Genomic DNA, 57,671 nt, shown 5'->3' on the forward strand with positions numbered 1-57,671 from the left:
ATATAAAGATGGTGGTGGGCAGTTTAGGTATGTCTATCAGTATAGAGATCACTTAGGGAACGTACGATTAACATACGCTGACTCCGATAACAACGGGAGTATCAACCCATTAACAGAAATCATATCCGAAAAGTCGTACTATCCCTTCGGAATGACCCATTTTGGATATAACAATTTTGTGAGTGCCAATGCCAACTCACAGGCAGAGAAATACCAATTTAATGGAAAAGAATTGCAGGAAGAGTTGGGACTTGATTGGTATGATTATGGGGCAAGAAATTATGATGCGGCATTAGGGAGGTGGATGAATATTGATCCGTTGGCTGAAGTTTATTATGGGTTTACTCCTTATAATTATGCAACTAATAACCCTGTCGTTTTTGTAGACCCTAATGGAATGGCTTCTGTTTATAATTGGGGTACGGGAAGATATGAAGATGAAAATGGAAATGAAGTTAGTTGGAATGATGTACAAGCTGAATATGGTATTGGAGGGCAATCGTCTAATAGCAATAGTAGTTCTGCTAAACCAGATGATGCAAAAGTTACTATCAAAAATGGGAAAGTAACTATTTCTTCAACAATTTATATATATGGTTCAGGAGCAACACAAAATATTGCTAACTTAATGCAATCGGATATTATGAATGCCTGGAATAAAGATAAAAATGGTAATAGTTGGACTTATACAGACCCTTCATCAGGTAAAGTTTATACGGTAGCATTTGATATACAAGTGAAATTATATGATGCTAAAAACCCTTCGAAAAAACCAAGCCTTTTTTCAGGAAAAAACAATCCATTTAATACAGATAATTATATTGAAATAGATAGTAATAATGCTCGTTCATATGTAAGAGGCGGAGATGAAGGACAATGGAGAGCTAATGGACGAGGAGGTTTAACTCTTGCACAAGATAACCCTGCACCACACGAATTTGGTCATTTAATTGGATTGACTGACAGATATTCAAGTAGTGGAGCAAATGCAGGATGGACAGGTAATATTATGGCAGAACCTGCAATGAAAGGAATTGTTGAACAAAAAAATATAGATGCAGTTTTGTCACATATAATAAGTAAATATAATTCTTCCTTTACTAAATGGTTGAATGATAATGTTGGGTCAAATAATCAATATAACTCTAAAATAGATGAAAGCAATCCTAAATGGTAATCTTTATATTTTTACATTACTTTTTATGTTTATAGCTTGTAAATCACAAATAAAACAAGATACTTCTTTAAATGACTTGAAGTATGAAGAACTTATTGTCAAATATGGGGAACCAAGTACAGATGAAAGTTTTTTGTTAGATGAAAAGACAAGGCTTTATGAATATCAATCTACTTTGTATGACTTATTAAATGACAAAAAGCCGATTGAAGTAAGAGAACTGAAGTGGGTTAAAAAAGATATTGAAACCGTTGTATGGCTAATCAAGAATAATGAAGATTGGGTATCGGTTGATAATATTATTTGGAATAATAAGAAAATAAAAATGTAATAAACTTAGCCACTAACCACTCTTCGGAGTGGTTTTTTTATTGCAATACGTTTTACAGTTTGGAGTAATGGGTAGTGTCCCAAACGGGGGTAGTGTCCCAAACGGGTGCTTTACAGAAAAGCGTGAGTTTTTAATTTGATTATCAATAATTTGTATTTATAATAAACCTCTTAAAAGAGGCTTATGATGACTCATTGAAATAGCGAGAGTTTGTTAGAGCGCATAAAACAGGGGTTTTAGTTCGCCTTGTGGGTCAAACGGGTGCTTATTCGCTGCCTATACCGTCTATGAGGGGCGTAGTACCACTGCCCAAACCCTGGGCGGTACCCAGGTATATTACAGTAACACAGCCTTTCCAAACACAGCCGTTACCCAGGTATATAGCGTAAACTATTACGATAGCTATAACCATTTGAATTTACCGCTACAGATAGATTTTGGAGGTGGTAATACCGTGAATTATGTATATGATGCCACAGGTGGTAAACTTAAAAAAACAGTAACTGATGTAGCCAATGGTATCACCGAAACCCAGTATGCCAGGAAGTTTGTATATAAGAATAATACCTTAGAGTTCTTTCACCATGCCGAAGGGTATATTGAACCTATGACAAATGGTGATTTTTCTTATATTTATCAATCTAAAGATCATCTTGGTAACGTACGTTTAAGTTATGCTGATACAGATGGTAACGGTCTTATAGATATTGGAGAAATCAAAGAGGAGAATAATTATTATCCTTTTGGATTAAAACATAAAGGGTATAACTCCGGGATAAATGGCAGGGATCATACTTTTGAATATAATGGGAAAGAGATACAAGAAGAGTTAGGATTAAATTGGTATGACTATGGTGCAAGGATGTATGATGCTACTCTCGGTAGGTGGCACTCAACTGATAATAAAGCCGAATTTTATTTTGCCAATTCACCTTATATTTATGCTTTAAATACACCTATACAAGCGATCGATCCAGACGGTAACCTTGTAATTTTCATCAATGGATTAGGAGGCGGTGGTAAGAATTACTGGAGAGGTTATAGGACAGAGTTTTATACATATACTAATCCAAAAAATAATTGGAGGTATAATGCTTTTAGAAAAGTACCTTATGCTTTTGATATTAGTGTTTCGAACCACTTTGATGACCATAATAGAATGTATATTGACGGTTCGCCAGGTTCAATTTTTAATAACTTCACTACAGGACAAAGATTTAAGCAAGATTATGATAATGGTTTAAAGCTTGCAGAGTCTATAATTCGAAGTTTAGCAAGAGATCCTCAAGGCAATATTACTGAAACTATAAAAGTAATTACTCATAGTATGGGAGGTGTTTATGGAAAAGGGTTTGTAGCTGCCTTGAAGTATTATATTAAAACAAGTAAAGACCCTCAAGTGCGTAAAACTTTGGTTAGCTTAGTCGCTGATTTTGATCCCTTTCAAGCAGGAAGGAGACTTGGTAAAGCTGATAATAATATTTATACTCAACAATTTATAAACTCTGCATGGTGGAGTATATTTGATGCAGGGTGGCTTGCTAATGAAGAGGAAGAAGATGCAGATGAAGTGACTAATAACCCAAATAAAACATCACATTTTATTGAAACTTTTATAGATAATGTTAATGATTTACAGGAAGGAACTTATGAATGGAATGAAGATGATCAAGAGTGGATTTGTACTAGTTGTAAGAACAATTAAAACGATTAAAAATGAAATGGTTTAGAGTAATTTTTTTTAATATCCTATTATTTTTTATTTCTTCTTGTGTACAGAATACAAGTACACCTGAAGAGTATCGGAATAATAGTTCAATACAAAAAGATATATATGCGAATGATGTAAAATCTATAAAGGCTGCATTGGCTTCTTATATAGATTCTGTGGACGCAACGAGAAAAACTAAGCCTAAAAGCAAGATATTGTCTATTGAGATTGATACAATTTTTTATGGTCCTAAAGATAAAATAACCTTTTTATATTTAAGTAAAAAGAAGAACCCTTACGTAATCAACAATAAGGACAGTCTTCAATATGTAGGAGGATGCTTTATTGCAAAAAAGATTAATAAAGATAATTCTATCAAAATAATTGATGAGTTAAAATATAAAATAACAACATCCGAAATACCCAATAACATGTCAAGAGATTTAAGAATAATGTACCTGCGTGAAATGGGTTATATTAAGGGAAAGTACAATATCAATGATAACAGATTTTGGGAAAGTGAAGTTTGGGAGTAAAAACGGTAGGTAGGGTAGGGTAGTGTCCCAAACGGGTGCTTTACAGAAAGGCGTGAGTTTTTAATTTGATTATCAATAATTTATATTTAGAATAAACCTATTAAAAGAGGCTTATGATGACTCATTGAAATAGCGAAATGGGTAGTACAAGATCCTGTAACTCATTTTTCAAACTCTACATACAACGGGTTTGACAATAATCCTATCTATTGGATAGATCCATCAGGAGCTGATGCTACTTCTTTGGTTTCGGAATTGTTTTTAAGGTCAGGCGATGATGAAGAAACTATTTGGACCAATAATAATGATGGGACTTTTTCGAGTGATGATGGACAAACGGCAGAAATTCCTAAGCATCAGTTTTATGGCGTAAATATAACAGGTGATATCATGAATTTGAGTTTTGAAAATGAAAACTTTGATTGGGTTACAGGATATGGCGAAGACCCCACAGGACTATATAAAGCTAAGACTAGCGCATTTTATTCAGCTTTCAAGGGAATGAGTAAAGCCAAACAATTGAAGCTTTTGAAAAGATTGGGAGTCCCTTTGAAACTTGCCAAAAAAATCGCATCGCATCCCATATCGCCTATAGCTGCAATTAGTAGTATGGCTAAGGTAGAGCAAGATGGTCTTAAGGCACTTCCTGTTATCGGAGAAATCGTTGCCATTGGAATTTCAGATTTTGAAAGTGATGGTAGAGCGATTGATAATATCGTGAAATGGGATAATGTAAGGGATGGTTTTTATAATATGATAAGTACAGAAGTTTTAAATGATGTGATTCTGATTTACTCAAATGCAAATTTATTCAATGAGACTACAATAAATACAAATGAGACAGAATTATCGGATTCGAGATATCCACAAAGAGATTATAAGTATGTCTATTATGGTACTCAATATGGTGATACATTGCACATTTTTGGAAGATATGATAACCCTTTAAGAGAATAAACATGAAGATACTAACGGGAATTGCTTTTATTGCTTTGCTTGCAATAGGAAGTTGTGATTATCAAAAAGAGGTTTTAAAAGAGGAATATTATCCCAATAATAATATAAAGCGTAAATACAGTCTTAGCAGAGAAGGGTTAGTTACAGGTACTGACTCTATATTTCGTATAGATGGGACATTAAGTGAGGTCTCGATATGGAAAGATGGTAGATTGATTGATAGTATCGTTAACTACGATTATGAAGGCAATATCTCTACGATAGGGAAAATCCAAGGTGATGAACTTATTTTTTATCGAAAAGACGGCACAAAAGAAAGTGAGGTCAATTTGTCAGAAGGCTTAAAAAATGGATTACAAACATATTATGGAGCAAATGGACAAGTGATTGGTTTCAAAGGTTTTAAAAATAATATGGAAAATGGCGTTTTAATCCATTTGAACGAAAACCATACTCCGAAGTACATTAAACAATTGAATGAAGACGAAGGGAATCAAATTATAACTTCACATTATAGTAATGGTTTATTGAAGTCCTTTCGGGTCTATGATACTTCTGATAATGGTTTTAGATTGCTTTTTCATCCAAATGGAACCCTTAAACAGATTGGTGAAATTAAAAAAGGTAAGGCACATGGTCTAAAACTCTTTTTTACAGATGGAGGAGAACTAATTAAGAAGAGCCATTTTAAAAATGGAGATTTGGTATCTTCCTTTTAAAAAATCGACGGAAAATGGAAGAGATAATCAAAACTGTCTTAGAATTTTTAATCGATTTTTTGCATGGAAACAAAAAGATTGTGATTGTTTTAACCGTGATAATAATTTTGACTTTTATCGTATTTTTTTTGTTTAGATAAAATAGTAGGGTAGGGTAGTGTCCCAAACGGGTGCTTTACAGAAAGGCGTGAGTTTTTAATTTGATTATCAATAATTTATATTTAGAATAAACCTATTAAAAGAGGCTTATGATGACTCATTGAAATAGCGAGATGGGTAGTACAAGATCCTGTAACTCATTTTGATTATTCCACATATTCAGCTTTTGATAATAATCCAGTATATTGGGCAGACCCTAGTGGAGCAAATTCAGTTCAAGATATGATTCAAGAGGCTTGGAATGCGACACCAGATGGAGGTTTTTCAATCACTTACTATGGAGACAATGATGTCATAGAAGAAGATGGAGATGACGAAAATTCAAATAATGCTATGGAATCTATTAAAAGAATTGCTGGTACTGCAGAAGAATTTTTACAAATGTTTAATAATACTCCAAGTAAAATGGGTAGAAAAAAAGGTAAAGCTGCAGAAGACGCTCTGGTTTCTTTAGGCTCAACTGAATGGAATTGGAAACAATTTAGACCATTACCAAATGTTACTCCTTACTTTAATAATAGAAAAGGAAGATATATTTATACAAAAAAAGGAGGATGGATAGATATGGTTCACTTCTTGTTTTATGCTGGTAAAGCTTATGGTTATCTAAAAGATGGAAAGAAAAACCCTGTTGGCGAGGCTATGCAAGATGGTTATAAACAGGAGAGATTTGATCCGGCTCATTCTTCATATAGTTATGAAGATTTACCATCAGATAGGTTTGGAGCCATTTTTGCAACACAGTATTTTAATCCAGATAGCAATGCGACTTTAGGCCAACAAATACAATCTTATTTGAATAATGTTCTAGGAGCTACTGTGCCAACTGATGCGCCAAATTATCAAACAATGCCTACGATGGATTCTGAAAATCCGCCTTCAAGAACAAATAAAACAACAACACCAATTTATACACAAAAATAGTATGAGAAAAAGTATTTTTTTGATTATATCCGTTTTAATAGTAGGGTTTATAATTTATCTGTTAATTGATAAACATAACTTAAAATCAGAAGGTAATGTTGTGATTGATAAAATAGAAATGTTTAAGCAAAAAAATAAACGTTTACCCAACTCTTTAAACGAACTAGGGGTAGTGTCCCAAACGGGTGCTTTACAGAAAGGCGTGAGTTTTTAACTTGATTATCAATAATTTGTATTTAGAATAAACCTTTTAAAAGAGGCTTATGATGACTCATTGAAATAGCGAGAGCTTGTTAGAGCGCATAAAACAGGGGTTTTGGTTTGCCTTGTGGGTCAAACGGGTACTTGTTTTATTTTTGCATATATGAATTGTAAAAATTGTGGATCTTCTAATTGCATCAAAAAGGGGAAAAGAAGAGAAAAACAAAGATATTACTGTAAAACATGTTCTTGTAATTTCCAGTCAGGCTATCATTATAATGCCTACCATAAGAATACGGATACTCTGATTTGCAGTTTTTTAAAAGAAGGTTGTGGTATAAGAAGTATTTCAAGAATTACTCGTATTTCAAAGAATACGGTGTTATCTAGAATTCTCAAGATCAGCAAACAAATTAAGCCGCCCATGTTCTCAAAGTCAGGCTGTAAATTTGAAGTTGACGAACTTTGGAGTTTTGTGGGCCATAAGAAGAATGTAGTTTGGATAACCTATGCCATCGAAAGGGAGACCAAAAAAGTGATAGGTTTTTATGTGGGAGGTAAATCTAAATTGACTATCAAACCTTTGGTAGATACTTTATTGTCTTTAAGGCCAAGGCGCATCTATACAGATCGCCTCAATATATACCCTTCATTAATTCCCGGGAGAATTCACAAAGTGTTTCAATATTGCACCAATACCATTGAACGCATGAATCTCACCTTGAGAACACATATAAAAAGATTAGCAAGGAAGACCATTTGTTTTTCCAGAAATAAGATCTATCTCGAAGCGCATTTAAGGATCTATTTTTGGGGATAGAAGTGATATCTTTTTGTAAAGCAAAAGAAAAGACAAGAGATGGTGTAAAAAGCATTGCTTGGCGCCATATAGTGAGGAGTTGGCAAACGGATTGAACTGACTTCGACTTTTACACTCTTAGCAAGTGAGAATAGTGATGGTCAATTAACCGGGATTATTGATGGAGGCTCTCTTGTTTGATCGGAGTGCTTACAATACCATAAAAAAAACCTGCTTTCAGCAGGCTTTTTTTTTATTTTTTGTTTACTTCTGAAATATACTTCTCAAGAGCCATAGTCATGGAAGGGGTTTCAGGAGTAGGTGCCAGAATATCGATCCTTAGTCCGGCAGAGTTAGCAGCATTTACCGTACTGTTGCCAAAAACGGCAATACGGGTGTTCTTTTGCTGAAAATCGGGGAAGTTTTTAAAAAGGGACTCAATGCCTGAAGGGCTAAAAAATACAAGTATATCATAATATACATCTCTGAGGTCAGACAAATCACTGATTACCGTTTTGTAAAGAATGGCTCTTTTCCAGTTTACGCCCAGATCATCCAGAGTTTGAGGAACCTCCGGTTTAAGCACATCTGACGAAGGAAGTAAAAACTTTTCATCTTTGTACTTTTTAATAAGAGGAGCCAAATCATGAAAAGACATTTTACCAACATATATTTTACGCTTTCTGTACACTACGTATTTTTGAAGGTAGTAAGCTACCGCTTCAGACTGGCAGAAATATTTCATGCTGTCCGGAACTTTAAAGCGCATTTCCTCGGCAATACGAAAAAAATGATCAATAGAATTGCGACTGGTAAGTACAATAGCAGTGTATTGCGAAAGGTCTATCTTTTGTTGTCTCACCTCCTTGGCATCCACACCTTCTACATGAATAAACGGTCTGAAATCAATTTTAACTTTTTGCTTTTCAATAAGCTGAAGGTAAGGCGAGTTTTCCACTTTAGGTTCCGGTTGGGAAACCAAAATTGTCTTCACTTTCATAGAAACCTTTAGTTTGATCAGTTAATAGTAACCCACTTAATCATTATTAAGTAAGGAGCTATTTCAAGTGCGCAAAGATACAAAATAAAATAGAATAGATGATTAACTATTAATTTTTGATGATATTTTAATGTAAGAATAAGCGTAATAAAATTAAGAGAAACAAAAGTGAAGACTGTTAAGAATATAATAGTTTTTTTTTCAAAAGGAGCATACATCGCCAAAGCTACCAGGGGAAGCATAATAATTGCAATTAAGTTTCTATAACTTAGTTTAAGAAAATGATACTGCCGGGTAAATTGTTCTATCCTAAAAAGATATGCTATTAATTTTTCAAGATAAAACTTAAAAAGTATTACCAGTATGAACATGAGAATAAAAACCCAAAATGGTGAAGAAGCGATCGATGAAATAGAAAAATACTCGGTAGCGATCTTTAAAATTATTCCAAAAACAACAGCCTGTACTACAAATAGCAGGATATTAAAACGGTTTAGCACCAGCCCCTTGTCTTTTCCGTAGATCTTGAGGTACTTGTTGGTAAAAAACAGCATGAGAAATGAAGGAAACCGGTTTTCATATAAGGTTTTTGCAATAGTAAGCAGCACCAGGCACCCTATTAAAAGAAGGGTTTCTAAAGTGAGCGGGTCAGTATTTCTTAAAATGCTTTCCAAATGTTAATTCTTTACAGGCACTACATTTCCCTGAAAACCAAAAGGGAGCATATCTTTTTCAGAGATACATACTCTGAAAAAAGCAGCTCCTTCTATTTTATTACGATCCTTTAGTTGCGCAGTAAGATACAGGGTGTCTCCCGGTGTGATCATCTGTTTTTTTTCAATACCTGCCAGTTTTATGGGCAAAGTATCCTGAGGTTTTTTCTTCTTGTTCATGGTCAAGCCATAAAAATAGAGGTCACTCACGGGCACTGGTTCATCATAAGGGTTGTATAACTTAAAAGATAGTGTTTTGGTTTGTGAATGTACGTATGGCTCATCAAGTATAAGCTTTAACTTTCGCCAGGAAACAAAACTATCTATCACAATCCCTCTCCATATTTGTTTTCTGAAAGTACGGGTATATCCAAAAGCAGAATCTGCATCATATCTGTTAGACATATACACTACTTTTTTATGTCTAAATTCATTTTCGGTACTGTCAAGGTCAAACTGATTGGGCCTAAACGGGTACCCGTTTAAAGAGAAAGATGCCCGGTCTGCATAGAACATAAGCATACTTGCTTCTGTATAGGAGTTTCTAAATACTACAGGGAGCCCTTCGGAGAATGAAATTACTTCAGACACCCATTTTTTATTACCGTGGGTTTCATAGGTAATAGGAGAAAGCTTTTCACTTACTATCGCAATTCGCAGAAAACAAAGCATCACGAAAGATACGATACTCGCTCTTAAAAGCCACTTTTTAAAAGAGGGGTGCGTGAGTGCATACCGAAATGTGATGATCACCATAGGCAGGAGTACAAGAACGGGCCATTGTGCCTGCGTTCTTCTGTTAAAAGAAGAAAAGAGAAAAAACAGGAAGATACCATATACCAAAAAAAGAAGCCCTCTGGTAAAAGTATCTGTAAATCTGGTTTTAAACAATGCTTTGTATATCCAGGGAAAAGTAAGTCCGGGAATCACTAAAAAACCAATAAGATACTCAATGGTAAATGCCAATTTATAACGGCTGTCTGCACGATCAAACAAATGGTATTTTATAGAAACAAAATCATTTTCATATAACCAGTATATATGCGGGATATACAATATGAGAGCCATCGCGGCAGCAGCAAGAAAACGTACATTGAGCAATAGCCGGGGGTGAGAAAGTAAAACAAAACCAATAAGCAGTACAGCATGGTATTTGCTATACATCATAGCGGCCATACAAATTGCCAGTAATAGTACAGATATCAGATCTTCATGTTCAAGAAAGCGTTTGTAAGCCCATAAAAATAAAGCTGCAAAGAAAAGTAAGGGTGTATCCGGAATCATAAAAAAGCCATATACATTCAGCAAGGCTACCGATGCTGTAAAAATGCAGAAAAGCACCTGATTTTGCTGCTTATCTTTATGGTCAACACATTGCCATAAAAACCAGATGGTTCCGGAAAACAGGAAAGCAGCAAAAAAACGTACCCCGAGTTCACCTTCAAAAAACAGCCCTCCAAGCCATACAAAAAAGGCTACCATAGGTGGGTGGTCAAAATAGCCCCAACTCAGATTTTGAGAAAAATACCAGTAGTACGATTCGTCAAGTATAAGTTCTGAAAAGAAGGCCTGAGCCAAATTGAGTAAAGTTAGCAAGACCAAAAAACCGGGAAACAACCAATTCGATCTGAGTACGTCTTTGATCATAACGACTAGAATTTTGGCAAAAATACTTATTTATACTATGCTTTTAAGGGTTAAATTTATCAAAAAGCGCGGATAAAGGTTTCAAAAGAAACGGAATGTTTTATTTTTGCGGTTACGAATTTCGACAGCATGCATTCCGATAGCCTGGTTATTATTCCTACCTATAATGAGATTGAAAACGTGGAAGCCATTATAGAGGCCGTTTTTAAATTAGAAAAAGAATTTCATATTCTTATTGTAGATGACAATTCACCAGATGGTACTGCTCAAAAGGTACAACACTTACAGGAAAAATATCCGGAACGACTTTTTCTGGAGGTGAGAAAAGAAAAGTCAGGTTTGGGAACTGCGTATATTCATGGTTTTAAATGGGCCCTAAAAAAGGAATACGAATATATTTTTGAAATGGATGCCGATTTTTCTCATGATCCCAAAGACTTACCGCGTCTTTACAATGCTTGTGCCAAAGAAGGGTTTGATGTGGCCATAGGTTCGCGTTATGTAAAGGGAATAAATGTATTAAACTGGCCCATTGACCGAATACTTTTATCATATGGAGCTTCTTTTTACGTAAAACTTATTACCGGAATGCGGGTACATGATCCCACCGCCGGATTTATTTGCTACAAAAGAAAAGTAATTGCCTCTATTGACCTGGACACTATACAGTTTATAGGGTATGCTTTTCAAATTGAGATGAAGTTCAGAGCGCATCTCAAAAAATTTAGAATAAAGGAAGTATCCATTATATTCAAAGACAGAGTGAAAGGAACCTCAAAAATGAACGGGAAAATCATAACTGAGGCGGTTTTTGGGGTGTTGAGTATGAAATTCAAAAGTATTTTTAACAAAACAAACTACTAATACATGCAACGAACAGTTATAAGAAATACAAGATTGGTGAATGAGGGAACCATTACAGAAACAGATATACTCATAAAAGGGAATTTCATAGAAAAAATAGCCCCTTCCATAAACATAGGTGGTACTTATAAAGAAATAGATGCCGGAGGAAATTATGTGTTGCCGGGAATGATTGACGATCAAGTACATTTTAGAGAGCCCGGGTTAACCCATAAAGCGAATATTGCAACCGAAAGCCGTGCGGCGGTTGTAGGTGGGATCACCACTTTTATGGAGCAGCCCAACACAAAACCGCAAACCACCTCTATTGAACGTTTGGAAGAAAAGTTCAGTGTTGCTTCCCGCACTTCTTTTGCCAACTATTCTTTTATGTTTGGTGGTACCAATGACAATCTGGAAGAACTTAAAAAGCTGGATAAAAATGCCTGTGCCGGTGTAAAACTTTTTTTAGGATCGTCCACCGGAAATATGTTGGTAGATAATGAAGCCGTGTTGGAAAAAATATTCACTAACACAGAAATGGTGATCTCTACCCATTGCGAAGATGAAACTACCATTAGGGCCAATCTTGAAAAGTATAAGGCCCAATATGGGGACGATATTCCTATAGAGTTACACCCTGTTATAAGAAGTGAAGAAGCGTGTTATATCTCTTCCAGCAGAGCCATTGCTCTGGCTAAAAGAACCGGTGCAAGGTTGCATGTTTTCCATTTATCTACCGGGAAAGAAACTGAACTTTTTCGCAATGATATTCCTTTAAAAGACAAAAAAATAACAGCTGAGGTTTGTATTCACCACCTCACATTTTCTGATGCTGATTATGCGACCAAAGGTGCCTTTATAAAATGGAACCCCGCCGTGAAAACAGCAAAGGATCGCGATCAGTTATGGCAGGCTTTACTGGACGATCGTATTGATATTATTGCCACAGATCATGCTCCGCATACCATAGATGAGAAAAAAGGTCTTTATACATCGTCACCTGCGGGAGGACCTCTGGTACAGCATGCTCTGCCCGCATTGATAGAAGCTCATAAAGCAGGAAAACTGACACTTGAGAAACTCGTACAAAAAGCATGTCATAATCCGGCTATACTTTTTGATGTTCATAAAAGAGGTTATGTCCGTGAAGGGTATTATGCCGACCTGGTAATAGTTGATATGAATGGCAGTACCCCGGTAAACAAAGAAACAATTTTGTATAAGTGCGGATGGTCACCCTTTGAAGGTGCTACCTTCTCTTCAGCGGTAACTCATACCTTTGTAAACGGACACCTGGCGTATGAAAATGGTAAAGTATCTGATACGAGAAACGCCATGCGTCTTGAATTTGACAGATCATGAAAAAAGTAGCAGGCTATCTTATTGTCTTTTTGTTTTTGTTTTCCTGTAAGGAAGAGCGTAATCAAGAACCGGAAAAGCTTATTGAAAAGAAAGAGATGTTGAATATTTTGTATGATCTTTCCATAGTTTATGCAGCTAAGGGTATTAATCCGGGAATAGAAGAGATCAATAAACTGGAGCTGGAATCGTTTATCTATGAAAAATACGGAATTGATAGCCTGCAGTTTGCCAATAGCACTCTTTACTATTCTTCCCAGCCGTCTGAATACTTAAAAATGTACGAACAGATACAGGAGCGCCTTAAAGCGAGAAAAGACAGTATTGTAAAAGAAAGGGAAGCAAAAAAGCCGGATAGCACACGTGTTGTGTTAGATACCCTAAATAAAAAATAAGCTTTTTTGCATAGGTGTTTTGTTTGTATTAGTTGCGAGTGAAGTTTTTGCAAATAGTATGTATGCTCTCATAAATAGGCTTGAATGAAAACGCGAGATCTTTTTTAATCTTGTGGTTGCTAAAGTGTTCTTTTTTTACAGCCGCTTTTACAGAAGCCCGGGTAAATACAGGTCTTTTACTGGTACATTTAGACCATAACCAGTTACTGCGCCATAATACACCTAAAATAAAGGGGCCGGCTTTTAGGTAAGGGGCCCTCACATTAAATTCTTTGGCTATCCGGGTCATGAGTTCTTTGAATGTAAGGTTTTCGGCAACCAGAATATACCGTTGGTTGGTAAGAGTACTATCCATGAGAATGGTCATGGCTTTTGCCACATCTTCCACATCCACAAACCCCGTTAACCCTTGGGTATAATATTTCATTCCTTTTTGTACCACTTCAAAGATTTTTCCGCTCCCGTCTTTAAATCCGGCACCTAAGATAACTCCAGGATTTACGATCACTGTTTTAACCCCTTCAACAGAGCCTCTCCACACCTCCATTTCTGCCCCGTATTTGGAAATAGCATAACTGTTGTTATCTGCTTCCGGATTCCAGTGGGATTCTTCGGTTACCATTCCCTCAAAAAGTTTGTCCCCCATTGTGGCAATAGAGCTTACAAAACACAACTTGTGAACCTTATGTGCAATACACAAATTCACAATATTGGCAGTGCCTTCTATGTTTATTTTGCGTAGTAACTTATTATCAGAGGCATCAAAAGAAATAAAAGCAGCTGAATGATATACATGGGTAATTCCGGTAAAAGCGGTATTCAAAGCAGGTATATCAGTAATATCAGCTTCAATCCACTTAATTTTGGAGAACAGGGTATCTGCGTTTTCTGAAAAAAAAGAAAATACTTTTTTTACCCGGGAAAGATCACTCTGGGCCCTGTGAATGGCTACGACCTCTTTACCCAGGCTTATAAGCCTGTAGAGTAAATGAGATCCTACCAATCCTGTGCCTCCCGTTACTAATATCATAGGCTCTAAATTACGGCATATATATTATGTGTACATAATGAATGTGTTTAAATCTTTACAAGGCAGGTTTTCTGCTTTTGTCTTTCTTCTATTACAGCTATCTTTGCGCAGATTTATATAAAATGTTATGGCAGTAACTAAAAACTTTATAGAAGAATTACAATGGCGGGGCATGATACACGATGTGATGCCGGGTACTGAAGAGCATCTTATGGAAAATATGCGAGCCGCATATGTAGGGATCGACCCTACGGCAGATTCATTACATATTGGGCATCTGGTAAGTGTCATGATGCTTAAGCATTTTCAGTTATGTGGCCATAAACCTATTGCACTGGTGGGGGGCGCCACCGGAATGATTGGTGACCCTTCGGGAAAATCGGCAGAAAGGAACCTGTTGGATGAAGCCACCTTAAGGAATAATCAGGAAGCGATACAACAACAATTAAACCGTTTTCTGGATTTTAATGCAGATGCTGCTAACGGGGCAAAGCTGGTGAACAATTATGACTGGATGAAAGACTTTGGCTTCTTATCCTTCATACGTGATGTGGGCAAACATATTACGGTTAATTATATGATGGCTAAAGATTCGGTAAAAAAGCGCCTTTCGTCAGATTCTGCTGAAGGGATGTCTTTCACCGAGTTTACCTATCAATTAGTGCAGGGATATGATTTTCTTCATCTTTTTCAACAGGAAAACTGTACTCTTCAAATGGGGGGTAGTGACCAGTGGGGAAATATCACCACAGGTACCGAAATGATACGGCGTATAGCAGGCGGAAAAGCATATGCACTCACGTGCCCGCTTATTACAAAAGCAGACGGTACAAAGTTTGGAAAAACAGAAGGCGGTAATATATGGCTTGATGCCAGGCGTACATCTCCCTATAAGTTTTACCAGTACTGGCTCAATACTTCTGATGAAGATGCGGAAAAGTATATAAGGATCTTTACTTTGTTGGATAAGGATACCATTGAGAACCTTGTAGCCCTGCACAGGGAGGCTCCTCACCAAAGGGCATTGCAGAACCGGCTGGCAGATGAAGTAACCCTTATGGTCCACTCTCAAGACGCTTTGAATAGGGCCATAAAAGCATCACAAATTCTCTTTGGAAAATCTACTTCGCAAGATCTGAAAGATCTGGATGAAGAAACCTTCCTGGATGTTTTTGAGGGAGTTCCCCAGGCTGAACTGTCGCTTGAAAAGCTTCAATCGGGAATTGATATTATTGCAGCCCTCGCAGAACATTCCGGTTTTCTTAAATCAAACGGAGAGGCAAGAAGAGCCTTAAAAGAAAACTCAATTTCCATAAATAAAGAAAAAGTAACAGAAAGCACGGTTATAGATACATCTCATCTTATAAACGGGAAGTTTGTACTGCTGCAAAGAGGCCGAAAAAACTATTTCATCTTAAAGATGGTTTAGTTTGAAACGGGCAGAAGCTGTTTTTGTTTAATGGTTTCTGCCCGTTCACTTAATCTAACATGACTTATAAAAAACTAGCTGTGAATAAGAATTTTCCAGTTATCATTGGCTTTGGGAATAAGAATTTCTGCTCCCTCTTTGTTCCAAAGCTGTAAAGTATTTGTTTTGCCTGAATGATAAAATAAATAAAGTTTACCATTTCGTATTTCATAGGTTTTTGGGTCTATTTTTACCTTTTTTCCTTTTAGTGCCATCGCGTAAGCGCAAAATCCGCCATATTGTGGAAGAAACCGGGATGGCTTATTTATAAAGGCTTCTTTATGTGCTAAACTGGAGAAAAGAAAAACTATGCCTTTATAGGTAGTAGCAAATTCTTTTTTACCGCGTTCAGGTCTGTCTTTGAAATAGGATACTATATCATAGCCATGTATAGCGATCCCTTTTTTCTCATAGATCTCCTGGCTGTGAGCGTAAAACATCATGAGAAAAGCTGGCAAAAATGATAATACAGGGCTTTTTAGAAGGCGCATAGGTTTATCTTTATTAGCTGGGTCGCCGATTGTGAGATATACTTACAAAGAAAGAATTAAATATAGGTTAAAGGGCCATGAGGTTGCATCCACGTATGTCAGAGTGGTCAAAACGCCCCAGGATCTCAAAACTGCCATCTTCATATACCTTACCCAGGTCCTGAGTAGCAATAAACGAGCAGGAGTATATGTTGGCGAGATCGATTACATTGATACCGCCGGTTCTGCCGGAAGTTTGAAAAGATAAGGGGTCTTCGGTATCTCTGGTAAGAACCTTCATCCATGGAGGGCACCTGAAGACCCCTTTGCCTTTTGAATAAGCTTGTGATAAGAGTTCAGTCATACCGTATTCAGAATGGATCTCAGGTACTTTAAATGCATTACATAGAATTTTGTGTACCTCGTCCCGTATCATTTCTTTTCTTCGCCCTTTCATGCCCCCGGTTTCCATGATAAATGTGTTTTTCAGGGGCATTGGATACTTTTCTGCGAAATCGAGGAGCGCAAAAGTAACTCCAAGGAGCAATGTCTTTACATTTTTTGATTCCAGATCCCGGAGGAGTGAATGCAGAGAATGAAGATCATGAAGGTAAAAACCACTTTCTTTGTGGCCTGAGCTCTCTATAAGATGTTGTGTCATATAAATGAGAGAGGAACCGTCTCTTTCCAGATAAGAAGGAAGTAAAGCCAGTATGACATACTGTTGAGCGGGGCCATAGAATTGTCTGAAAGCAGTTTGAAAACTTTTTATATACAGGTCAAGATAAGTTACGAAATGTTTACTTACTGTACTGCCTGTCGTACCGCTACTGGTAAATATTTTTTCTGCCGGGCGAGACCCGGAAATAATTTTGTGGCTTTTGAAGAACTGAATGGGGAGAAATGGAATTTGCTTAAGGGATTGAACGTTTTGAGGATGTACCTTCAAATAACTGCAGAAGTTTTGATATACAGGGTTGTGCGTGTACTGATAGTTGAAAACCTCTAAAGCTAAGGTTTCGAAATGGCTGCTTGAGCTAATGTTAAAAACATTTTGACGGTTCATCAATTCCCGATTGTGCAACAAAAGTAGCTAAAATAAAAAAGCTCCCGGTAAAGGAAGCTTTTGTTATAAACAATAAAGTTTTGTTATCGAATTACCAGTTTCCGGGTGGTAGAAGATCTATCTTCGGTTACTTTCATAAGATATACTCCGGCAGTGAGCCGGGTAACATCCAAAGTATTTCCGGAAATGGTAGTTTTGAGAACTTCTTTTCCAAGAACATCATAGATGGAAACGGTTTTGCTAAGGTTTTTCCGGGTGGTGATGGTTACATAACCATTGGTCACCGGATTGGGAAACATCTTAAAACCCTCTATGTCTTCTTCCTGAGCATTTGCCGGTTGTGTACCGGTGTAGGTCTTTTGGCTTTCACTGAGGAGATTCAGGGCAGAATCCTCATGAAATTCCGGCTGTCCTGCGGACAGATGCATCACTAGTAGGGCAATAAAAGTGAGCAGATAATTTTTAGTCATGGCATAAATAATATGTTAAGTTACTAACAAATATAATAATTTTAACATACCGTCGTTTCCATGATCCGGGTTTTTTTGTGAAAGTTGTCATTTTTGTTGTGAACTGCCTGAAAAACGGAACGTTCTGCAAGTTTTAAAAAGAAGTTTTGGGAGGGGCTTGAAAAAAAACGTGGATGTTTTACTAAGCAGGGTATAGTTATTAACGATCTGGAGTAAATGCAAAAGGCAGAGAAAAATCCCTGCCTTTTTATATGAAATACGTTTATTTCGCGTATTAAATACCCTGTCTGAAGCTTAGTTAGCTATAGCAGGGAAAGTGAATCCGGTCCATGCAAACACAGTTACATCAGCACCTCCGGTAGCCCCTTCGATAGCTTCAATAGTTGCAGAAACAGGATTGTTGATATCGGTAATATCAATTCCGAAACCAACTGCGCCGGTGATAGAAGTAGAAGCATCAGCAGTACCACTTCCATCGTTTAGGTCGATAAAATCTCCTGCAGTCGCATCTCCTATAAGTGCTACCAAAACATTGTCAATAGTAGCAGCACTACCTCTACGAATTTTGATCATGTCAGCCATTTCAAAATTAGATGCATGCACAAGGGTCAACCCATTAATAGTGGGGTTAGATCTTGGGGTAGCATCGTTGTTACGAGAGTTACTATCTGCTTCAATTCCACGAGGGTCAGAAGTAGCATCGGTGAAATCTTCTGTTCGTATTCCGTACCAGTTATCACCTCCACCGTTCCAGCCTTCAGTCCAGTCAAACCAGTCATCTTTAGCGTTTACGACCAATAGGTTGTCTGATTGTACGGTTCCGCCAAACCACTCAATACCGTCATCTTCACCGAAGAATACAGCTACATGATTAACTACTGTTCCTGAACCAACTCCATATAAAGAAAGGCCGTTAAATTCCTGATCTCCGTTAATTCGGGCTCCGGTGTATTCAAGTTTTACATAGGTAATAACTCCGGAATTATCATCAGCAACAGATCCTCCATAGTTAATTCCAACTACTTCTGTTTCGGCAGTGTCACCAGTGTTTATAGGAGCACGCCCAGCTATAAGAAGACCTCCCCAGTCACCTCCACGAGGATTACCTGCATTTGAGGTCATAGTAATAGGGCTGGAAGAGGTGCCGGCAGCATTAATTTGCGCACCCTGCTCAATAGCAATAAACACATCTGTACCTCCTGATACGGCACGAATAGTAGTACCAGGCTCGATAGTTAAGGTAGCTCCTTCTTTTACACGAAGAGATCCGCTAAGAACCCAGTTAGTGGCAGCGTCTAAAGTAATATCAACAGTTACACTTCCTTTCAGGTCTGCAGCATCCAGATCAGGGTCTGTTTGAGAGTCAATAGAACCATCTTTTTGTTCTACCGGAGGGTTAGGGTTTGTACCGCCATCTCCGTCATCGTCACTTGAACAGGCTACCATGGCAGCAGTCAAGGCAAAAAGCATTAAGAAATTTTTAAGAGTCTTCATCATTTACTGAATTAATTATTAAATAGATAATATTAAAGGTTAAAATCCGTAACTAAAACCGAGGGACATTACAATACCTTTTTTAAAGCTGTTAATAGATACGTTTTCCCCGGTAATTGTTGTTTGCGTAAGCTCGTAAGTAGGGTCCAGAATATTCTGCACACCCAGGTTAATGCCAAAGTTATCTCCTAATTTAGAGCGTAACACCAGATCCAGGGTAGGGATACCGGTCTCTACTATATTTTCCTGCCCCTGTACCCCAAGAGAAAATATTCGATCAGCGAAGTAATTAAAAACTAAGGACGAGGTAAGATTGAATTTTCGGTTTTTTATAAAATAGGTGATATCACTGTTAACAAGAAGTGGAGCTGCACCTTCCAGTTCGTCTTCTGTATTGGTGAAATTGGTGCTCTCATCTGTTAGTTCCTGTCTGGAATGTAGATAAGAAGCGTTTAATCCAAAAGAAAGCTTTTTCTCGTTGAATGACGTGGATTCCAAATTTTCACTATTAGTACTTTTCCAGATATCCTTTCTAAACTCTATTTCAATACCTGCGATATCAGCAGTTTCTCCAGAGTTGATATAAGATAACTGGTTAGAAGCCGAATTTACTGAGATACGGTTTATGGGATTGTCAATACGCTTATAAAAACCACCAAAAGATATCAGTTCTCCTGCGCTGAAATAATATTCGTATTTTAGATCAAAATTGTAGTTATCAGAAGGCTGAAGGTCAGGATTACCAAAACTTGAAAAGTTAACTTCTTCATAGAGGAAGGGTGCCAGTTCTTTAAACTGAGGAAATGTATATGTCCGGCTCCCGGAAAATCTGAATATACTATTCTCATTAAAGTTATATTTTACATCCAGGTTGGGTAAAAAATAAGTTTCACTTAGTTCAGAAGGATCTAAAGTAGGGTCTCTGTCACTACTTGAAATGTTGGTATCCCAATTTACGAATTGCTCAATATTTTCTATTCTTAAACCTACTCCAACCGTTAAATTATCTGAAAGGTTGTATTGTGAATTAACAAAAAAGGCATGAATAGTTCTGTCGGCTTCATAGAAAAACGGATCTAGAAGACTGGGTTGATTTGGTTGATTTGCAAAGCCACGGTTAGTTTCCAGTTCGAAGATTCCTTGATCTAAAGATTCCTGATTAAAAAGAGCATCAGGGTTATCAAGGTCAATGCTTACATTCGGACTGCTAAATCTGTGATTAAACTGAGTGAAATCAAAGCGGCGATCTGTAAATCTATAATTATATCCACCTTCTAGATTTCCTTTTGGGGTGTCTTTATCTCCCAGTTTATAAGAAAACTTTAGATGTCCAACTAAATCGTCTTCTTCTAATACAGAGAAAAAACGATGATTAAAGGCAGATGCATCATTTGCAATAGTAGGCTCACCGTCTATAATCTTAACAGTGTTTTGTCGCCGATCGGGCTCATTGCTTCGAGTCATATTGTATGCTAAATTGGCATCAAGGTCTAATTTATCCGAAAGTGAAAAGTTAGATCGAAGTTGATTTATCCAAAGGTTATTGTCATTTACCTGTTGTCTCCGGATGAAGCCTAAGTCATTATCCTGCTCAGCGATAGAAACTACATCTTCACCTATATACTCTTCAACTCGTTGTACATTACTGTGAATGTAAACAGTATTTAAGTTTATGGTACCTGTTTCTGGCATGATAAATTTAAAGTTACCCATAGCCATTTGTGAAACGTTGTATATGTATTTATCAAAATCAAGGTCTGTACCGGCTTCTCCTTCTGTATTGAGTACTCCAACGGCTTTTGTATTTCCTTCTTGGTACATAAACTTACTGTCGAGAGCCCCAATAATGTATGTATTCAAAGTATTTTTACCAAGTTTAAAACGCTTGCCATACCTAACGGCAATATTGTTGTTTAGTTGGAGATTTTGTTGGTTTGGACCATATGAGTTCTCAAAAGAATATGAAGTTAGGTTAGGATCGGTAATAGGCACATCTTTGCTAAGGCCGGTGCCAAACCAATTAGCTCCATCAACCGTGAGAAAATCAACTCCTACGGCACGTGTGTTTACACCTGAACCAATACTTATCTGAAATTCTTCATCACCAAATAGTTCTTTGGAGGCGATATCAATATTTGCACCTCCCACATCTCCATACAAACCAGTACCGAAAGTTTTGTTTATCCCTACACTTTGTATGATATCTGAGCTAAAGAAATCAAGTGCGATATTCTTATATTCAGGATCTTCAGAAGGTAAAGGCAACCCGTTATAACTGGTAGAGTTGTAACGGTCCCCTAGGCCTCTTACAAAAACGTTCTTTACACCTTCCTGTTTTGAAACACCGGTTACTTTGGTAACAGCCGCCTGAGCATCACCAATACCTTTACGGGAAAGCTCTGCCGCACCAATAGATTGTTTCATCTCTACCGCATTTTTCTGTTGTAAAAGGAGCGCTACTTCAGAGTCCCTTCTGGCTACGGTAGTAACTACTACTTCATCCAATGACTGGGCATCCTGGCTAAGCCCTGCGGTGATCTCGGTTACTTTACCGGCTGCTACGGTTACATTGGCAACTTCAATAGTTTTGTAACCAATAAAACTTACTACAATTGTATATGTGCCCGGCTCCACATCTTCTATTTGAAATAAACCGTCAAAATCAGTAGTTGTTCCCTTAGAAGTGCCTTTAACCAGAACATTGGCAAAAGGAAGCGGGTCGTTGTTTAATTCTTTGTCTGTTATCTTACCTACTATTGAACCAGTTTCTTGTGCAAAAAATGTGGTAATACTAAGTAAAAGGGTTAGGAATCCTAATAAGTGTTTCATTCTCTTGAATACAATTTCTCGGTGCAAATAAAGGGTGACTTTGTAAAAGTGAAGTTACTTGTAGGTTAAACCTGAGTAAGTTTAAAGTTACCTTTATGTTACGATATTAAATGAATGTTAAGCGCTTTTCATATTTAATATTATCTTTACTTTTGAGCTGAAAACACAACTATTCGCAGCATGAAAAAAAAAGACATCAAGATCCTTTTGGTAGACGATGAGCCTGATATTCTGGAGATTGTAGGCTATAACCTCACTTCGGAGGGATATCAGGTAAGTACCGCAAAAAACGGGATGGAAGCGGTTGCAAAAGCCAAAAGGGAACGCCCGCATTTAATTATCATGGATGTGATGATGCCCGAAATGGATGGTATTGAGGCCTGTGAGCAAATACGCAAGACCAGTGAGTTGAAGGAAGTGATCATTACTTTTCTAACAGCCCGTGGAGAAGACTATTCGCAGGTAGCGGGCTTTGAAGCAGGTGCCGATGATTATATTACCAAACCTATTAAGCCCAAGGTTTTGGTGAGTAAAGTAAAAGCCCTGTTGAGAAGACTGAAGGAAGAGGAAGAAGAAATAACGCTTATAAACAAAGTAGGAGACATTGTTATTAATCGTGATGAGTATAAAATAGTACAGGCGGGCCAGGAAATCATATTGCCCCGTAAGGAGTTTGAATTGTTGTCCTTGTTGGCATCAAGACCTGGAAAGGTATTTAAACGGGAAGAAATACTTGATAAAGTATGGGGTAACGAAGTGATTGTAGGCGGCCGCACTATAGATGTACACATTAGAAAACTTCGCGAAAAAATAGGAGATGACCATTTTAAAACAGTAAAAGGAGTGGGCTATAAGTTTGTACTTTAAATGGCCAGAAAACTTAAAAAGTCATACAGATTCGCCCTTAGGTCGTCATTAGTCACCAGTGTGCTTTCCACACTTATGATCTCCTTACTTCTATATATTTTCGGGCAGTTTCATATTACTATTATTGCCATTTACGCAACGTTTTCATTTACACTTTCTTTCTTTATCCTTCAATATCGTGTAGAGCGGTTTATTTATAAGCGTGTAAAAAAGATCTATGACGATGTTTCGTTGCTGGAATCTACCACATTCCATAATCAGCCCATTACTACCGATATGGCAAGTCTTACCCGTGAGATCGAAAAATTTGCAAAAGACAAAAAGCTCGAAATAGAGACCCTTAAAGTACGGGAACTTTACAGAAAAGAGTTTATGGGTAATGTGTCACACGAGCTAAAAACACCTTTGTTTACTGTACAGGGATATATTCTTACCCTACTCGACGGAGCCATGGAAGATAAGGCCATGAGAAAAAAATACCTGCAAAGGGCCAGTAAAGGTGTAGAACGGCTTATTTATATAGTTAAGGACCTGGATATGATCACTAAACTTGAGGCGGGAGATCTGCATCTTAACTTTGAAGATTTTAATATAGTAGAGCTCATTAAAAATGTTTTTGATCTGCTTGAAATGAAAGCGGCAAAGAAAAACATTACATTAACTTTTGATATGAACTATGGGTCTCCTGTTATGGTGTATGGCGATAAGGAAAAAATACAGCAGGTACTTACCAACCTTATCGTAAACTCTATTAAATATGGTAAAAATGACGGTACAACAGAAGTAAGCGTTGAGAACCTAATTAAAAATAAAGTAATTGTAAGAGTTACCGATAACGGCGAGGGGATTGAAAAACAAAATATCCCGCGAATTTTTGAACGCTTTTTTCGGGTTGATAAAAGTGGTAGCCGTAAAGAAGGCGGGTCTGGTCTTGGGCTTTCCATAGTAAAGCACATTATAGAAGCGCATAACGAAAAAATATATGTAGAGAGTGTATATGGTATAGGATCAGAGTTCTCCTTTACTCTGGAAAAGACTAAAAAGTGATCCAAAATCCTGAGAAACCGACATAGTAGCTAACCCCTTGTAAGCACCGGCTTTTTCCAGTTTTTTTATAGTAAATTTTTCCTGTTTACAGGAAGCTACTACCCCATGTTTTTTAAGACGTCTGGCCAGGTATTCCTGTTCGTATTGACCGGGAGTAGGTATAAAAAACGCTTTTTTACCTAAAGCAGCCAGATCCATAATAGTAGTATAGCCCGATCGCGAAAGGACCATATCACTTGTATTAAAGGCAGTTTCCAGTTCGCGGGAACTCATGTAGTTATAAATGGTGATGTCATTTCTTTTACTAATTTTTTGAGCGGTTTCAATAATACCTTTTACAAACAGGATCTTACCTTTATAACCTTCTAATTGCTCCAGTAATTTTTCTTCCAGCATGGTTCTTTGAGGCTCAGGCCCCGATAACACCACCATCAAATCATAAGTAACCGGCAACTCCTTTTTTTGTAACCGGCTCAAAGGGCCTATATATTTTACAGGAAACATTTCTTTTTTGAAATGGCCCAGTTTTCCACTTAAATTTTGTGATCCTTCTACATCGGGAATCCAGCATTCTGTAAACTTTTTGATAATAGCCTGGTGTACTTTTGAGGTAAGCCAGGTAGTGTTACCGGTAAGCACATTTAATTGATGGGTAATAAATACAGTAGGTATTTTTTTATGAAAAACACCAAGACGGTTATCTGAGATAATACCTAATATACCCTGCTCGCTAACCAGTTTCTTTATGAATTTTTTCTCCCGTTTTGCTGCTTTTATCATTTTTGGAGAATCCCAAAGCATCTTTAATTTAAAATTTCTTCCTTTCTTAGCGTATTCAATTTGATATGAAGGGAGCTCAACGGTTTCCAATTGAGGAAACTCTTTGCGTAAAAGTTCAAGAGCCTGCCCGTCGGAAGCAATGATCGGAAGAAACCCGTGTGCTTCCAGTGCAGATATTATGGGAATGCAACGGGTGGCATGACCCAGGCCCCAGTTTAAAGGCGCTACGAGTATTCTCTTCTTCTCAGGCATATACACAAATATAATAACATTTTCAGGTGATGAAGTTTTCCTTAATTTTGCTAAAATTTTAAAAAATTGTTTAGTGGGTAGTAAAAACAAGCTAAAACGTTTTAAAGAAAATGAAACTTTTCCCAATGTGATACAGCCGGACAGAGCAGACCTGTTGGCTCATGCATTTGAGCATAAAGGGAGGTGGTCTGCCTTTTTTGGGAATGATCACCCAATAGTAGTTGAACTGGGATGTGGAAAAGGAGAATATACCCTGGGGCTGGCAAAAAGAAATCCCAATAAGAATTTTATCGGTGTAGATATAAAAGGAGCGAGATTTTGGAGAGGGGCCAAAACAGCCCTTAAAGAGCAACTCTCTAATGTAGTGTTCCTGAGAATACAAATTGAACTTATAGAAAGCGTATTTGAAAAAGACGAATTAGATGAGATATGGATCACCTTTCCGGATCCTCAAATAAAGTATAAACGCACCAAGCACAGGCTTACCAACCACCTTTTTATCAAAAAATATCAAAACCTGCTTAAACCTGAAGGGGTAGTACATTTAAAAACAGATAGTGAGTTCATGCACGGATATACACTTGGACTGCTTCACGGTTTGGGCCACGAAATACAGTATGCCAATCATAATATTTACCACAATGAAGGAAGTCCCGAAGAAGTAACCGGCATACAGACCTTTTACGAAAAACAATATCTGGAGCAGAAAAAACCAATTACCTATATACGGTTTAAATTCAATTAATGACACATCTTTTTATCCTTTTCTTTGCTACATTCTCAGCTGCTTTTATGGCGAGCGTGCTCCCCGGGTTGCTCAATATGAATGCCGCCAAGATAAGTGTGAAAAAAGGGAAACCAAGCGGGCTTCTTTTTTCTGCAGGAGTAGGCTTTATGACCTTGTTTCAGGCATATTTGGGAACCCTTATTTCCCGGTATCTTTACAATAACCTTTTTGTAATTGATATTTTGCTCAAAATAGCACTGGTCATTTTCGCCGTATTTGCCATATACTATTTTATACTCGCACGCAAAGGCAAAAAGAAAAAGATAAAAAAGGTAACCATCAGCAAAAAGAATACCTTTTTTAAGGGTATGTTACTGGCATCTTTAAACATGCTTACTATTCCTTTTTACTCCGGACTCAATGCTGCATGGAATGTTTCGGGATGGATCAAATTTGAATGGCAGGATATACTTGTCTTTACAGTGGCGGCCGGTTTAGGTACTTTTTCAATGTTAACCATGTATGTGATTTACTTCAACCGACTGGATTCCCGGTCAGATCGTTTTTCAAAGTATTCAGATTATATTTTGAGTGTGTTAATGACCGTACTTTTGGTAATTACTCTTATTCGAATATTTTACAACTATGAGTTCTGAAAACAACGGTTTTTTTGAGAAAGTGTATGAGGTAGCCAGGCAAATACCCTATGGGAAAGTTACATCTTATGGGGCCATAGCAAGTTACCTGGGTACGGCCGGAAGTGCCCGTATGGTAGGATGGGCCATGAATGCCTGCGGAGGTATGAATGATGTGCCTGCGCACAGAGTAGTAAATCGCGTAGGAGTACTCACAGGGAAACACCATTTTCAGGGTACTAACTTAATGCAACAACTTTTGGAAAGTGAGGGGGTAGCCATAAAGAATAATCAAGTAGTAGATTTTGACAAGCATTTCTGGGATCCTGCAAGACATTTAAAAATGTAAAACAGTACATAGTAAACAGTCAAAAAGTGATAAATGTCATCATGTATCCTATTTAATGAGGTTATTTTTGCATCGACATATTCAATACAATTACAAGTACATATCACCCGGAACCGTTATCTTTGCAATTTAGATCCATTTTAAAATAAGTGCTTAAGAAATACTGGAATGAAATTAAATAAACAAGATATATTAGAAGCCCTGGAGACCATCTCTGTTCCCGGTGAAGGAGAGAATATGGTAGCAAGCGGGGCGGTGACCAATGTAGTGGTTTTTGGTGATGAGGTTGTTGTAGATGTTACTATTGGAAATCCCAGTCTGCAGGCCCGAAAAAAAACAGAAGTTGAAATCCTGAAAACCATACACGATAAGGTATATGAGAAAGCCAAGATCAAAGTAAATCTTGAAGTAAAAAAAGCTCCCGAAAAACCTAGTATAAGAGGTAAGGCCATTCCCGGAATCAAAAATATCGTGGCAATTGCTTCCGGTAAAGGAGGTGTAGGGAAATCTACAGTAACCGCCAATTTGGCGGTTACCCTGGCAAAAATGGGTTTTAAAGTAGGCCTGCTGGATGCCGATATTTACGGCCCGTCTGCCCCTATCATGTTTGATGTTGAAAATGAAAAACCGCTGGCCATAAACGTAGATGGAAAATCAAAAATGAAACCTATAGAGAGTTTTGGTGTTAAAATACTTTCCATTGGCTTTTTTACCCAACCCAATCAGGCCGTTATCTGGCGGGGCCCTATGGCTGCCAAAGCCCTTAATCAAATGATCTTTGATGCTGCCTGGGGAGAAGTAGATTTTCTTTTACTGGATCTTCCTCCCGGGACCGGAGATATACATTTGAGTATTATGCAATCCCTGCCTATTACCGGGGCACTGGTAGTAAGTACACCCCAGCATGTTGCTCTGGCCGATGCACGCAAGGGAGTAGCCATGTTCCAACAGGAAAGCATTAATGTTCCCGTGTTGGGTATTGTGGAGAATATGGCATATTTTACCCCTGAAGAACTTCCTCAGAATAAATATTATATCTTTGGTAAAGAAGGAGCCAGAAATCTGGCTGAAGACCTTAAGGTACCCTTTCTAGGAGAAATACCTCTAGTACAAAGTATTCGTGAGGCGGGTGATGTAGGTCGTCCGGCAGCGCTTCAAACCGCTACCCCGCTTGAAGAAGCTTTCGAGAACATAACCCGAAACATGGTACAGGAAGTGGTGAGCAGAAATAAAAACCTGCCTCCTACAGAAGCTATTAAAATTACCACTATGGCAGGATGTTCTGCCTTTAAAAAGAAGTAGATATGACAACCGAAGAGATTAAGATAAATGTTGAAAAGGCGCTTGATGAGATACGCCCCTTTCTGGAAAGTGATGGCGGTAATATTTCCCTGGTGTCCATAGACGATGATAATAAATTGGTAAAAGTACGCCTCGAAGGGGCCTGCGTGGGCTGTACCGTAAACCAGATGACGCTAAAAAGCGGAGTAGAAATGACCATAAAAAAATATGTGCCCCAGATAGAAGAGGTTATTAATGTAGATTAGTTTATATAAATGATCAAAACAGACATTCTTATCATTGGAGCCGGCCCGACGGGACTATTTGCTGTATTTGAAGCCGGATTGTTAAAGCTCAAGTGCCATCTTATTGATGCGTTGCCACAACCCGGAGGACAGTGTGCAGAGATATACCCCAAGAAACCTATTTACGATATTCCGGGCTTTCCGGAAGTATTGGCGGGAGAATTGGTAGATAATCTTATGGAGCAGATAAAACCATTCTCACCGGGTTTTACGCTGGGAGAAAGGGCAGAAACCATTGAAAAACAAGACGACGGTACCTTTGTTGTCACTACCAATAAAGGTACCAGGCACCAGGCTCCCATAGTAGCTATTGCAGGAGGGCTGGGAAGTTTTGAGCCCAGAAAACCGCTAATTGATAATCTGGCCGATTTTGAGGATAAAGGAGTAGAATACATTATTCGTGACCCGGAAATGTATCGCGATAAGCGTGTAATTATTGCCGGTGGAGGTGACTCTGCTCTGGACTGGTCTATTTTCCTGGCAGATGTAGCCTCAGAAGTTACACTCGTTCATAGAAGAAACGAATTTAGAGGAGCATTAGATTCCGTAGAAAAAGTAGAAGAATTAAAAAAACTGGGTAAAATAAGCCTTATTACCCCCGCAGAGGTTACCGGCCTTAAAGGGAAAGATCATCTGGAAGCAGTGGTCATAACTCATGATGGAGAAGACAAACTATTTGAAACCGATCATTTTATTCCCCTTTTCGGACTGTCTCCCAAACTGGGCCCTATTGCCAACTGGGGGCTGGAAATAGAAAAGAACGCTATAAAAGTAAACAATGCCCTGGATTATCAAACCAACATCCCCGGTATTTATGCCATTGGTGATGTTAATACATATCCCGGAAAATTAAAGCTCATACTTTGCGGTTTTCATGAGGCTACTTTGATGTGCCAAAGTGCCTACCAACGTATTTATCCCGATAAGAAATATGTAATGAAATATACCACTGTAAGTGGTATTAGTGGTTTTGACGGTTCCAGAAAACAAGCTGAAAAGTCAGTAGTACGAGCAATTGAGTAGATCATATTCACATTTAAAGAAACCGTCAATTTTTATCAATCTACTTAGTTATCATTATGTCTGATATTACCATCAAGATCAAAGACCGGGAAGGCAAGATGCATGAATTGCAGGCACCTACAGACATGGCTATGAACCTAATGGAAGTTTGTAAAGCCTATGAACTTCCCGTAGAGGGAACCTGCGGAGGCATGGCTATGTGTGCTTCCTGCCAGTGTTATATTCTTTCAGATGATATTACACTTCCCGAAATGCAGGATGATGAGGAAGCAATGCTTTCTGAAGCGTTTTACGTAAAACCCAATAGCAGGCTGGGCTGCCAGATACCCATTACAGAAGAGCTGGACGGGCTTGAAGTAGAGCTGGCACCCGAATCTTAAATTAACCTACGTATGTTAGGATAATTACCACCCATAAAGAATGTACCCTAAAAGGCTCCCGCCTAATACGATCCACATAGGATTTGCTTTTTTTAGAATAAAAACACTCAGGAAACTCAAACCGGCAATTAGAACAGACTGCCAGTCTCTCATAGTTTCTATACCCAGGTTTATCAATACCGCTACCATTACTGCTACAGCTGCTACGTTTACCGAATCCATGAAATAACCGGTAAAGGCATATTGTCGTAGCTTAGGGATTAAAGGGAACAAAATAAGCACAAAAAGGAAAGAGGGTAGAAAGATCCCTGCTGTGGCTACAAAAGCTCCTGATATTCCCTGAAGTTGATACCCTATAAAAGTAGCTGTAGAAAGTACCGGCCCGGGTGTAAATTGCCCGGCGGCAATAGCATCCAGCAGTTGTGATCTGGTGAGCCATCCTCTTCCTACCAGTTCTGCATCCAGATATGCAAACAATACATAACCACTTCCGTACAGCACAGCACCTGTTTTTAAAAAAACAAAGAAAAGTTTAGAGGTAGAAAGCCCCGAAACTCCGGTTTTTAACAGTGTAGGTAATAAGAGTACAGGCGTCCAGACAGGTGCTTTTTGAAAATATTTTTTTTTGAGGGTAAAATACAGAGCACCCATAATACCCGCTCCCAGAAGTGCAGTAATCTCGTGAATACCAGCCAGAACCAGAAGGGTAATTACAATACCTATAATGGTGATCTCAATGGTTTTGAGTGCTTTTTTTCCCAGTTTTAAAATAGCTTGAGCAATAATGGCGAGCACTGCGGGTTTAATCCCGTTTAAGAACGGGGCCACTTCTGGTAAATTACCATACGTGGTATAGAACCAAGCCAGGAGTCCGGTAATGATTACTGCGGGAAATATAAAGCATACTCCGGCTACTACCAGACCTGCTTTTCCTGCTCGTTCATAGCCACAATGCATGGTCATTTCGGTAGAGTTGGGCCCGGGAATAATATTGGTGGCACCCATAAGATCAAGAAAGTGCTCAGAACTCATCCATTTTCGTTTACTAATGATTTCCTGCTCCATCATGGCTATATGAGCTGCAGGACCACCAAAGGCAAAACATCCCAGTCTGAAAAAAACCAGAGCCACCTCTTTAAGTCTATTTTTCTTTTCAGGGGTATTTATAACAGGCATTGCACGATCATGTTTTATATAACGCAAGTTTAGTAGGGCCTTCCAGTATGGTTCTCACAATTTGCAAGAAGCCCTCATCGGTAATTTCAATATACCATTTGATCAGGCAGATCGATCCGTTTTCAATTTCCAGACCTATAATGGAGCGGGGATGTACACAACTGCCGTCATTAAAGAATGCCGGGTCTCCGGGTTTTGGGAAGCGGGGGCGGTGCGTATGCCCTGCGATAGTAAGCTGATTACTATTTCTGGCAATCCATTTTTTAAAACGCTTCTCAACTTTTACCAGTTCTTTATAATTTTTTGCGGGACTTGTAGGGTCAGCAATGCCAAACACTTGAAGAGGTTTCCAGAGCACTCTCACCAGGAATCGGCCCCAACGCCAAAACGTATAGTTCCACCAATCGGCTTGATGGCCATGTACTAAAAAAAGCTGTTGCTTACTTTCTGTATGCTCAAGTATTATTGATTCGTCAATCGAAATACCTTCAAACAAAGGTTTGGTTTTTCCGGTTTTTGGCTCAAAATAGGAATATAGATGCTTTTCAACATACGATCTATTTTTGTAAACCATATCGTGATTGCCATATATAATGTGTAACCTGTCTTCATCATAAAACTTCTTCATTAATAAAAAAATATTTTGATGTGCGGCAAAAATAGATTCAAATGTAAGGTTCTCCCAAAGTTCATCGCCATCTCCCAGCTCACAATACACAAAACCGTGATTGTAATAATGTTTTAATGCGTGAAAGTAAATGTTACGGTTATTGGCAAAATCATCGGCAAAACTGTTATCCCCTCTGTGACAATCGCTGAATAAAATAAACTTTGAAGAATCATTAAACGGAAGTATCCTTGCATTTTTAAAAGCTTTGTCGAGTCGTAAACGGGTAAACATGCTTTTTTTAATAAAGATCGAAAAAAATAATTAGTAATGAAAAGTGTTTTATTGCTACTAATAAGTTAAGGAATAGTAAATTAACGGTAACATTCAATCTGAAAGGATGTAAATGGTTTTGTATCTTTGTATTACACCAATAATATAGACTTTAAAATGAATAGGGAGGAGTCACCTTTACAGGTACATATTAGTTTTGGTAAGCTGCTTGACCTTTATGAGGATCAGGTGAAGAATGAAAAGTCCTTTAAGACGGTCAGGGCCAAAGAGATCCTTAAAGTAGCTTCGGGAGTCCCGGAATTGCGAGATGGGTTTACAGACCCCGCTTTACTTGAAAAGTATCGTAACGAAATAAGTCTCATTCTGGAAGACACCTTTTCCTCTGCTTTGACCCATAATGAGATCAAGGCGGCTATGATCCCTTTTCAAAATATTATTTTTAATTCGTCTAAAAGATTTGATACAATATTAAAAAATGCCGGAGAAGGTTTTGAGATAAATATGCGTAATATGCCGGAAGGGCAATTATACATACTTGGATGCAGTGTGATTTTAAAGGCGTATTATGGCATAGATCTGGATTTTAGAAGGCCCTTGTATTTCGATATTCCGGATGAAAACGGCATATTGCGTAATTACAGAATTATGTACAATGCCGATTTTGTAGATGTCTTTCCTACGAAAGCGGCCATAGAAGTTACTAAAGAGGATGTAGAAGAACTCATGGACCACTTTAATAATCTGGAACTTTGGAAACAGAAATTTCCACCGGGTAGTTGGATCATGAAAGGCTTTGTTATCTCCAATATGTTTGATGTTACCGTTGATCAGTCAATTTCCGATCTAAAAACAACCTTACTGGAACTGGACTCTGACAAGGCAGAAACCACAGGAACTTTTGAAAGAATTCTTCAGTCTATTTACAATAACAAAAGCCTGAGAGTAGGTTTCTCTTTTTACGATCAATACGATAAAAACTTTCAGCATGTTCCGGCCAGAGAAGTACACAGTTATTTGCTGTTTGACAAAGAAAGCCTTGATTGTAAGGATGCTTTATGCGCTTCATCTTATGAGCAGCTCTACGAAAAACATACATACTTTGCGATTTCCGATGTGGAAAAATATTATGAACTGTCTGAACATCTGCCGTTTTATAAAAACCTGTATGACCAGGGTATAGGAAGTGCCATTTTTGCGCCGGTTTCTCATGAGGGCAACCTGCTAGGTATTCTGGAGTTGATCTCTCCAAATAAACATGATCTGCACAGTGTGAATGCCAATAAGCTGGAAGATATAATGCCGTATCTGGTAACCTCTATTCTACGATCTGTAAATGAAGAGTCCAATCAAATAGATGCAATTATACAACATGAGTGTACTTCCATTCACTCAAGTGTTTACTGGAAGTTTGAGAATGAAGCCCGAAAATTCCTGAGAATGTCTGCACGAGGTGAACAGGTTAGTTTTGGTGATATATCTTTTGAAGATGTACATCCGCTCTACGGTCAGGTTGATATTAAAAATTCATCAGATGCCCGTAACACGGCTATTCAGAAAGATTTACTGATACAGTTTCATATGCTCGCCGATATCTTTGTCGATGCTTCCCGCTTAGAGTCACTGCCTATTTATGATGAGATCAACTTTCGTATTAATGAATACCTCACCTCGCTTAGTGAAACTATGCAAACTAACAGTGAGCAAAAAGCGATAGATTTTCTCCTTGAAGAAATTCATCCGGTTTTAGATCATTTAAAAGAGGAAAATACAGAAATACAAAAAATGATCATCAATTATTATCATAAATTAAAAGATAATCATACTATATACAAATACCGAAAGGCATATGATACTTCGGTTACTAAGATCAACAAAAAAATGGCGTCTATGCTTGACAAAAAACAAGAGGAAGCACAAAAAATGTTCCCTCATTATTTTGAAAGGTACAAAACAGATGGTATTGAACACAATATGTACATAGGGGCCTCTATTGCAAATAACAGGAAGTATAGCCCGCTCTACTTACAAAATCTGAGATTATGGCAGTTACGAACTATGTGTGAAATGGAGAATGCCTTTTATCAAATGCAAATAGAACTCCCTCTTCAAATGGAAGTTTCTTCACTCATTTTTGTTCACGGAGACACATTGTCTATCCATTTTCGAATGGATGAGCGCCGTTTTGATGTTGATGGCACCTATAATGCACGGTATGAGGTGATAAAGAAAAGAATAGATAAGGCTCATATAGCAGGTACAAATACCAGGATCACCGAGGAAGGAAAAATTTGCATTGTCTATTCTTCCCGAAAACATGAAAAAGAATATATGAGGTATATAAAATTGCTCCAGGCACAAAAATACATCTCAGAAAATGTTGAAAACTTTGAGGTAGAACCTTTACAGGGCGTTAGCGGATTGAAAGTATTAAGAGCCGAGATTTTATATACCCAGGCAGGAGACAATACTTCACATTATACACTTCATGAACTTTCGGGTATCCTGCAAAAAGCCTCAAAGGCCTAAGGGAGCGTTTCGATAAGCCGCCCTGTGCCAAAAAGCTTATACGCCACACCAAAGGTTACTACTGAAATAATAATACCTATCATAAAAATAGTATAAGTCCATCGAAGTATTCGGTATTTACGATCCAGCACCTTTCCCAGGAAATATAGGTCTTTGGTAAGTGAGTTATACAGGTAGTCTTTATCCTTAATGACATCTTTCATGGCAGTTTCAAAATCTTCGAGTTCCATCTTATGGAAGTTCCCAAAGAAAAGGATATTTACTTTTCGGTCTTTTATATCTTCCATAGTAAACTCACCCCTGGTAATATTAGGACGTGTTGCCAGCACAGAAAGTACCATAGATACCAAACCAAAGAACAGAAAAACTACCGTTGGTATAAAAAGGTAACTGTTTGAAGGGTTATCGAGTTTGGGTATGAGATTGGCGAGTGCCAGTGAAATAATGATCGCATTTACCGATAACAGGATATTCGCCTTTGTATCTGCAATGTCACTTAACTTTAAATGGTTTCTCAGGGTAACCCGATAAAGGGTTTGAATGCCTCTTTCAGGACTTTCACTCTTAAGAGAAACTTTTAGCGCCTCTTTTTTCTCAATTTGCTTTATTTTTTTACGGTCCTTAATAAGCTTTTCCAGATTTCGGTCTTTGCCCTCCTGCCAGTTCTTTTTTGCATAATCAGTATAGTACTGATGGCCGGAAACAAACATATCTATGTTTGCATTGCGCCATTCTGAAATACTGTAAGAACGTATGTTAAGCCTTTTTAGTTCTTCTCTGAGTATCTCTGAAGTTTCATTATAACTGTCACTGGCAAAATGAGATGAATCGGCATCGCGTATAATCTCCTCCATAAGATCTTCCGGATGATGTGCATTACGCGTCGCCATAATATATTGGCATACGCGTTCTGTTTTTAATGCATCATACTGTTCTTTTTTCAAAAAAGCCGAAGCGATCTTACAACTTTTTTCTTCATGATCCTCATGACCTTTAGTAAAACCGGTATCGTGAAACCAGGCAGCGAGCAATACCATTTCGGCATCGGTATCATCTATCGCACTGTGATTAATTATTTCTTTAGTATTTTTAACAACCCGTTCTGTATGCCTAAGGTTGTGATACATATAATTATTGTCAAGTTTAAGAGTGAGTAGTTCGGTAACAAATACTTGTGCTTTTTCTAAGATACCAGACATGACTTTACTATTTAATACATGCAAAGTACAAAATAAACATTTTAATACGCCTCACGTGGTTAAATTTCATATCTGCTTTTATATTGCAGGACTTCTCATCTTTTCCGGCTGTGCCACATATCAACCTCAATATGCAGATACGGTTAACGTTTCAGAGCAGTTTTCAGATGGAAAAACCATTGAACAAACATTCTATCTTGTAGGGGATGCCGGTAACGCTCAAATGGGAGCATCTACGCCCACACTTAAAGGACTCAAAAAAGTATTGGATACCGTTTCTCGAAACAGTTATGTACTTTTTCTTGGAGATAACATTTATCCCAGTGGAATGCCTGATAAAAATGAGAAAGAGAGAATACTGGCAGAACACAGGCTGAATGCACAATTAGCATCAGTAAAGAACTTTAAAGGAGAGGTGATTTTTATTTCCGGTAATCACGACTGGTACAGCCACGGTATAAAAGGATTAAAACGACAAGCAGATCTTCTGGAAGAAGGGCTTGGAAAAAAGAATGTACTTTTGCCCAAACCCGGTTGCGGTTTGGCAGAAATTGATATTTCTGACAGATTACAACTCGTGATTGCAGATTCTCAGTGGTTTTTAGAGAATTGGGACAAGCATCCCGGCATTAATGACAATTGCCCCGATATCAAAACCCGAAAGCAATTTTTAGAAGAAATAGACGGGATACTTACAAAGTACAAAAATAAAACTGTGGTTTTTGCCATTCACCACCCCCTTATGACCTATGGCCCGCACGGGGGGGTACTTGCCGCAGAAAAGCACCTGTTCCCTTTCAGTAACAAAATACCTTTACCCTTACTGGGCACCTTTATCTCACAGGTTAGAAAGTCGGGAGGAATTTCTATTCAGGATCGCAATAATGAGAGGTATAATGAACTTGCAGATATTCTTATGGATCTTGCTCAAGGGTCAGATCGCGTTATTTTCGTTTCCGGGCATGAACACAGCCTGCAGTACAGTAAAAAGAAAAATATTCCTCAAATCGTATCGGGAGCCGGTTCTAAAAAGTCTGCTGCCAAACTAAGAGAAAATGCCAGGTTTACCTATGGAGGCTATGGCTTTGCTGTGCTGGATGTATTCACAGACGGTTCCTCTCAGGTACGCTACTACAGTTCAGATGTTAGTGGTAATAACCAGATGCTGTTTAATACCGAAGTGCATGCCCCTCTGCCCAGATCCAAAGAATTTAAGTTTCCAGATCAATACCCGGCAACTGTAGAAGCCTCGGTTTATGACAAAGAGCGTACGCAAAAGAGTAATTTTTATCAAAAAGTCTGGGGAGAGCACTATCGGTATCTCTATGGAGTTCCGGTAAAAACCAGGGTAGCATTATTAGATACGTTGTACGGGGGCCTTACCCCGATTCGTCAGGGAGGCGGCAACCAGACCAAAAGCCTTCGGCTGGCAGATGCTAGTGGCAGAGAATACAATATGAGAGCCATGAAAAAGAGTGCCGCCCAGTTTCTTCAGTCAAAAGGGTTTGGGGTGGCGGCAGAAAACGATTTTGAAAACACTCTGCCCGAAGACCTGTTACTGGATTTTTATACGGCGGCTCACCCATATGCCCCTCTGGCAATTTCGGTACTGGCAGATGCTACCGGTATATACCATACCAATCCTAAGTTATATTATGTTCCTAAGCAAAAAATGTTAGGGGCTTTTAATGAAAATTTTGGAGATGAGTTATATCTGATTGAAGAAAGACCCATGGAAGCATTTGAAAACCTGGAAAGTTTTGGTTCCCCAAAAGATATAGAGAGCACACAGGATCTTTATTCCCGATTACGCAAAGATGAAAAATATCGTCTTGATGAGCGCTCCTATATACGTGCCAGACTTTTTGATATGCTCATAGGTGACTGGGACAGGCATTACGATCAGTGGAGGTGGGCCGAATTTGAAAATGAAGAGGGCAACAGGGTTTTTAAACCTATTCCCAGAGACAGAGATCAGGTATTTTCCAGATTTGATGGAGTTTTTCTCGATATGGTGAGAACCTTTATTTCCTCGGCCAATCTGCTGCCGGTTTATGAAAAGGGACTGAGAAAATTGAAATGGTTTAATTATGAACCACTTCCCCTGGATCGTAGTTTGCTGGAAAATTCAGGCCAGGAGGCCTGGTTGGAAGAGGCAAAATATATTCAGGAGCATATTACTGATGAGGTAATCGAGAAAGCTTTTCAAAAAGTTCCGGAAGAAGCGCATGATGAGCATCTGGAGAGAATTATTTCCCAGCTAAAAGAACGAAGATCACAACTGGTGAGCATAGGAGAAAGCTATTATCAAATACTGAGTAAGTTGTCAGTACTTACAGGTACTGATAAGGATGACCATATTGAAGTGATAAGAGAAGGAGAGGGTACCACCCGTGTAAAGATATACCGAATTAAAAACGGTGAGAAAAAAGATCTTATGGTCAACCGCTTGTTTAACCGGGAAATTACCAAAGAAATATGGATTTACGGATTGGACGATGATGATGTGTTTGAAGTGAAAGGAAAAGGGAAAAAGCCTATCGCCGTACGTTTAATAGGTGGCCAGAACCATGATGTATATAAAATAGAGAATGGCGCTGCCGTAAAAGTATATGATCATAAGTCTAAAAAAAATACGGTGAAAGAAAAAGGAAGTGCCGATTTTCATTTTACCGATAATTATGAAGTAAATCTTTTTAATTATCAAAAAGATCAATATACAACTACCACGCTGCTTCCGGGACTCGGGTTTAATCCGGATGATGGTATAAAAACAGGTCTTAAATTTACAACCACCAAATACGGTTTTGAACGCAATCCGTTTTCCGGCAGGCATTCTTTTACAGCAAATTATTATTTTGCTACCCGGGGTTTTGAATTTTTATACGATGGGGAGACCACTGGTGTATTCAATACACTAAACCTTACTTTCGGAGGAAAATTTACCAGTGCTAATTTTGCGCGTAACTTTTTTGGATTTGGCAGTGACACCCCTAATTTTGATAATGATCTTGACTTTGACTTTAACAGGGTGAAGCTTAGCGAATGGATGGGATATGTAGGTTTTGCCAGGCGTTCACCATATGGCAGTGATTTTACCGGACGCATTGTTCTTCAGGGAATAGAAGTTGAGAATACTGAAGGAAGATTTATAAACAACTTTGAAGGGGTTGAAGGTTTTTTTGATCGAAAGTTTTTTTCGACTGCAGAAGTAAATTATTCTTTTGAAAGTTATGATGAGGTACTTAACCCTTCCAGGGGAATGCAGTTTAACCTTACCACCGGCTACACTTTAAATCTCGAAGATACCGAGCGCCATTTTGGATACCTGAGATCAGGCATTATCTTTTATAATCCGCTTACAAACAACAATCGCCTGGTACTGAAAGCCCGGGCGGCCACCCAAATAAATTTTGGTGATGATTTTGAATTTTATCAGGCTCCGGAACTGGGAAGTAACAACGGTTTAAGGGGGTTTCGAAACCAGCGATTTGCAGGGAACAGCAGCCTTGTATTTAATGGTGATCTCAAGTATAAGTTTAACAAGTTCAGGACCGCTGTATTGCCTTTACAGCTCAGTATATACGGAGGGTATGACTATGGTCGCGTATGGGCCGATAATGATCCCTTCAACCAATGGCAGCAATCTTTTGGAGGAGGTGTTATACTAAACTCATCCAATATTGTAAATGGAGATTTTGCTTTGTTCTCGTCTGATGATGGCTTGCGCTTTACTTTTGGATTTGGTTACCGGTTTTAATATTTAGAGAGGTAAAAGGTATATACATTTCTACCCTGTACCCCAAATTGTTCATCAGAAATATAAAGCGTGTTATCGTTCGTAAAACAGAGAGACTCTTTTTGTGAATAGTGGCCGAGGTGTATTTCATCTATAGTACCTTCTAAAAAACGATCGTTGGTAAAATGCGTTAATACCCATATCCGGTCATGTGCCAGTAATACTACCTTTTTGCCATCGGGCGAAATATCAGCCGAAGTAACCGAACAGCTTTTTCGGTCTGTACAGAGTACTTTTTTACCCACTAATTTTGCCTTATGATTTCCGGGAGTCGCAGGAATTTTATAAAGCAGGGTTTCTCCGGTAAAAGGCTGGGTTCTGTTTTTGGTAAAAATGTATAGAAAGCCCTGTGAATAAAAAAAAGCTTCAGCATCAAAAAGCCTGTCCTTTTTATCCGGAGGGAACTCTTTTTGTTCGGGATAGTTAAACTTTATTTCCTCAGCTTCAAGATTTTTACCCGTATATAGATCGGGGTTGGGAACTTTATAGATAACAAGATCTTTACGTTTATTACGGTTATTGCCAATATCGCCAATATAGATGTTACCTTCCTGATCACGGGCAAGATCTTCCCAATCCTGGTTATCTGCATTTTTAATATTAAAATCTTTAAGAAGAGTCCCTTCGGTATTTACTCCATACAAATGGTCTTCATTACCAGAATCTGCTATAAACCAAAAGAGGTTTTCCTGTTGACTCACAGAGATCCCCGAATTTTCCTTTAGTTCTTTAGGCAGCTTACATGTGTAAGTTAGCTGCCCGTAATTGGTGCAACTGGTAAGGAATAAGGAGCCGAGAAAAAGAATAAGAACACACGATTTCTTTTTTACTGCAGTGGCATAAATACAATTGCTTTCCATTTTAGATCATTTCCCCCGTTATTGGGGTTGTTATAAAATATTTCAAGAGGCGTGTTGCCTATGTCAAGTTGGTTACGTTTTGCGTACTCATATAAGGCGTACCAGGCTTTGTCAGATGATTTGTAATTACCATGATAAACGGCTTTAATTGCTTTTTGTTTTGGAAAGGTTTTAAAAAAAATACGGTCACTTTCCGGAAGAGTATCCTTTTTTTGAGAAGGAAAACAAAAATTAAATGTTATCTGCCCGTTTTCAATATCCCAATTTGTGATCTCAATACGCGGATATCCTGCGGTATCCATTTTGTGGGTAAACAGAAAGTCAGAAATAAGATAATTGTTTCGCATCATACCATACGCTTTGTTTTTTTGGGCAGTGCGTATTTCTGTGCAGGCGCAAAACATCGCTTCGGTCTCACTTTCTCCCCGTATTGAAACACGGTATCGGGTAAGTTGTTGGTCAAGTCCTTTTTTAAACGGTACCAGAAGGTTTTTGGCAATTTTTTCCATGGGGCTTTTTGAAAATGGAATTGTAACCTTATTCGCTAGTGAGTGGTTCTCATCTTTCAAATACACCCGTACCTGTGCCATGGAATCGTGTATAGCTCGTATTTTCCATTGAAGCAGGAGCGTGGAATCTGCCAGTTGAAGGCGTTGTTTTATCTCTGAAAAGGGATACCCCGAAAGGTTTTCTATTCGGGTATTGTCTTCTCCCCAACGGGAAACGGCTTCATAAACTGTGCCCGGTGAGGTAGCTGCTGTAAAAGTTACCAGATAGTCATAGGGTTTTACAAAAAGATACCAGCCTAATGCACATAGCAAAAGTATGAAGAGACCTATTCCCGTTTTTTTTATCATATCTGTTTATTTTATTGCTACTTTTTCCTCAAAAGCTTTCATTTTCAGTTTGTTCACCACAAATTTCCCAAGACTTCTTCCCTGGCTAACGCCCTCTTCTATGGCGGCCCGGTAATGTATGCCCCCGTATAACCTGCTTATGGCAGCTTCATCTGCTGCTTCCTTAAAAGAGTCAAAGCTTCGTATAGGCAATCCGTATGGTACCTCCGTATCGTCATCAAAAGCAAAATTTTCTCCAAAAACTGAAGTGAGTACTACAGAAGCGGCTCCTGAAACAACAGAGTGACCACTGGTATATTCGGGAAAAGGCGGTGTCTGTAAAATGGGTTTCCACTCTTCATCAAAATGGGTGTTAATAAGTGTTTCTGGCCGGATAAGGTTACTTCTGTATTTTTCATCCCAACAACTTATAAAAGCATCAGCAATAGCAATAGAGGTCTTTGTATATGCATATACGGTTTCATTAAAATTGGCTCCGCTTTTACGCGCAGCAATTTTACAAATACCTATCCAGTGTGCTCCGGGCGTGATTTTTTTGGTAGCAAACATAAGATGCCCGCGGGTTACTGAAACATATGGGTTACAGTCCCAGAATTGTGCAATTTCTATTTCTTCAGAGTCATCTCCTTTTTCTGTGATGTCCAGACTTACTTTGTAAACTTCCTGTAATTCTTTATAAAAGGCACTGTTTTTTTCCATAGAAAAATCGGGAGGAGGTACGGGTTTGAACTGGGAGGCAGAATCTAATGTAAAGGGTCGTATTTTGTTCCAGTGGGGTTCAATGCCGTCCATGTATGCCGGGGGAGTAGGCTGCCATCTCGAAGGCTCATCGGCATTTACTGTAAACTTTGGCATAGTGCGTGTTTGTTTATATTGATCGGTATCCAGCCATTTTTGAACATAAGAAGCTACTTTTAACGCGTATGCGCGGGATACCTGTAACTCTTTTTTGTTTACTTTTTCCCATTTCTGATAAAGACTATCCCTGTAATGCTCTATTTCATGCTCTGAAAAAATAAGCATTTTGCTTACCTCCAGGTGTGCAATAAGGGCTGCCAGCCGGTAATTAGGTGTAGTTTCTGTGTCAGGATCAGGAATGCCCCCCATTTGGGATAACTGCCCCGCTAAGGAGGTGAAATTTTCACTTTCTTTTGCGATGATCTCGTAGGCTGCAATGTTGGGATATACATAGATCCTGCTGGCCACCGGTGGTGAAAAAATATCATGTACCATTATTTCTGTAACCTTATCAACCGCCTTATGAAAATCATCCGGAGTAATGGTTATGGGCATGTTTTCCCGGGTGCAGGCACCTGCAAATAATGAAATTAGTAAGCTATGGACTATTGTTTTCTTAATGTACAGTTTCATTTCGCGTGGTTCAATTTTGTTAATTTATATACCTGAGCGGGCGCATTGTTCATAGTAACCAAAAGGTACGGGTCGTTTTTAAAGGTAATAATAGCGAGGTTGCGTGCTGCAGAAAACATAAACTGTAACCCAAGTTCATCTCCCGGAACAATATCCTCAGTATTGATGATGATCGCCCCGGGAAAAGACCCCAGCCTGCCATGAAAAGGCTTTACGCCAAAATAATTTCCGGCAGCCAGCACTTCTTCGGTACCATTAGCATCAAAATCATAAGTTAGAAAAGTAGTTACCGGTGCCAGTTGCATGAACTCCGGAAAGGGTTTGAAAATGAACTTTCCGTTCTTATTTTCCAGATATCCTGTTTCGAGAGTATGTACTTCAAGAATACGGGCCTTGTTGAGTTGTTCCCTGCTAAAGATTTCGTTAACAGTTTTGCCGGCAAAATCTTTGTAAAGGGTAAACTTCTTTCGCATAAAGGTGGGCATTTGATCTGAAAGCTCATCTAATCCCGCTAACGGATAGTATTTTCCGTTTTTAAAGGTAGTGACTACGGTTTCGGTGGTACCATTTTCGTCAAAATCGCTATAGTACATTTTCATGGGTTTTTTGGGTTGGGCATTGAATTTGCTGTTGAGCCCCCAGTTACCCAGAAGATAATCGGTATCACCATCGTTATCAATATCAAAAGGCATAATGGCCTGCCACAGGCCGCTAAGGGTGTTTACCTCATGATGAACTTTTGTAAAGCTTCCGTTCTTATTTTCGAGAAAAACGGGCGACATCCATTCACCTACTATGATCAGGTCATCAATACCATCTTCATTAAAATCATGCCATATAGCATCGGTGATCATACCAATGCTCTCAAACTCCGGGAGGTTCATTATCATGAATTTTCCTGAATTATTAAGGAGTATATAAGCACCAGGGATCTTGCCAAAATTGTTTGAAACGGCATGATTGCCTACAAAAATATCGAGATCACCGTCATTATCTATATCAGAAGTCTTTAGTACCGAAGCATTTTCAAAATATTCGGGAACGGCTGTTTTACTAAATGTGCTATCGGTACCTGTGTAATAGGTATCGCGTAGAGGTGTCATACGGTTGTAAAAATCGCCTCCTCCGGTACCTATAAAAAGATCATTACGGGTATCGTTGTTAAAATCGGCTATCACTGCGGCTACGTCTTCATTGACCGAATCCCTGGATATTTCAGGAATGGAAGTTTTGGTAAATGAAGAATCGGTTTGTATGTAAACAGTGGAAGGTATGAATTTGGAACTGCCAAAGAAAACATCCATTTTCCCGTCGTTATTAATATCTCCGACAGCGGTTGCAGGTCCCCGGTCTGAGATTTTATAAGGTATTAGCTTTTGCCGGTTAAAATCCAGGTAATTATCTTCTTTATGTACAAAATCTATACCCAATTGTCTGAGTGCCGGTGCAAACCAGATATCTTTGGTTTTACTTTTTTGGAGTGGTTGTTTTGTTAGTTTTTGACTCTTATCCGGATTTATGATGAGAAGCTGACCGGTAGGTACATTGGTAAGCTTGGTAAGAGTTTGGTCGGGCCATATTATTTTAATAGAATCTACTGTTTTACAATCTCCATAACCAAAACTAAGTATGGGTTCTGAAGAAGCCTGAAAGCCTCTTGCGGTATAGAGTTCTTTGTATTGGAGCTTCCCCTGGTGATAGCTGTATATTTTGGTGCCAATACCAAATGGGTTGCCCTGTTTGTAATTACATTGTATTTGCAAATAACTGTGTTTTCTATTGGTTTTGTTAATGTAAATTGCCGGCGAACTGTTGAGATTATTAATTATAAGGTCAAGGTCTCCGTCTTTGTCCAGATCTCCATACGCCGTAGCCCCGGAGACCAGGGTATCTTTGGGTATTGATTTTCCTGAAACATTTTTAAAGCGCAGCGTAGCGGTGCCTTCAAAAAGATAATTAGCTGTTTTACCTTCAGGCATAAGTGCCAGGGCTTTTTTATCTACCAGCCGGGTATTATTCATTTTGTTTTTTATCTGTTCATTGGAAACAAATTTTATATAATCAAGATCATTGGGTCTTTTTGGGATACCGTTCGAGATAAAAAGATCGGTATGCCCATCGAGATTGTAATCTTCAAAAAGTGCACTCCAGCTCCAGTCGGTAGCTGCTATGCCACTTAGAAGAGCGGTTTCAGCAAAATGATCACCATAACGGTTTATTTGCAACATATTGCGGGTAAACTGATAATGATAGCCGAAACGTTCGGTGCGTAGCTTAAGTGTTTGCGGGTTATCATCCCCTTCGGATGATTTAAGTACTTTTTCATCTTCGGGTAGCATATCCAGAGAGATGATATCGGGCCATCCGTCATGGTTAATGTCGGCCACATCATTCCCCATGGAAAACCTGCTGGTATATCCAAAGTGATCTTTAAGAGATTCGGTAAAAGTACCGTCTCGGTTATTGAGGTAGTAATAATCATCTTCATGAAAATCATTACCAACATAAAGATCGGGCCATCCATCCTTATTAAAATCGGCTACGGCCACACCTAACCCGTAACCATTAATGCCTCCGTAAATGCCGGCTTCTTCACTGACATCTGTAAACACATTACCGTCATTACGCATGAGTTTATCCCCGGTTTCATAACTTCTTTTATGGCGGAGAGCGGCTTTTCCAAACGATTCCTGAGTGTGCACGGCATGATGCAGGATATAAATATCCAGATCCCCGTCAAGATCAAAATCTAAAAAAGCGGCAGATGAACTATACGTATCCAGATCGAGACCATAAGAAGAAGCACTTTCTGTAAAAGTCCCATCCCTGTTGTTAATAAAGAGTTCGTTGTGCCCGCTAAATCCATTAATACCCACTACGGCACATACGTAAATATCGAGCCATCCGTCTCCGTTAATATCACCCATAACGGCTCCTGTGTTCCAACTGCTATTTCCTGAAATGCCTGCTTTTTCTGAAATATCTTCAAACTGCAAATTCCCTTTATTAAGGTATAGCTGGTTTTTTACCTGATTTCCGGAAAAAAAAATATCAGGAAGGCCATCATTGTCAATGTCTCCTACGGCTACCCCTCCGCCATTATAAAAATAGAGGTAGTCCAGAATATTGAGTTCTTCTGTTGGGGTTACGGTATTTTTAAAAGTGATACCGGTTTTTTCTATGTCTATTATTGAGAATAACCGTCCCTCATTTTTTGAGCAGCCGGTTATTAGAAAGACGAGTATGATACTTAATTTTTTAATCATTGAAACTGAATATCCTGGGTTGGTTATTGTTAATGGCAGCAATGAGGAATGTTTTCCCGTTTTTATCCCTGAAGGTTTTGATATGTTTTATCTCTTCCCGGATGAAAAAACCACTTTTTTGGTAGGGTTGCCATTCAAAATTACCATTTTCATCACCTAATAAAACACTGCCATAACCGGCATCCAGGCGAGAAAATTGAGGTTTAAACTCAAAGTTATTTCCCCCGAGAATAAGGTCTGTGTGCCCGTCTTCATTAATATCTGCACAGGCAATACCACATATACAGGAGAGCTGTACCCTATCTGGGAGAGGATTAATGGTAAACGAAAGGTTTCCGTCATTTAGAATGACAAGGGATTGGGAGTTAACCGCAGTTTTGACAATAGAATTTTCAAACATTTCTTTAGAAAATAGTTTGTCAATAGATTTTCTGGCGTAATCAGCAGCTTTGAGGTTTTCCTTTTTTAAGGAAACAATTTGAGCAGTAAGCTCTTTTTTCATATGGATGGGGTAGTCTTTACCATGGGTGTGGCGCGTAATGATCTGTTCTATGGTGCCGTTGTTATCAAAATCATTGATATACATTTTTACGGGGTTTTCGGGAGAGGTTTGATAGGGAAGGTTATTACCCTGATTTCCTAAAATAAGATCTTGATCTCCATCATTATCAAGATCGGCGGTTTCAATGGTATTCCACCAGCCGGAAAGACTGTCTAGCGCAGTAGATATAAAGGCAAGTTTTCTTTGGTTGTTTTTATAAATTTTGGGAGTACCCCATTCTGAAACGGTTACCAGATCTTTAATGCGATCACCATCTATATCTGCCCAAACGGCACCTGTTATCATACCGGCTTTACGAAGGTCGTAAGCATAACGATCTGTTGCCTGGGTAAACGTGCCGTCTCCCTTATTTTCAAGAAAAAGATGTTCTGGGTCTATACCATAGGTACCCACCACACTTCGGGAGCCTATAAAAACATCAATATCTCCGTCCTGGTCAAAATCATACGGAGCGATTACAGATATATTGTTAAAAACAGAGGGTAAGGGTTGAGCAGCAGCTATAAAGTTATGGTTACCATCATTCAAGTACAGCCGTGGTCTGTATTGGTTTTTGTCTTCTGTTTGATTACCACCTGAACCTACCATAAGATCAATATAACCGTCTCCGTTAGCATCGAACATAGCAGAAGCAGTATCTTCAAAACGACGATCTTTCTGGAGTACTTTCTGTGTGGTTTTCTTTAGGTTTCCATTGCCTAGGTTGAGATATATATTTCCGGGTTGTCCTTTTGCTCCTCCAACAAACAGGTCTTCGTATCCGTCATTATTCACATCACCTACAGACAGAGCAGGACCCTCCTGAGAAAGCATTTGGTAAATTAGCCCCTCATAGTCAAAATCTACATAAGTATTTTCTTTATGGGCCTCTATTTTTTCCGGAGTGATCTCAGTAAGTAAAGTGCGTTGCTTTTTAGCAACGGGAACGGTGAAAAGTTCACGAGCATTGCTTTGTTTTAAGGTGAGCAGTTGATTAACGGATACACCGGTCAATAACTGTGTATGATCATCAGGCCAGATCACTCTTAAAGAATCTATTTTCTCAATATCTCCCAGCCCAATAGCCATTACATAATCCATCGAGGATTGAAACCCCCTGGAGGGCATTAACTCCTGTAGTATGAGTTGTTGTCCTGAATACAGTTTAATTTTCGCACCAATAGCATTCCTGTTGGGAACTTCTCCTTCAAGGCGTATGCGTATATGGTTGTTTTTGGTAAGCGCATTGGCATTGTTTCTAAAAACGAAGGTCTGCATATTTACATTGTTTACGATCATATCCAGGTCTCCGTCATTGTCGAGATCGCCATAGGCTACCCCGTTGGACATACTGGGGATATTAAGCCCCCATTGGTCTGTTGCATTATTGAAAGTAAGGTCTTTGTTATTTTTGAAAGCATAATTGGGTATGGGTACCCGGGGCATTTTGTTTATGATAGAATCGATAGCCTCTTTTTTACCGGTAAGTGCCATTTTCTGGATGATCTCATTAGCGAAAAAATTAACAAAGTCAATATCGGTGAGATCGTGATTAACCCCGTTGGTTACATAAATATCGCGGTATCCGTTATTATCCATATCAAAAATAAGACCAGCCCAGCTCCAGTCTGTTTTAGCAACCCCGCTGAAATATGCGATCTCTGAAAAGGACTGGTTCCCGTTATTGAGCTGCAGGGTATTTTGAATATATTGCTGATAGAAATCTTTACTCTGTTTGAGTTTAAAAACATCGTATCCTTCAAATTCCATAACAGATTTAACACGTTCATCGCCTTCCGGGAGCATATCGGTAATGAAAATATCGTTTAACCCGTCGTTATTAATGTCTGCAATATCAATACCCATAGCTGAAAGACAAAGATGCGAGGTCCAGTCTTTAATAGATTCGGTAAAGGTGCCATCCCTGTTGTTTATATATAAATAATCTCTTTCGTAAAAATCGTTTGACACGTAGATATCCGGGTAGAGATCCTGGTCAATATCGGTAACCATGACTCCCAGTCCAAAGCCTATGAGGCTTCCGTAAATACCTGCTTCTTCGCTTACATCGGTAAACACACCTTTATCATTTCGCAAAAGCATATCTCCCACACCTCTAAATATTTCAGGTACACCTTCCCAGTCCCGGGCACGTACTTCTCTTTGTTTTGCATAGCCTAGGCTGCTTACAGGAATGTTACTGTTGTTAAGGATATAGGCATCGAGATCTCCATCTTTATCGTAATCAAAAAAAGCAGCATGTGTGGTGAAACCGCTTTTAGCCAGATTAAACTCCCGGGCTTTTTCGGTAAAAGTGAGATCTCCATTGTTTATAAAAAGCTGGTTGTCATGATTATTGCCTTCCATATTGCCGGCATTACAAACATAAATATCAAGAAATCCATCCTGATCGATATCTACCATAGTGACCCCGGTGGACCAGGGTTTGTTGCCCGCTACGCCCGCATTATCTGTGATATCCTGAAAGATGAAATTACCTTTATTGAGAAAAAGCCTATTTGGGCCCATATTGGCAATAAGATACACATCGGGGAGGGAATCGTTATTAATGTCGCCTATGGCTACCCCACCACCATTGTAAAAGTTGCGATATTTAAAAATGTTGAAATCTTTTTGATTTTCAACGGTATTAGTAAAATCTATTCCGGTAGAGTCTGGGGCCATAAGGTTAAAAAGAGTGGTTGGTGCAGTTTCTTTTATTATGGCCAGTTCTGTCTTTTCCTGGCAGGACGTCAAGAGGCTAAGGGCGGTAAGCCAGACATATACAGGGATTTTGGTTTTAAAATTCATCAGGTGTACGGTTGTTTATTTTTAAAAATACGGGAGTGTTATCATTTATAGTGATCACCAGGTAATCTGTATGACCTATACGAATTTTTCCTATCTGTCGAGCAGCGCCTTTTACGTAAAATTTTTGTTGTTCATATTCAGTAAAAAAACCTTGTGAATTATAGGTGAGCAGTATGCCGTGAGAGGCATCCTGCCTGCCGAGCAATGTGTTGATCTCATAATGATTACCCACCAGAAAGATATCGGAATAGCCATTATTGTTAAAGTTACCAATATAAATATCCTGAACAGGTGAGAGTTGTGCAGAAAAGGGTAATGGCTGTTTTTTAAAAGTGAGGTTGCCTGTATTTTCAAAATAGCAGGAAGCCAGTTCAAACACCTGTTTTTTATAGGCATTTTGTATTTTTTCTATTGGAAAAATATCTTTAAATGCAGCGTCTGCAAAATGAGCATAAGACAGATATTTTTTGTTCAGAAAAGGCATTTGTCTGGCAAGATCGTCTTTGGAGGCAAACAGGGTTTCCTGATCCTGATAGAAATAAGTGATCACCGGCTCTGTCTTCCCGTTATCATCAAAATCATTACGGTAAAGAGTTACCGGCTGTTCTCTGGAAGCTTTTATACGGGTATTGAGCCCCCAGTTACCGGCAATAAGGTCTAAATCTCCGTCATTGTCAATATCGGCTACCTGTACGGTATTCCACCAGCCGTGAGTATCATTGAGGCTGTTTTGTTTTTGAAGTATTAACCGGTCACCTCTGTTTAAGAAAACCGATACCGGCATCCAGTGGCCAACGGCAACAGCATCGGGTTTATTGTCGGAATTAAGATCGGTCCAGATAATATCCTGAACGTTACCTATATTTTGAAATTCAGTACCAAAAGAATCGCTTACATCAGAAAAAGTGCCATTTTGGTTATTCTCAAAAAGGTATTGTTTGGGACTTTGCCCATACTGCCAGGGAAGCTGATTGGAGGTAATACAGAGATCAGGATATCCGTCTGTATTAAAATCAACTGCTTTTACAGAAGAGGCGTTTATATAAGTGTTTGTAAATGATAAGGTATCTTTTTTATATACACCCTTATCATTTATGTAGAGTCTTGGTGTGAGCGGCGCACCGGTTTTAAACTCGTTTCCTCCACTTACTACAATGAGATCCTGATCTCCATCTGTGTCAATATCTGTAAAGACGGCAGCAATATCTTCAGATATGGAATCTTCAGCGAACAGGGCCGACTGCTCGGGTATAAAATTACCATGTGTGTCCTGGATAAACAGAGCTGAGGATTGCATTTTGGCTCCGCAAATGAAAATATCATCTTTCTTGTCAAGATTGCTGTCACCTATGGCAATACCCGGCCCCTCGTTAGTATAAGCAAAGGGTATAAGCGGGTCCCGGTTAAACTCGATGGAGGGGTGTTCTTTATGAGTAAATGAAAGGAGACTGTGTGTGTTTTCAAGTATTGGGGAAGTGGTGTTTTTTTTCACCGGATGTGGATAAAGAGTTGCATTTTTATAGAAAACCTCTATTTTTTGATTTACCTGAGGGGTAAGCAATGATTGAAAACGTCCGTCAGGCCATTGTATGTGTATGGAATCAATTTTGGTAAGGTTCCCTAATCCGAAATGCACTTCTGGAGGTACAGAGGACAGATAGCCCCGGGATACAAAATTCTCTTGTAATAACAGCTCTTTTCCGCTATATACTGTCACAGAGGTGCCAATACCAAAAGGGTTTTGGTCATTACCATTAAATGAAATGGTGAGGTGATTGTGCTGGGGAAACCTTTGGGTGCTTTTGTTTTCCAAGACAAAAGCGGGTGCATTCACATTGTTTACCACGAGATCCAGGTCTCCGTCATTATCCAGATCGGCATAAGCACTGCCGTTACTATATGAAGGGATATTCTTAAGCCATTTGCCCTGCTGATTGCTATAGGTGCCATTTTTATTGTTTTTAAAAAAGTAATTGATTACTTTTTTCTCGGGAAGTTCATCTATCATGCCCATGTCCTGGGGTTTTAGTTCGTTAGCAATTCGCCGTTGTATGTTATTGTTAGCAATGAAGTTTATATAATCCATATCATTGCTGGCACCTTTAATGCCGTTGGTAATAAAAATATCTTTGTAGCCATCATTATCCAGATCGGCCAGTAGCGGAGCCCAGGACCATTCTGTGGCAGCTACTCCTGCAGCAAAGGCTATTTCTGAAAACATACCGTTCCCGCGATTTATATGGAGGGTGTTTTGCATAAACTGGGGTGCATATCCGTTTTTCAGGTATTGCGCATAGGTTTGAAAAGGCAACTCGGCCCCAGAGGTTTTGTAGGTATGAAGCTCTTCAGGAAGCATATCGAGTGAAATGATATCTGTATGTCCGTCGTTGTTAATATCAGCAATATCGTTTCCCATGGAATAATGCGTAGTGTGTCCCAGAATGGTAAGATCTTCATGCGATACTTCTTTGAAAGTGCCGTTTTGCTGATTTATGTACAAATAATCATTTTCAAAAAAGTCATTACCTACATATATATCAGGATATCGGTCATTATTGATATCTGAAATGCTGACTCCCAGCCCGTAACCTATTTTTCCCTGAAAGATCCCGCTGTTTTGTGTGACCTCTGTGAATTTTCCCTGGTCGTTCCTGAAGAGTTTATCACCGGAGCGCCAATCGGGTATTTCCCGGTTTTTTCCTTTCCCATAGTTCCTGTTGGGGTGTACGGAGTGATTGAGTAAATAGAGGTCCAGGTCTCCGTCAAGGTCGTAATCAAAAAAAGAGGCTTGTGTTGAAAGGCCCGAAAAATCAAGCCCGTAAACAGCGGCAGATTCTTTAAAAACGGGAACTCCCTGTTGGTTCACTCCCTGGTTCACATATAAAAGATTATGTCCTTTTAATGATAAAAAGTCAGAAACTTTGCAGATGTAAATATCCAGCAATCCATCATGATTGATATCTACATGGGTAACCCCGGTGGTCCATCCATCGGCATTTTGAATTCCCGCAGACCGGGTTACCTCTTCAAAACGCAAATCTCCTTTATTTACAAACAGTTTATCGGCTTCCATATTGGCTGTAAAGTATACATCGGCAAGCCCGTCATTGGTGAAATCGGCAACTGCTACCCCCGCACCATTATAGAAATACAGATAGGTTAGTATATTAAGTTCCGGAGTATGGGTTAAAGTATTTTCAAAGGTGACACCGCTATTTTGTGGGTGGAGGCTTTCAAAAAGCATTTCTTCAGAAGGGGTACAGGCACTGGTTACTAATAAAAGTGCCAACTCATAGCGGTAAAAGATTTTAAAAAAACAGGTATAGACAGACTTAAAATGCATAGCTTAAAAACAAGTATTGCAAAATGCAGGTCGTTTGCATTTTGCAATAGGGGTGAACTTATTTTTTATTGTATGAAGATTGTTATAAATTCACTTATTAAGGTTATATGCTAAGATAAAGTATATTTAAGGGGTGTTGGACTAATGATAAAGTAAAAAGTTTAATAAAAGTTTAATTACTATAACAGAGGATTAAAATATTTGTAGAAACGGAGGTAGAAAGAAGTGAATAAAAGAAAGCTGTACATACTCGTTTTTAGTATTTCTGTAATAGGGTTAGCTGTAGTACAGTACCAATATCTCAAAATAGGGCTTAATCTTGCCAAAGTTCAATTCAATCAAAAAGTAAGCAAAGCCGGAGAAGATATACGTACGTCTTTGTATGAGGAAAACCAGCTTACTTTTCTGGTAGGGAAAGCACTTACCAGAGACGATTCATATTTCCGTTTGAGTATGGATAGTGTTCAGGATGCTTCCCGCTTTTTTCTGAATGATCTTTTAACCGAAAAACTGGTACAAAATGGAATAGAAACGGAATTTTCGTATCGTCTTTTTGCCAGGGACACGAGTTTTTCTTTAACGTCTCCCGTAACTTTTAACGAAGGGGAAGACCTTATACGATACCCTGTTATTTTAGAAGGATATTTGCCAAAACTTACAGATAAAAGACTTATTCTGGAGTTACAATTCAGGGATCTGAATACTTTTTTTCTCTTTCAGTTAAACGGGCTAACAATTCCCGGACTGGTTTTTATGGTGGCTATCATAGTGGTGGTTTTATGGGTGCTCAGATCTTTCTACTGGCAGCGCAACATAATTACCACAACGAATGAGTTTATTAACAACCTTACGCATGAACTGAAAACTCCGGTTTTTTCCATAGGGGTAGCTGCCAAAATACTGGAAGATGATCAGCCGGAAGAAAAGAAACCGGTTTTGGAAATTATACGACAGCAGGTAAACAGACTAAAAGATCATACTGACAAAGTATTGGAACTGGCTAATCTGGAAAATAAAAAAGGAATTTTTAATTTAAAAAGACAGGACATCGGGCCGGTTTTACGAAAAACCTGTGAAGATTTTAAACTGCTTACTTCAATAGAGAAACTTAGTTTTTCGTATAACATACCGGAAGAAGTATTATGGGTGAAAGCAGATACGGCTCATTTGGTAAATGCTATAAACAATCTGCTTGACAATGCCCGGAAATACGGAGGTGAAATACCAGACATACACTTAGAGGTGTCCTCTAATAATACTCATGTTTTTATAGTGATAGAAGATAAGGGACCAGGTATAGAAGAGCGATTTAAAAACCGTATTTTCGATAAGTACTTTCGGGTTGTGCCAGGAGACCTTTATAAGGTAAAAGGGCATGGGCTGGGGCTGCATTATGTGAAGAAAGTAACAGATATACATAAAGGTAAAGTATTGGTAGCAAGCAAACCGGGAGAGGGTACGGCCATTACGGTGAAATTACCCAGGGATAAAAAACAGATATATGTATAAATTATTATTGGTTGAAGATGATCGTTCGTTAGGATATCTGTTATCGGAATATCTTAAAATGAAAGGATTTTTAGTGAGTTGGGCCGAAAATGGCAAACAGGCAATGGTACTGATCAATGAACACATTTTTGACCTGGCCATTTTAGATGTAATGATGCCGGATATAAATGGTTTTGAACTGGGGTCCCGCATTCATTTACAACACTCTGATCTGCCATTTCTTTTTCTAACGGCGCGATCTCTTAAAATAGATGTCTTAAAAGGTTTCTCGGTAGGAGCGGTAGATTATCTCAAGAAACCCATAGATGAAGAGGAGCTGGTGGTGAGAATACGGGCACTTTTGTCACGGCTTGATAAAACTACTGCCTTTGCCACAAAAGATACCTTGCAACCTATTGGTAAATACACGCTTAATGTGGTTAATCAGGAACTGATACATGAAGAACAACGTATAAAACTTACAGCCAGGGAGAGTACTTTGTTAAGTTATTTGGCCAGCCGTAAAGATCAATTGTGTACTTACAAGGAACTATTGACCGGTATTTGGGGTAAAAATGATTATTTCAACAAAAAAAGCCTTAATGTATATATATCTCACTTACGAAAACATCTAAGAAAGGATACGTCTTTACGAATAGAAAATGTACATGGGCAGGGTTTTATTCTTCGAACTGATATTTAATTAAACCGGGTTTTAGTGGTTGGTAATAACAAGGGGCTGTTTCTAAAATGGAAACAGCCCCCCAGACTAAACCTGATCTTAATCTTATCGGGTGGATCTAGTATCCTGGGTTTTGCACCAGGTTAGGGTTTGATAACAATGCATTGGCAGGTATGGGATACAATTGTTTGTTTATATCTCCTACCGAAGCGGGCTCTTTGAACTCCCAGTCTTTTGTGAATTCTCCAAAGCGAATAAGGTCATTTCTTCTCCAGAATTCTATATATAATTCCCGTCCTCTTTCGGCCAGCAGATCACTTTCTGTAACAGCTCCCAAAGGGTCGGCCTGTCTTAATATTCTCAGTTCATTAACCATAGCAGTCGGGTCTCCGCCGCTTCGCATCATGGCCTCAGCCTTCATAAGATGCGCATCGGCATATCTGAAAACCACCTCATGACTGGTAAATGAGCCATTTACAGGGTGGTACTTGATCACTCGAATACCGGTACGTTCATTGTTACCTATTAAACCGGGCAGCTCTCTGGTAAATGCGAGCGGTTGGTCAATTCGGTCCTTAAGCGGATTCCCGTTAACATCATATTGCTGTCCCAGTAAAAAACCGTATCCTATTCCCAGGTTAGAACTGTTTGCATTCGTAGCATCGGGCACAAAACCTCTTCTTTCTTCCTGGCCCGAACCAACAGTATTGGTATTAGGGTCTCCTTCAAACAAATCGTAAAATTCTGCAAGGGTACTGAATCCGTTCCATCCTCCTCCGTCATTTCCGGGAGCGATCTGGTTGTAATGCAGTCCGTTCCAGATACGGTTTCCCACAGATGTTCTGGCCCACCATATGGTCTCATTATCTACACTTTCTTCGAAGATCTCGAAATACCCGCTCTGTAAGCCAAAGCCATCGCCTGCAATAGCATCTACAGCATTAATAACAGCAGTCATATCACTGGCTTCCGGGGTACCGGTACCATTATAGATATGAGCGTTAAGATGTAGTTTGGCCAAAAGAAAATGGGCTGAGGCCTGCGAAGCAAACTCAGTTTGTGGACTGGGTCCCGTAACCGGTAAGTTGGGCAGTGCTCTGGTAAGATCATCAAGTACAAAATCATACGCTTCCTGGCGGGTGAGTACTCTGGGGCTTACTTCAGGGCCTTCATCTACTTCCCGGAAGGGCACCTGCCCGTAAAGATCCATTACCCAAAACATACTGAATGCACGTAAAAAACGCGCTTCGGCCTCCTCCTGAGGTGTTGGTGAACTACGGGGGTCAATAATCTCACTTGCCCGGAATACATTCTGATTAAGATTGTTCCAGGTATTGAGTATATAATCATGGGTAGTAGCCCAGGTATGGGTGTGTAGCGTTCTCCAGATACCATTGTCACCCCAGTCTGTGCCACGGGTGGGTACGAGCAGTTCATCGGTCGAAACTTCATTCAGAGCGAAGAAGTCTTCCTGATTTCCCAGTTGGCCAAAGATATCGTTGTACAACTGGGTTAATGAAGACTGTGCGGGTACTCCGGAAAAACCATCTGATTCCTCAAAAATCGAATCTGTTTCTTCAATCTCCAGATCGGTACAGGAGATGATAAGCAAGGCAGACAGTGCTGTCATTAATCCTCGTTTTGTAAATAACTTTGTATTCATAGTTATCAATTTTTTTAATTAAAATGAGGCACTTAAACCAATGGTTATTGTTCTGGGCCTTGGGAATGATGTATAATCAATTCCAAAGGTGGGCAGACCATTAAGGAGATCGGTTGCACCCGGCTGAATACTTACTTCAGGATCAAGACCACTGTAATCAGTAATAACAAATAGGTTTTGTCCGTTAAGGTAAAGCCTGAGTGAGTCAAAGAGGCCTTCTCCGGAAAGAGGTACATTGTATCCTAATGTTACGTTCTGAAGACGAATGAAGTCTCCTTTTTCCAGAAATCTTTCAGATACGGAAGCTTCTGCGCTTCCGGCTTCCCCGCTGGTCAATACATCAGGGGTTACATTTCTTCCTGAGTTAATAGACCCGGCAGTGAAGAAGGCATTTCGGGTGTTATTGTATATGTAATGCCCGAACTGTCCGGCAAAGAATGCGGAAAGATCCCAGTTCTTATACGTGAAATTGGTAGAAAGACCTGCATTTACTGTGGGCAGTGCACTTTTATCAACAAATTTTTGTTCATCGACATTAGGAACCGGTTGTCCGTTTTCAAATCCGTCAAACTCTCTCACATAAAATGAAAACAGAGGCCTGCCGCTTGCCAGTGCCTGGGCAAATGCTCTTGATAATCCCTGGCCCCGTATAGTTCCTGCAGGAAGAAGGCCTTCAAAATCCTGTATTTCGTTGTCGTTATACGCAATGTTAAAGCCTGCGTTCCAGGTGAAATCTTCCGTTTGGAAAAAATCGTAATTAATGGCAAATTCTATCCCCTGGTTCACAACTACTGCATCTAGGTTCTCAAAAACAAAAGGCTGTGGTGCGGGTTGTGCAGACTCAATGCGCAACAGGAGATCTGTGGTTTCTTTTCTATAGACGTCTAGGGTACCGTTTAAACGGTCGTTATTAAAACCAAAATCAAACCCTACGTTGTACTGTATGGTTTCTTCCCATCTTAACTCGGGATTTGCAAAGGCAACGGTGGTGGTTCCCGGAGGCTCTATCTCACCATTGTCTTGTATTACCTGAAAGCCTGCTCCAACATAAGGAGAATTAAATCGCTGTCTTCTCAGGAAATTACCATACCCCAGCCCGTCCTGGTTACCGGTAATACCGAAACCTAAACGCACTTTAAGGGTTGAAAATGCATCTCCAATAAAATCTTCTTCATCCAGTTTCCACGCAAAAGCTCCCGAAGGGAAATATCCGTAACGATTATCATCTCCAAATCGCGAAG

At 39.0% G+C, this 57,671-nt stretch carries 48 protein-coding genes (1 of these 48 running past the window's edge); 26 read left to right on the forward strand and 22 right to left on the reverse strand.

Translation table 11 applies throughout. The annotated features are described in order from the left end of the window. Both WAO84_RS06155 and WAO84_RS06160 read left to right on the forward strand, forming a co-directional pair. Positions 1-1,177, forward strand: a 1,177-nt coding sequence (locus tag WAO84_RS06155; protein ID WP_340064444.1) for an RHS repeat domain-containing protein, incomplete at its 5' end; no start/stop codon positions are given. After that, positions 1,155-1,508: a hypothetical protein gene (locus WAO84_RS06160; RefSeq protein ID WP_340064446.1), complete on the forward strand. Its 354-nt coding sequence runs from the start codon at positions 1,155-1,157 to the stop codon at positions 1,506-1,508. The genes WAO84_RS06155 and WAO84_RS06160, both read left to right, overlap by 23 nt. Positions 1,509-1,773: 265 nt before the next feature. Here the strand turns inward: WAO84_RS06160 and WAO84_RS06165 are convergent, their stop codons facing one another. Further along, entirely contained in the window at positions 1,774-1,920 is a 147-nt protein-coding gene (locus WAO84_RS06165) for a hypothetical protein (RefSeq protein ID WP_340064448.1), read from the reverse strand. Here WAO84_RS06165 and WAO84_RS06170 point away from each other — a divergent pair, their 5' ends adjacent. The 7 genes from WAO84_RS06170 to WAO84_RS06200 all read left to right on the forward strand — a co-directional run bounded on the left by WAO84_RS06170 (position 1,921) and on the right by WAO84_RS06200 (position 7,535). Beyond that, positions 1,921-3,213 (forward strand): RHS repeat-associated core domain-containing protein, encoded by a 1,293-nt coding sequence (locus WAO84_RS06170; RefSeq protein ID WP_340064449.1) that lies wholly within the window; start codon positions 1,921-1,923, stop codon positions 3,211-3,213. It begins immediately after the preceding gene. Between the two features lie 11 nt (positions 3,214-3,224). After that, complete coding sequence (locus WAO84_RS06175) at positions 3,225-3,755, forward strand: hypothetical protein (protein WP_340064450.1); 531 nt, start codon at positions 3,225-3,227, stop codon at positions 3,753-3,755. 243 nt (positions 3,756-3,998) lie between these two features. Continuing rightward, positions 3,999-4,712 (forward strand): hypothetical protein, encoded by a 714-nt coding sequence (locus WAO84_RS06180; RefSeq protein WP_340064452.1) that lies wholly within the window; start codon positions 3,999-4,001, stop codon positions 4,710-4,712. Between the two features lie 2 nt (positions 4,713-4,714). Further along, a complete protein-coding gene (locus tag WAO84_RS06185; RefSeq protein WP_340064454.1) occupies positions 4,715-5,431 on the forward strand; it encodes a toxin-antitoxin system YwqK family antitoxin in 717 nt (238 codons plus the stop codon). Positions 5,432-5,812: 381 nt separating this feature from the next. Beyond that, positions 5,813-6,514 carry a hypothetical protein gene (locus tag WAO84_RS06190; RefSeq protein WP_340064456.1) on the forward strand — a complete coding sequence of 234 codons (702 nt, stop codon included), beginning with the start codon at positions 5,813-5,815 and terminating at the stop codon, positions 6,512-6,514. 1 nt (position 6,515) lies between these two features. After that, on the forward strand, positions 6,516-6,728 hold the full coding sequence (locus WAO84_RS06195; RefSeq protein WP_340064458.1) for a hypothetical protein: 213 nt from the start codon (positions 6,516-6,518) through the stop codon (positions 6,726-6,728). 150 nt (positions 6,729-6,878) lie between these two features. Then, the gene (locus WAO84_RS06200) at positions 6,879-7,535 is read left to right on the forward strand and encodes an IS1 family transposase (RefSeq protein WP_340064460.1); all 657 of its coding nucleotides are present in this window, start codon (positions 6,879-6,881) and stop codon (positions 7,533-7,535) included. A gap of 232 nt (positions 7,536-7,767) precedes the next feature. Here WAO84_RS06200 and WAO84_RS06205 read toward each other — a convergent pair whose 3' ends face one another. From WAO84_RS06205 to WAO84_RS06215, 3 genes are read right to left on the reverse strand one after another with little or no spacing between them, the layout of a single operon-like run. Then, the gene (locus WAO84_RS06205; RefSeq protein ID WP_340064461.1) at positions 7,768-8,514 is read right to left on the reverse strand and encodes a uroporphyrinogen-III synthase; all 747 of its coding nucleotides are present in this window, start codon (positions 8,512-8,514) and stop codon (positions 7,768-7,770) included. A 17-nt stretch (positions 8,515-8,531) separates the two neighbouring features. After that, positions 8,532-9,188 (reverse strand): DUF4271 domain-containing protein, encoded by a 657-nt coding sequence (locus WAO84_RS06210; protein ID WP_340064462.1) that lies wholly within the window; start codon positions 9,186-9,188, stop codon positions 8,532-8,534. Positions 9,189-9,191: 3 nt separating this feature from the next. Beyond that, positions 9,192-10,874 (reverse strand): ArnT family glycosyltransferase, encoded by a 1,683-nt coding sequence (locus WAO84_RS06215; protein ID WP_340064464.1) that lies wholly within the window; start codon positions 10,872-10,874, stop codon positions 9,192-9,194. Between the two features lie 129 nt (positions 10,875-11,003). Between WAO84_RS06215 and WAO84_RS06220 the strand changes: the two genes are divergently transcribed. From WAO84_RS06220 to WAO84_RS06230, 3 genes are read left to right on the forward strand one after another with little or no spacing between them, the layout of a single operon-like run. After that, a complete protein-coding gene (locus WAO84_RS06220; RefSeq protein WP_340064465.1) occupies positions 11,004-11,738 on the forward strand; it encodes a polyprenol monophosphomannose synthase in 735 nt (244 codons plus the stop codon). Positions 11,739-11,741: 3 nt separating this feature from the next. After that, a complete protein-coding gene (locus WAO84_RS06225; RefSeq protein WP_340064466.1) occupies positions 11,742-13,082 on the forward strand; it encodes a dihydroorotase in 1,341 nt (446 codons plus the stop codon). Further along, the gene (locus WAO84_RS06230; RefSeq protein ID WP_340064467.1) at positions 13,079-13,474 is read left to right on the forward strand and encodes a DUF4296 domain-containing protein; all 396 of its coding nucleotides are present in this window, start codon (positions 13,079-13,081) and stop codon (positions 13,472-13,474) included. Before WAO84_RS06225 ends, WAO84_RS06230 begins: the two co-directional genes overlap by 4 nt. Before the next feature lie 28 nt (positions 13,475-13,502). Here WAO84_RS06230 and WAO84_RS06235 read toward each other — a convergent pair whose 3' ends face one another. Continuing rightward, on the reverse strand, positions 13,503-14,504 hold the full coding sequence (locus WAO84_RS06235; protein WP_340064469.1) for an NAD-dependent epimerase/dehydratase family protein: 1,002 nt from the start codon (positions 14,502-14,504) through the stop codon (positions 13,503-13,505). Between the two features lie 127 nt (positions 14,505-14,631). Here WAO84_RS06235 and tyrS point away from each other — a divergent pair, with 127 nt between their 5' ends. After that, positions 14,632-15,933 (forward strand): tyrosine--tRNA ligase, encoded by a 1,302-nt coding sequence (tyrS, locus tag WAO84_RS06240; protein ID WP_340064470.1) that lies wholly within the window; start codon positions 14,632-14,634, stop codon positions 15,931-15,933. A 74-nt stretch (positions 15,934-16,007) separates the two neighbouring features. Here the strand turns inward: tyrS and WAO84_RS06245 are convergent, their stop codons facing one another. The 5 genes from WAO84_RS06245 to WAO84_RS06265 form a co-directional block, all read right to left on the reverse strand. Next, positions 16,008-16,463 (reverse strand): YHS domain-containing (seleno)protein, encoded by a 456-nt coding sequence (locus tag WAO84_RS06245; RefSeq protein WP_340064471.1) that lies wholly within the window; start codon positions 16,461-16,463, stop codon positions 16,008-16,010. Between the two features lie 67 nt (positions 16,464-16,530). Beyond that, complete coding sequence (locus WAO84_RS06250; protein WP_340064473.1) at positions 16,531-17,508, reverse strand: LuxE/PaaK family acyltransferase; 978 nt, start codon at positions 17,506-17,508, stop codon at positions 16,531-16,533. Between the two features lie 83 nt (positions 17,509-17,591). Beyond that, a complete protein-coding gene (locus WAO84_RS06255; protein WP_340064475.1) occupies positions 17,592-17,978 on the reverse strand; it encodes a T9SS type A sorting domain-containing protein in 387 nt (128 codons plus the stop codon). 294 nt (positions 17,979-18,272) lie between these two features. Continuing rightward, a complete protein-coding gene (locus WAO84_RS06260; RefSeq protein ID WP_340064477.1) occupies positions 18,273-19,475 on the reverse strand; it encodes a hypothetical protein in 1,203 nt (400 codons plus the stop codon). Positions 19,476-19,511: 36 nt separating this feature from the next. Next, positions 19,512-22,301, reverse strand: coding sequence for a TonB-dependent receptor (locus tag WAO84_RS06265; RefSeq protein WP_340064479.1), 2,790 nt, complete (start codon positions 22,299-22,301; stop codon positions 19,512-19,514). A gap of 180 nt (positions 22,302-22,481) precedes the next feature. On the opposite strand from WAO84_RS06265, the gene WAO84_RS06270 reads away from it, so the two are divergent. Both WAO84_RS06270 and WAO84_RS06275 read left to right on the forward strand, forming a co-directional pair. Continuing rightward, positions 22,482-23,168, forward strand: a complete 687-nt coding sequence (locus WAO84_RS06270) for a response regulator transcription factor (protein ID WP_340064480.1) — start codon at positions 22,482-22,484, stop codon at positions 23,166-23,168. Next, positions 23,169-24,215: a sensor histidine kinase gene (locus WAO84_RS06275; protein WP_340064482.1), complete on the forward strand. Its 1,047-nt coding sequence runs from the start codon at positions 23,169-23,171 to the stop codon at positions 24,213-24,215. Here the strand turns inward: WAO84_RS06275 and WAO84_RS06280 are convergent. Continuing rightward, positions 24,177-25,247, reverse strand: a complete 1,071-nt coding sequence (locus WAO84_RS06280; protein WP_340064484.1) for a glycosyltransferase — start codon at positions 25,245-25,247, stop codon at positions 24,177-24,179. The two genes, WAO84_RS06275 and WAO84_RS06280, sit on opposite strands and share 39 nt — an antisense overlap. Before the next feature lie 73 nt (positions 25,248-25,320). Between WAO84_RS06280 and trmB the strand changes: the two genes are divergently transcribed. The 7 genes from trmB to WAO84_RS06315 all read left to right on the forward strand — a co-directional run bounded on the left by trmB (position 25,321) and on the right by WAO84_RS06315 (position 29,947). After that, entirely contained in the window at positions 25,321-25,992 is a 672-nt protein-coding gene (gene trmB / locus WAO84_RS06285; RefSeq protein ID WP_340064487.1) for a tRNA (guanosine(46)-N7)-methyltransferase TrmB, read from the forward strand. Then, positions 25,992-26,630 carry a lysine transporter LysE gene (locus tag WAO84_RS06290; protein ID WP_340064488.1) on the forward strand — a complete coding sequence of 213 codons (639 nt, stop codon included), beginning with the start codon at positions 25,992-25,994 and terminating at the stop codon, positions 26,628-26,630. Before trmB ends, WAO84_RS06290 begins: the two co-directional genes overlap by 1 nt. Then, the gene (locus WAO84_RS06295) at positions 26,620-26,958 is read left to right on the forward strand and encodes an MGMT family protein (RefSeq protein WP_340064489.1); all 339 of its coding nucleotides are present in this window, start codon (positions 26,620-26,622) and stop codon (positions 26,956-26,958) included. The genes WAO84_RS06290 and WAO84_RS06295 overlap by 11 nt, the downstream gene beginning before the upstream one ends. Before the next feature lie 168 nt (positions 26,959-27,126). After that, positions 27,127-28,260, forward strand: coding sequence for an Mrp/NBP35 family ATP-binding protein (locus WAO84_RS06300; protein WP_340064491.1), 1,134 nt, complete (start codon positions 27,127-27,129; stop codon positions 28,258-28,260). Positions 28,261-28,262: 2 nt separating this feature from the next. Next, positions 28,263-28,505: a NifU family protein gene (locus WAO84_RS06305; protein ID WP_340064493.1), complete on the forward strand. Its 243-nt coding sequence runs from the start codon at positions 28,263-28,265 to the stop codon at positions 28,503-28,505. A 9-nt stretch (positions 28,506-28,514) separates the two neighbouring features. Next, positions 28,515-29,567: an NAD(P)/FAD-dependent oxidoreductase gene (locus tag WAO84_RS06310; protein WP_340064495.1), complete on the forward strand. Its 1,053-nt coding sequence runs from the start codon at positions 28,515-28,517 to the stop codon at positions 29,565-29,567. A 56-nt stretch (positions 29,568-29,623) separates the two neighbouring features. Continuing rightward, positions 29,624-29,947, forward strand: a complete 324-nt coding sequence (locus WAO84_RS06315; RefSeq protein ID WP_340064497.1) for a 2Fe-2S iron-sulfur cluster-binding protein — start codon at positions 29,624-29,626, stop codon at positions 29,945-29,947. Between the two features lie 24 nt (positions 29,948-29,971). Here the strand turns inward: WAO84_RS06315 and chrA are convergent, their stop codons facing one another. Continuing rightward, on the reverse strand, positions 29,972-31,123 hold the full coding sequence (gene chrA / locus WAO84_RS06320; RefSeq protein WP_340064498.1) for a chromate efflux transporter: 1,152 nt from the start codon (positions 31,121-31,123) through the stop codon (positions 29,972-29,974). Between the two features lie 7 nt (positions 31,124-31,130). Then, positions 31,131-32,024 carry a metallophosphoesterase gene (locus tag WAO84_RS06325; RefSeq protein WP_340064499.1) on the reverse strand — a complete coding sequence of 298 codons (894 nt, stop codon included), beginning with the start codon at positions 32,022-32,024 and terminating at the stop codon, positions 31,131-31,133. Between the two features lie 156 nt (positions 32,025-32,180). On the opposite strand from WAO84_RS06325, the gene WAO84_RS06330 reads away from it, so the two are divergent. Further along, positions 32,181-34,550, forward strand: a complete 2,370-nt coding sequence (locus WAO84_RS06330; protein WP_340064500.1) for a GAF domain-containing protein — start codon at positions 32,181-32,183, stop codon at positions 34,548-34,550. On the opposite strand, the gene WAO84_RS06335 is transcribed toward WAO84_RS06330, so the two are convergent. Next, positions 34,547-35,749, reverse strand: coding sequence for a Pycsar system effector family protein (locus WAO84_RS06335; protein WP_340064502.1), 1,203 nt, complete (start codon positions 35,747-35,749; stop codon positions 34,547-34,549). The two genes, WAO84_RS06330 and WAO84_RS06335, sit on opposite strands and share 4 nt — an antisense overlap. Between WAO84_RS06335 and WAO84_RS06340 the strand changes: the two genes are divergently transcribed. After that, positions 35,748-39,509: a metallophosphoesterase gene (locus tag WAO84_RS06340; protein WP_340064504.1), complete on the forward strand. Its 3,762-nt coding sequence runs from the start codon at positions 35,748-35,750 to the stop codon at positions 39,507-39,509. The two genes, WAO84_RS06335 and WAO84_RS06340, sit on opposite strands and share 2 nt — an antisense overlap. On the opposite strand, the gene WAO84_RS06345 is transcribed toward WAO84_RS06340, so the two are convergent. From WAO84_RS06345 to WAO84_RS06370, 6 genes are read right to left on the reverse strand one after another with little or no spacing between them, the layout of a single operon-like run. Next, positions 39,506-40,408, reverse strand: a complete 903-nt coding sequence (locus WAO84_RS06345) for a hypothetical protein (RefSeq protein ID WP_340064506.1) — start codon at positions 40,406-40,408, stop codon at positions 39,506-39,508. The two genes, WAO84_RS06340 and WAO84_RS06345, sit on opposite strands and share 4 nt — an antisense overlap. Next, on the reverse strand, positions 40,375-41,265 hold the full coding sequence (locus tag WAO84_RS06350; protein WP_340064508.1) for a GyrI-like domain-containing protein: 891 nt from the start codon (positions 41,263-41,265) through the stop codon (positions 40,375-40,377). Before WAO84_RS06350 ends, WAO84_RS06345 begins: the two co-directional genes overlap by 34 nt. 6 nt (positions 41,266-41,271) lie before the next feature. Beyond that, positions 41,272-42,636, reverse strand: a complete 1,365-nt coding sequence (locus WAO84_RS06355) for a vanadium-dependent haloperoxidase (RefSeq protein WP_340064509.1) — start codon at positions 42,634-42,636, stop codon at positions 41,272-41,274. Further along, positions 42,633-45,902: a VCBS repeat-containing protein gene (locus WAO84_RS06360; RefSeq protein ID WP_340064511.1), complete on the reverse strand. Its 3,270-nt coding sequence runs from the start codon at positions 45,900-45,902 to the stop codon at positions 42,633-42,635. The genes WAO84_RS06355 and WAO84_RS06360 overlap by 4 nt, the downstream gene beginning before the upstream one ends. Then, positions 45,895-49,254: a VCBS repeat-containing protein gene (locus WAO84_RS06365; protein ID WP_340064515.1), complete on the reverse strand. Its 3,360-nt coding sequence runs from the start codon at positions 49,252-49,254 to the stop codon at positions 45,895-45,897. The genes WAO84_RS06360 and WAO84_RS06365 overlap by 8 nt, the downstream gene beginning before the upstream one ends. After that, positions 49,244-52,543 carry a VCBS repeat-containing protein gene (locus tag WAO84_RS06370; RefSeq protein ID WP_340064516.1) on the reverse strand — a complete coding sequence of 1,100 codons (3,300 nt, stop codon included), beginning with the start codon at positions 52,541-52,543 and terminating at the stop codon, positions 49,244-49,246. The genes WAO84_RS06365 and WAO84_RS06370 overlap by 11 nt, the downstream gene beginning before the upstream one ends. A 279-nt stretch (positions 52,544-52,822) precedes the next feature. On the opposite strand from WAO84_RS06370, the gene WAO84_RS06375 reads away from it, so the two are divergent. Together WAO84_RS06375 and WAO84_RS06380 are read left to right on the forward strand one after the other, a co-directional pair. Continuing rightward, complete coding sequence (locus WAO84_RS06375; RefSeq protein ID WP_340064517.1) at positions 52,823-54,106, forward strand: sensor histidine kinase; 1,284 nt, start codon at positions 52,823-52,825, stop codon at positions 54,104-54,106. Continuing rightward, positions 54,099-54,788: a response regulator transcription factor gene (locus WAO84_RS06380; RefSeq protein WP_340064518.1), complete on the forward strand. Its 690-nt coding sequence runs from the start codon at positions 54,099-54,101 to the stop codon at positions 54,786-54,788. Before WAO84_RS06375 ends, WAO84_RS06380 begins: the two co-directional genes overlap by 8 nt. Positions 54,789-54,885: 97 nt before the next feature. Here WAO84_RS06380 and WAO84_RS06385 read toward each other — a convergent pair whose 3' ends face one another. Together WAO84_RS06385 and WAO84_RS06390 are read right to left on the reverse strand one after the other, a co-directional pair. After that, positions 54,886-56,430, reverse strand: a complete 1,545-nt coding sequence (locus WAO84_RS06385; protein ID WP_340064519.1) for a RagB/SusD family nutrient uptake outer membrane protein — start codon at positions 56,428-56,430, stop codon at positions 54,886-54,888. Between the two features lie 18 nt (positions 56,431-56,448). After that, on the reverse strand, positions 56,449-57,671 hold the 3' portion of the coding sequence (locus WAO84_RS06390; RefSeq protein WP_340064522.1) for a SusC/RagA family TonB-linked outer membrane protein. 1,891 nt of this gene lie beyond the right edge of the window; the window shows 1,223 of its 3,114 coding nt (coding positions 1,892-3,114); the start codon falls outside the window, past its right edge; it ends in the stop codon at positions 56,449-56,451.

The organism is Ascidiimonas aurantiaca (genome assembly GCF_037646345.1).
Classification (GTDB): Bacteria; Bacteroidota; Bacteroidia; order Flavobacteriales; family Flavobacteriaceae; genus Ascidiimonas; species Ascidiimonas aurantiaca.

Coding starts and splice junctions, on each gene's coding strand:
- WAO84_RS06225 (WP_340064466.1), top strand. CDS start 11,742: ATGCAACGAACAGTTATAAGAAATACAAGATTGGTGAATGAGGGAACC.
- chrA (WP_340064498.1), bottom strand. CDS start 31,123: ATGCCTGTTATAAATACCCCTGAAAAGAAAAATAGACTTAAAGAGGTG.
- WAO84_RS06265 (WP_340064479.1), bottom strand. CDS start 22,301: ATGAAACACTTATTAGGATTCCTAACCCTTTTACTTAGTATTACCACA.
- WAO84_RS06280 (WP_340064484.1), bottom strand. CDS start 25,247: ATGCCTGAGAAGAAGAGAATACTCGTAGCGCCTTTAAACTGGGGCCTG.
- WAO84_RS06335 (WP_340064502.1), bottom strand. CDS start 35,749: ATGTCTGGTATCTTAGAAAAAGCACAAGTATTTGTTACCGAACTACTC.
- WAO84_RS06260 (WP_340064477.1), bottom strand. CDS start 19,475: ATGATGAAGACTCTTAAAAATTTCTTAATGCTTTTTGCCTTGACTGCT.
- WAO84_RS06355 (WP_340064509.1), bottom strand. CDS start 42,636: ATGAAACTGTACATTAAGAAAACAATAGTCCATAGCTTACTAATTTCA.
- WAO84_RS06165 (WP_340064448.1), bottom strand. CDS start 1,920: ATGGTTATAGCTATCGTAATAGTTTACGCTATATACCTGGGTAACGGC.
- WAO84_RS06250 (WP_340064473.1), bottom strand. CDS start 17,508: ATGAACCGTCAAAATGTTTTTAACATTAGCTCAAGCAGCCATTTCGAA.
- WAO84_RS06190 (WP_340064456.1), top strand. CDS start 5,813: ATGATTCAAGAGGCTTGGAATGCGACACCAGATGGAGGTTTTTCAATC.
- WAO84_RS06185 (WP_340064454.1), top strand. CDS start 4,715: ATGAAGATACTAACGGGAATTGCTTTTATTGCTTTGCTTGCAATAGGA.
- WAO84_RS06220 (WP_340064465.1), top strand. CDS start 11,004: ATGCATTCCGATAGCCTGGTTATTATTCCTACCTATAATGAGATTGAA.
- WAO84_RS06365 (WP_340064515.1), bottom strand. CDS start 49,254: ATGAATTTTAAAACCAAAATCCCTGTATATGTCTGGCTTACCGCCCTT.
- WAO84_RS06340 (WP_340064504.1), top strand. CDS start 35,748: ATGACTTTACTATTTAATACATGCAAAGTACAAAATAAACATTTTAAT.
- WAO84_RS06275 (WP_340064482.1), top strand. CDS start 23,169: ATGGCCAGAAAACTTAAAAAGTCATACAGATTCGCCCTTAGGTCGTCA.
- WAO84_RS06230 (WP_340064467.1), top strand. CDS start 13,079: ATGAAAAAAGTAGCAGGCTATCTTATTGTCTTTTTGTTTTTGTTTTCC.
- WAO84_RS06235 (WP_340064469.1), bottom strand. CDS start 14,504: ATGATATTAGTAACGGGAGGCACAGGATTGGTAGGATCTCATTTACTC.
- WAO84_RS06160 (WP_340064446.1), top strand. CDS start 1,155: ATGAAAGCAATCCTAAATGGTAATCTTTATATTTTTACATTACTTTTT.
- WAO84_RS06330 (WP_340064500.1), top strand. CDS start 32,181: ATGAATAGGGAGGAGTCACCTTTACAGGTACATATTAGTTTTGGTAAG.
- WAO84_RS06310 (WP_340064495.1), top strand. CDS start 28,515: ATGATCAAAACAGACATTCTTATCATTGGAGCCGGCCCGACGGGACTA.
- WAO84_RS06305 (WP_340064493.1), top strand. CDS start 28,263: ATGACAACCGAAGAGATTAAGATAAATGTTGAAAAGGCGCTTGATGAG.
- WAO84_RS06360 (WP_340064511.1), bottom strand. CDS start 45,902: ATGATTAAAAAATTAAGTATCATACTCGTCTTTCTAATAACCGGCTGC.
- WAO84_RS06345 (WP_340064506.1), bottom strand. CDS start 40,408: ATGGAAAGCAATTGTATTTATGCCACTGCAGTAAAAAAGAAATCGTGT.
- WAO84_RS06295 (WP_340064489.1), top strand. CDS start 26,620: ATGAGTTCTGAAAACAACGGTTTTTTTGAGAAAGTGTATGAGGTAGCC.
- WAO84_RS06290 (WP_340064488.1), top strand. CDS start 25,992: ATGACACATCTTTTTATCCTTTTCTTTGCTACATTCTCAGCTGCTTTT.
- WAO84_RS06350 (WP_340064508.1), bottom strand. CDS start 41,265: ATGATAAAAAAAACGGGAATAGGTCTCTTCATACTTTTGCTATGTGCA.
- WAO84_RS06195 (WP_340064458.1), top strand. CDS start 6,516: ATGAGAAAAAGTATTTTTTTGATTATATCCGTTTTAATAGTAGGGTTT.
- WAO84_RS06300 (WP_340064491.1), top strand. CDS start 27,127: ATGAAATTAAATAAACAAGATATATTAGAAGCCCTGGAGACCATCTCT.
- WAO84_RS06325 (WP_340064499.1), bottom strand. CDS start 32,024: ATGTTTACCCGTTTACGACTCGACAAAGCTTTTAAAAATGCAAGGATA.
- WAO84_RS06255 (WP_340064475.1), bottom strand. CDS start 17,978: ATGACTAAAAATTATCTGCTCACTTTTATTGCCCTACTAGTGATGCAT.
- WAO84_RS06315 (WP_340064497.1), top strand. CDS start 29,624: ATGTCTGATATTACCATCAAGATCAAAGACCGGGAAGGCAAGATGCAT.
- WAO84_RS06205 (WP_340064461.1), bottom strand. CDS start 8,514: ATGAAAGTGAAGACAATTTTGGTTTCCCAACCGGAACCTAAAGTGGAA.
- WAO84_RS06245 (WP_340064471.1), bottom strand. CDS start 16,463: ATGCGCCTTCTAAAAAGCCCTGTATTATCATTTTTGCCAGCTTTTCTC.
- WAO84_RS06385 (WP_340064519.1), bottom strand. CDS start 56,430: ATGAATACAAAGTTATTTACAAAACGAGGATTAATGACAGCACTGTCT.
- WAO84_RS06270 (WP_340064480.1), top strand. CDS start 22,482: ATGAAAAAAAAAGACATCAAGATCCTTTTGGTAGACGATGAGCCTGAT.
- WAO84_RS06215 (WP_340064464.1), bottom strand. CDS start 10,874: ATGATCAAAGACGTACTCAGATCGAATTGGTTGTTTCCCGGTTTTTTG.
- WAO84_RS06380 (WP_340064518.1), top strand. CDS start 54,099: ATGTATAAATTATTATTGGTTGAAGATGATCGTTCGTTAGGATATCTG.
- tyrS (WP_340064470.1), top strand. CDS start 14,632: ATGGCAGTAACTAAAAACTTTATAGAAGAATTACAATGGCGGGGCATG.
- WAO84_RS06175 (WP_340064450.1), top strand. CDS start 3,225: ATGAAATGGTTTAGAGTAATTTTTTTTAATATCCTATTATTTTTTATT.
- WAO84_RS06200 (WP_340064460.1), top strand. CDS start 6,879: ATGAATTGTAAAAATTGTGGATCTTCTAATTGCATCAAAAAGGGGAAA.